The sequence below is a fragment of the Pontibacterium granulatum genome, assembly GCF_029961155.1.
Lineage (GTDB): Bacteria > Pseudomonadota > Gammaproteobacteria > Pseudomonadales > Balneatricaceae > Pontibacterium > Pontibacterium granulatum.
In genome coordinates, this window is the sequence record NZ_JASBRH010000032.1 from 1 (window position 1) to 47,133 (window position 47,133).

At 51.8% G+C, this 47,133-nt stretch carries 37 protein-coding genes; 19 read left to right on the forward strand and 18 right to left on the reverse strand.

The genetic code is table 11. From position 1 onward, the window contains the following. Positions 1–258: 258 nt before the first annotated feature. Positions 259–786 (reverse strand): lactoylglutathione lyase family protein, encoded by a 528-nt coding sequence (locus QKW35_RS19295; protein WP_282355772.1) that lies wholly within the window; start codon positions 784–786, stop codon positions 259–261. Between the two features lie 94 nt (positions 787–880). Here QKW35_RS19295 and QKW35_RS19300 point away from each other — a divergent pair, with 94 nt between their 5' ends. Together QKW35_RS19300 and QKW35_RS19305 are read left to right on the forward strand one after the other, a co-directional pair. Further along, entirely contained in the window at positions 881–1,753 is an 873-nt protein-coding gene (locus QKW35_RS19300; protein ID WP_282355773.1) for a LysR family transcriptional regulator, read from the forward strand. Between the two features lie 146 nt (positions 1,754–1,899). Further along, positions 1,900–3,093, forward strand: coding sequence for an MFS transporter (locus QKW35_RS19305; protein ID WP_282355774.1), 1,194 nt, complete (start codon positions 1,900–1,902; stop codon positions 3,091–3,093). 354 nt (positions 3,094–3,447) lie between these two features. On the opposite strand, the gene QKW35_RS19310 is transcribed toward QKW35_RS19305, so the two are convergent. Both QKW35_RS19310 and QKW35_RS19315 read right to left on the reverse strand, forming a co-directional pair. Next, positions 3,448–4,725, reverse strand: a complete 1,278-nt coding sequence (locus QKW35_RS19310) for an HD domain-containing phosphohydrolase (protein WP_282355776.1) — start codon at positions 4,723–4,725, stop codon at positions 3,448–3,450. A gap of 259 nt (positions 4,726–4,984) precedes the next feature. Further along, a complete protein-coding gene (locus tag QKW35_RS19315) occupies positions 4,985–5,968 on the reverse strand; it encodes a LysR family transcriptional regulator (RefSeq protein ID WP_282355779.1) in 984 nt (327 codons plus the stop codon). Positions 5,969–6,237: 269 nt separating this feature from the next. Here QKW35_RS19315 and QKW35_RS19320 point away from each other — a divergent pair, with 269 nt between their 5' ends. Further along, a complete protein-coding gene (locus QKW35_RS19320; RefSeq protein ID WP_282355780.1) occupies positions 6,238–7,446 on the forward strand; it encodes an aromatic ring-hydroxylating oxygenase subunit alpha in 1,209 nt (402 codons plus the stop codon). 4 nt (positions 7,447–7,450) lie between these two features. On the opposite strand, the gene QKW35_RS19325 is transcribed toward QKW35_RS19320, so the two are convergent. The 5 genes from QKW35_RS19325 to QKW35_RS19345 all read right to left on the reverse strand — a co-directional run bounded on the left by QKW35_RS19325 (position 7,451) and on the right by QKW35_RS19345 (position 13,838). Beyond that, the gene (locus QKW35_RS19325; protein WP_282355782.1) at positions 7,451–7,579 is read right to left on the reverse strand and encodes a transposase; all 129 of its coding nucleotides are present in this window, start codon (positions 7,577–7,579) and stop codon (positions 7,451–7,453) included. 202 nt (positions 7,580–7,781) lie between these two features. Further along, entirely contained in the window at positions 7,782–8,912 is a 1,131-nt protein-coding gene (locus QKW35_RS19330; RefSeq protein WP_282355785.1) for an HD-GYP domain-containing protein, read from the reverse strand. A gap of 144 nt (positions 8,913–9,056) precedes the next feature. Then, positions 9,057–9,998: a GGDEF domain-containing response regulator gene (locus QKW35_RS19335; RefSeq protein WP_282355786.1), complete on the reverse strand. Its 942-nt coding sequence runs from the start codon at positions 9,996–9,998 to the stop codon at positions 9,057–9,059. 151 nt (positions 9,999–10,149) lie between these two features. Further along, positions 10,150–12,249, reverse strand: coding sequence for a sensor domain-containing protein (locus tag QKW35_RS19340; protein WP_282355828.1), 2,100 nt, complete (start codon positions 12,247–12,249; stop codon positions 10,150–10,152). Continuing rightward, positions 12,249–13,838, reverse strand: a complete 1,590-nt coding sequence (locus QKW35_RS19345) for a methyl-accepting chemotaxis protein (RefSeq protein WP_282355788.1) — start codon at positions 13,836–13,838, stop codon at positions 12,249–12,251. Before QKW35_RS19345 ends, QKW35_RS19340 begins: the two co-directional genes overlap by 1 nt. A 1,202-nt stretch (positions 13,839–15,040) precedes the next feature. On the opposite strand from QKW35_RS19345, the gene QKW35_RS19350 reads away from it, so the two are divergent. After that, a complete protein-coding gene (locus tag QKW35_RS19350; RefSeq protein WP_282355790.1) occupies positions 15,041–16,432 on the forward strand; it encodes an ACGS family protein in 1,392 nt (463 codons plus the stop codon). Between the two features lie 205 nt (positions 16,433–16,637). Here the strand turns inward: QKW35_RS19350 and QKW35_RS19355 are convergent, their stop codons facing one another. After that, complete coding sequence (locus tag QKW35_RS19355) at positions 16,638–17,102, reverse strand: cyclic nucleotide-binding domain-containing protein (protein ID WP_282355793.1); 465 nt, start codon at positions 17,100–17,102, stop codon at positions 16,638–16,640. A gap of 150 nt (positions 17,103–17,252) precedes the next feature. Continuing rightward, positions 17,253–17,921, reverse strand: coding sequence for a class I SAM-dependent methyltransferase (locus QKW35_RS19360; RefSeq protein WP_282355794.1), 669 nt, complete (start codon positions 17,919–17,921; stop codon positions 17,253–17,255). 499 nt (positions 17,922–18,420) lie between these two features. Between QKW35_RS19360 and proV the strand changes: the two genes are divergently transcribed. From proV to QKW35_RS19395, 7 genes are all read left to right on the forward strand, one after another. Beyond that, entirely contained in the window at positions 18,421–19,599 is a 1,179-nt protein-coding gene (gene proV, locus QKW35_RS19365) for a glycine betaine/L-proline ABC transporter ATP-binding protein ProV (protein WP_282355795.1), read from the forward strand. 20 nt (positions 19,600–19,619) lie between these two features. Further along, entirely contained in the window at positions 19,620–20,555 is a 936-nt protein-coding gene (gene proW / locus QKW35_RS19370; RefSeq protein ID WP_282355796.1) for a glycine betaine/L-proline ABC transporter permease ProW, read from the forward strand. Positions 20,556–20,636: 81 nt separating this feature from the next. Beyond that, the gene (proX, locus tag QKW35_RS19375) at positions 20,637–21,659 is read left to right on the forward strand and encodes a glycine betaine/L-proline ABC transporter substrate-binding protein ProX (RefSeq protein WP_282355797.1); all 1,023 of its coding nucleotides are present in this window, start codon (positions 20,637–20,639) and stop codon (positions 21,657–21,659) included. 69 nt (positions 21,660–21,728) lie between these two features. Next, complete coding sequence (locus tag QKW35_RS19380; RefSeq protein WP_282355799.1) at positions 21,729–23,063, forward strand: MmgE/PrpD family protein; 1,335 nt, start codon at positions 21,729–21,731, stop codon at positions 23,061–23,063. Between the two features lie 140 nt (positions 23,064–23,203). Further along, positions 23,204–24,250, forward strand: coding sequence for a GlxA family transcriptional regulator (locus QKW35_RS19385; protein ID WP_282355800.1), 1,047 nt, complete (start codon positions 23,204–23,206; stop codon positions 24,248–24,250). An 11-nt stretch (positions 24,251–24,261) separates the two neighbouring features. After that, on the forward strand, positions 24,262–25,227 hold the full coding sequence (locus QKW35_RS19390) for a GlxA family transcriptional regulator (protein ID WP_282355801.1): 966 nt from the start codon (positions 24,262–24,264) through the stop codon (positions 25,225–25,227). A gap of 187 nt (positions 25,228–25,414) precedes the next feature. Further along, positions 25,415–26,416 (forward strand): isopenicillin N synthase family dioxygenase, encoded by a 1,002-nt coding sequence (locus QKW35_RS19395; protein WP_282355802.1) that lies wholly within the window; start codon positions 25,415–25,417, stop codon positions 26,414–26,416. A 152-nt stretch (positions 26,417–26,568) separates the two neighbouring features. Here QKW35_RS19395 and QKW35_RS19400 read toward each other — a convergent pair whose 3' ends face one another. The 7 genes from QKW35_RS19400 to QKW35_RS19430 form a co-directional block, all read right to left on the reverse strand. After that, positions 26,569–27,597 carry a sodium:calcium antiporter gene (locus QKW35_RS19400; protein ID WP_282355803.1) on the reverse strand — a complete coding sequence of 343 codons (1,029 nt, stop codon included), beginning with the start codon at positions 27,595–27,597 and terminating at the stop codon, positions 26,569–26,571. Between the two features lie 327 nt (positions 27,598–27,924). Then, a complete protein-coding gene (gene gbdR / locus QKW35_RS19405) occupies positions 27,925–29,052 on the reverse strand; it encodes a choline metabolism transcriptional regulator GbdR (RefSeq protein ID WP_282355805.1) in 1,128 nt (375 codons plus the stop codon). Between the two features lie 193 nt (positions 29,053–29,245). Then, positions 29,246–30,625 (reverse strand): L-serine ammonia-lyase, encoded by a 1,380-nt coding sequence (locus QKW35_RS19410; RefSeq protein ID WP_282355807.1) that lies wholly within the window; start codon positions 30,623–30,625, stop codon positions 29,246–29,248. Between the two features lie 343 nt (positions 30,626–30,968). Beyond that, the gene (locus tag QKW35_RS19415) at positions 30,969–31,349 is read right to left on the reverse strand and encodes a RidA family protein (protein ID WP_282355809.1); all 381 of its coding nucleotides are present in this window, start codon (positions 31,347–31,349) and stop codon (positions 30,969–30,971) included. A 105-nt stretch (positions 31,350–31,454) separates the two neighbouring features. Then, positions 31,455–33,026, reverse strand: coding sequence for a BCCT family transporter (locus QKW35_RS19420; protein ID WP_282355811.1), 1,572 nt, complete (start codon positions 33,024–33,026; stop codon positions 31,455–31,457). 142 nt (positions 33,027–33,168) lie between these two features. After that, positions 33,169–34,170, reverse strand: a complete 1,002-nt coding sequence (locus QKW35_RS19425; RefSeq protein ID WP_282355812.1) for a dipeptidase — start codon at positions 34,168–34,170, stop codon at positions 33,169–33,171. Between the two features lie 13 nt (positions 34,171–34,183). After that, on the reverse strand, positions 34,184–35,626 hold the full coding sequence (locus tag QKW35_RS19430; RefSeq protein WP_282355814.1) for an aldehyde dehydrogenase family protein: 1,443 nt from the start codon (positions 35,624–35,626) through the stop codon (positions 34,184–34,186). A 143-nt stretch (positions 35,627–35,769) separates the two neighbouring features. On the opposite strand from QKW35_RS19430, the gene QKW35_RS19435 reads away from it, so the two are divergent. The 3 genes from QKW35_RS19435 (at position 35,770) to QKW35_RS19445 (ending at position 39,738) form a co-directional block, all read left to right on the forward strand. After that, complete coding sequence (locus QKW35_RS19435) at positions 35,770–36,669, forward strand: LysR family transcriptional regulator (protein ID WP_282355816.1); 900 nt, start codon at positions 35,770–35,772, stop codon at positions 36,667–36,669. A gap of 597 nt (positions 36,670–37,266) precedes the next feature. After that, the gene (locus QKW35_RS19440; RefSeq protein WP_282355818.1) at positions 37,267–38,976 is read left to right on the forward strand and encodes a hypothetical protein; all 1,710 of its coding nucleotides are present in this window, start codon (positions 37,267–37,269) and stop codon (positions 38,974–38,976) included. Between the two features lie 12 nt (positions 38,977–38,988). Next, a complete protein-coding gene (locus QKW35_RS19445) occupies positions 38,989–39,738 on the forward strand; it encodes a DUF3726 domain-containing protein (RefSeq protein ID WP_282355819.1) in 750 nt (249 codons plus the stop codon). A 309-nt stretch (positions 39,739–40,047) separates the two neighbouring features. Here the strand turns inward: QKW35_RS19445 and QKW35_RS19450 are convergent, their stop codons facing one another. Further along, positions 40,048–41,475, reverse strand: a complete 1,428-nt coding sequence (locus QKW35_RS19450) for a sigma-54 interaction domain-containing protein (RefSeq protein ID WP_282355820.1) — start codon at positions 41,473–41,475, stop codon at positions 40,048–40,050. A 203-nt stretch (positions 41,476–41,678) separates the two neighbouring features. Between QKW35_RS19450 and QKW35_RS19455 the strand changes: the two genes are divergently transcribed. The 5 genes from QKW35_RS19455 (at position 41,679) to QKW35_RS19475 (ending at position 47,065) form a co-directional block, all read left to right on the forward strand. Further along, positions 41,679–43,214 carry an AMP-binding protein gene (locus QKW35_RS19455; RefSeq protein WP_282355821.1) on the forward strand — a complete coding sequence of 512 codons (1,536 nt, stop codon included), beginning with the start codon at positions 41,679–41,681 and terminating at the stop codon, positions 43,212–43,214. A 39-nt stretch (positions 43,215–43,253) separates the two neighbouring features. Then, a complete protein-coding gene (locus QKW35_RS19460) occupies positions 43,254–44,408 on the forward strand; it encodes an acetyl-CoA acetyltransferase (protein ID WP_282355822.1) in 1,155 nt (384 codons plus the stop codon). Between the two features lie 19 nt (positions 44,409–44,427). Beyond that, complete coding sequence (locus QKW35_RS19465) at positions 44,428–45,210, forward strand: 3-hydroxybutyrate dehydrogenase (RefSeq protein WP_282355823.1); 783 nt, start codon at positions 44,428–44,430, stop codon at positions 45,208–45,210. A 115-nt stretch (positions 45,211–45,325) separates the two neighbouring features. Beyond that, positions 45,326–46,396 (forward strand): TRAP transporter substrate-binding protein, encoded by a 1,071-nt coding sequence (locus tag QKW35_RS19470; protein ID WP_282355825.1) that lies wholly within the window; start codon positions 45,326–45,328, stop codon positions 46,394–46,396. Between the two features lie 141 nt (positions 46,397–46,537). Continuing rightward, positions 46,538–47,065, forward strand: coding sequence for a TRAP transporter small permease subunit (locus QKW35_RS19475; protein ID WP_282355827.1), 528 nt, complete (start codon positions 46,538–46,540; stop codon positions 47,063–47,065). Positions 47,066–47,133: the final 68 nt, after the last annotated feature.

Here is a 47,133-nt window from a genome sequence, read left to right on the forward strand (position 1 = left end):
CATTGGGTGACCTCACCCCCTGGGAATATCTGGCCAAACATGACCCGCTGGAAAACTCTAATTATGCGTGTAACTAATTAGGGGAGGTTTACAATTAGATATGCACTCCAGAAGAGTGCATTTCCATCCCGACCCCGAATATACTTGAAGGGTAATCCTCCCATTTTTCGCGTTACCGCATCCGGCATTAACGGAAATCAATCTGAACTAGAAGCACCTATACAATCAGCAACACGTTTGACAGTGTCCAATCACTCTTTAGTTATACGCACCTGAAGCGTAGTGCAGCTCGTAGCTGTGGCTGTAGATCTCCAGGATATTGCCAAACGGATCTTCCATGTAGATCATGCGGTACGGCTTTTCACCCGGATAGTAGTAACGTGGTTTTGGCATACGTTTCTTGCCACCGGCTGCAACAATGCGCTCGGCCAATCCTTCCACATCCGGATCCTGAACACAGAAATGGAAGACACTGGTTTTCCAGTATTCGAAGTTATTTTCCGGGTTTTCCTGGTTCTTAAACTGAAAGAGCTCTACGCCAACACGATCACCGGTGGAAAGGTGCGCAATACGGAAAGACTCCCAGTTCGGACCAAAAACATCGGTGCACATCTCACCGATGGCGCTCTCGTCTTCCACGATTTCGGTTGGTTCCATAATCAGGTACCAACCCAGTACTTCGGTGTAAAACTTCACCGCTGCTTCCAGGTCCGGCACGGAGATGCCGATATGGGAAAATGTGCGTGGATATGGACGAACAGTGGTTTCTTGCGGTGTATGGCTCATGGGTTGGTCTCCTAATCAATCATTGAGACCAGTTTAAAAAACACCGCTCAACACTTAAAATTATCATTAATCATCAAAATGATAATTTCACATTATGATAAATCCCGTCTTCCTCAGAACCTTTATGCACCTGGTGAAAACCAATCATTTCACCCGCACTGCTGAACAGCTATATATGACCCAACCGGGCGTCAGTCAGCACATCAAAAAGCTGGAGGAACACCTCGGCACCCCTCTCTTACACCGGTTTGGTAAATCATTCGAACTCACCGATGCTGGCGAACTTCTGTATCAATTCGGCGTTCAACAAGCGGAAGCGGAGACTGAGCTACAGCATAAGCTTGCCGGTGATGATCCACATACTGGTGAATGTCGATTGGCCTGTTCAGGCTCAATGGCGATGCAGCTTTACCCTAACCTGCTGGAACTCCAGAAACGGTATGGCGGATTAACCTTCAGTGTAGAGGCGGCCCCAAAGACTGCGATCATCGAACGCATCAAAAACAACCATTCCGATTTTGGCATAGTCACCCAGCCGGTAAACGATCCTCTCTTGGATAGCGAACACCTGGGCAAAGACACACTGTGCCTGGTCGTACCCCAAAACACAGAGGCCAGTTGGAATTCACTGCAAACACTGGGTTTTATAAATCACCCAGACGGCCACCACTACGCCTCCCGCGTGTTGGAAACTAATTATCCAGACTCTTTCCGTGGTATGGGACAGATCCCGGAGTCGGGTTATATCAATCAGCTCGGTCAGATTCTGCTGCCTGTGGCAAAAGGACTAGGTTTCACGGTAATTCCGAAATCGTCTCTGGATGCATTTCCGTTTCCGGACCAGCTACAAAGCGCCAGCCTGCCGGTATCCGTGGAAGACGAAGTTTTCCTGATCACCAAGAAACACCGCCCACTGCCAAAGCGTTACCAGTTGATTCGTGAATTGCTCATCGATCAGTGGCTATAGTCAGTCCACTATGTGACCACCTCATCCCTCGCTGGTACCAACACGTGATTCCCAACTGGGCCTATAGCTGCCTTCGTAGCGTCCCTATAGTTTTCTGTCACAGCACATACTGAATTGCTGGTACAACATGCATGCAGGGACACCCGTTGACTGAGATAACCCGCCCGCGGCATATTCTGCCGATCATCATCCTGGCCCAGTTCTTGGGCACCTCCACCTGGTTTGCAGGCAATGCAATCCTGCCCGAGCTGCAAAGCGAATGGCTGCTGAGTGATTACGCTCTGGCACCACTGACCAATTCCGTGCAATGGGGATTTATCTCAGGCGCGCTACTGTTTGGCTTTCTTGCGCTGTCAGACCGAATCTCACCACGGGTGCTGTTTTTCCTCTGCGCGACACTGTGCGGTGCAAGCAGCCTTATCATCTCCAACTCGGCACAAACACTGGATCAGGTCCTGTGGTTACGCTTTTTCAGCGGCATGATGCTCGCCGGGATCTACCCGGTTGGGATGAAGATCGCCACTGGTTGGTATCCACAAGGACTTGGGCGTGCATTGGGTTATCTGATCGGGGCCTTGGTGCTTGGTACCGCAACCCCGCATCTGCTCTCCAGCTTGCCCAATACGTCCTGGCGTGAAGTGATGGCACTGGTTGGCGTGGCAGCCGTTACCGGCGGTGCGCTGATCCTGTGTTTTGTGCCGGATGGCCCTAACCTGACCCAAGGCGCGCCGATTAACTTGCGGGCACTGGCGGAAATCGTACGCTGCAAACCACTGCGCGCGGCGGTTGGCGGATATCTAGGCCACAGCTGGGAGCTGTATGCGATGTGGGCGTTGGCCCCGATCTGGTTGTTGGCCTGGAATCAGTCTCACGAACAATCCCTAAACAGCGCGTTCTGGACCTCTATGATCATCGCAACCGGTGCATTTGGGTGTGTGGTTGCCGGAATCTGGTCACGTACCTACGGCAGCCTAGCGATCGCCAAGAACATGCTGATTGTGTCAGGGATCTGCTGTCTGGTGTCACCATTGATGATGCTGGCACCAATCTGGCTGGTACTGCCGTTCTGGTTTATCTGGGGATTCTCGGTGGTGGCAGATTCGGCGCAGTTCTCAGCACTTTCGGCACAAACAGCACCATCCAGTGTGCTGGGTTCTGCTCTGACGCTGATTAATGCATTGGGGTATGTGACCACGGCGCTCGCAGTTGAGCTGATCGCCGTATTGATCGGTACAGTTCCTGTAGGGTGGTTGGCGTGGTGTTTATTGCCCGGCCCAATCCTTGGGATCTGGAGCTTACGCAGTCTGAAGCAAAGTACTGAGGTTACTGCTTCGGCCTGATACCTTCTTGCGCCAACAAACGGATCAGCTCGTCATCAGCATTTCGACCGGAGCTTAGCGCCATCAGCAGTAAGACGCAGAAAGCGGGAAGCATGAGGAGAAAAAGCATAGCCATGTCAGGTCCTGTCTTTTTATTGGATTAATTAGACCGCTTCAGATAGCCAACTTCGGGAAAGGGTGACAGATCCTTCCCTGGATCAAGGATCTCATTCCATCTAGCAAGGTGTACGTTCAAGTCTATTCAACGCACCCCAACTTTCTATAGGAAAAATTCCTAATTTTTGAGTGCGTAGATAGATATTGGAGAAACAGGTAACGCCAATGTGGTTAATTGCGTAAAACAGGAGTGGAAAATTAGAGATCGAGCGTGGAGGTGCCTTCACGGATCGCCAGCTGATACAGACTCACTTTATGCACCTTGAGGACTTCATAGATGCTGCTGTCGAGCTGGCCACCACTTACCATGTCATCCATGATCGCTAACACCTGATCCACGCCCAAACGCCCACGATATGGGCGTTTCTGACACAGCGCTTGGAAGATATCGGCAATAGACAGTATACGTGTCGGAATATCGATCTGATCGGCATGCCAGCCGTACGGGTAACCGGAACCATCCAACTTTTCGTGATGTTCCGCCGCCCACTTGGCAATCAGGGTATTGGGGAATATCGCCTGCAATACGCGACGGCTGTCCAATGGATGGCTGCGCATCTGCGCCAGCTCTTCCGGTGTTAAAGCACCGGGTTTCTCCAAAATTTCGTCCGGCGTGCGCAGCTTACCCACATCGTGCAGCAAACCGGCGATACGCAGCAGACGTTTTTCGTACTGATCGCAGCCCACTAGCCCCGCCAGTGAGTACGCGATATCGGCTACCCGCAAACTGTGGTAGTGCGTAAAAGGACTTTTGGCATCCACCACTTGGGAGATCAGCTCACCCAGTGACTCAATCTCGTCAAAGCTGAGAGAGACCCGGTAGTCAGCGGAAGACAAGGTTTCAAAGATCGCATCGTCCAGAAACTCATCGCGCAATTCCAGCCAGAAGCTGTCTTTCAGCGCGGCCTGCTCCAGCGCCACAAAGAGTTTTTCTGAGAACAACGTCCCGACGTGCGGACGCAACTCCTCAAGGATTGCCTGACGTTCCAGCAACACCATGTGCAATGGGTTCTTCTGGATAAAAGAGACGTACACAACATCCAGACGATCCGCCAAAAAGATCAGGTTGGCGTATTCGCCAGTCGCTTGATCCAGCGATTCAGGTATATGTTCCCAACGGGTGTGGTGGTAGCGCACGGCTTCAGCATAACGCTGAAACGGAGGAAAACTGCTAAGGAAGTGTTCACCGCGAACACAGTGCTCTTCGGCACCGTTCCATTCGAGTTCACCGACTATTTTCTTGTGAACGGCCGTGGATGATACGCCACTGTCGTGCAGCATACCGGCGAGCAGGATGAAGTGGCGGCGTTTTCGTGTCCAGCCCAGCAGATGGGCCACACGGTGACAGATCAGACCCACACGGCGTCCGTGGCTCTTATCGTTTACGCCCACGTAGTCCAACGCCTTTGTCACGGCGTGTGCAGCGCGGCCAACGTCAACGTCCATGCCCAGCATATTATTTACGGGGGTATCCAAGTTGCCTTCCAACGTCCATTACTCGATTACACAGTCATTCCTTTGAGCTCAGACAACGCTGACCAAGAACTAGCCTCCGGCCACTGAACACAAATTGAAACAGATTCTAACACCACGAAACTCGCACTAACCAGCATTAGCACTAAATTGCGACCAAATAATTAAAACAGTTCAAGAATCCACATACAAAAACATTGCAGCAAAAATGCGGCCTGTGCAGTGCCGCATTTACAGGTATTCGCCGGTATCTACCGCATGCCTATTCGGCATTCACCACCGATGTCGGTTCTTCCGCAATACACTTCAGGAACCAATCCCTAAAGGTACAAAAGGCTTCGTTATCCTTCTTGTTCTCTGAGTAGGTCAGATAATGCAGTTTCTCCCGGAATCTCGCTTCCGCGTCACCCGCGCGTACCAACCAGCCCTGCTCGATCATCGGTGCCACCAGTTGATGCCAGCCCAGGCTCACGCCCTGATGGTTCAGCGCCATCTGGATCAGCATGTTGTAATCGTTGGCGTTAAAAAGGTGGCGCTCCCCTTCGATACCCACGTCGATATCAATGCCGAGGGTGTTGAACCACACCCCCCAATCTACGTGTTCCGCGATCTGCGAACGGCCGTACGGGCTCAGATTAAGCAAGGTCGTATGCCTTAAGCCTTCCAGTGTCGCGATCTCCGGATTTTGTTTGAGATACAACGGCGAACACACCGGGAAGATCAGGTCATAAAAGAGTGGAATCGAGTGGTAGCCCTCACGCGGGTCACTCGCCTTATTGATAAACACATCCGGATGAACGCCCGGTTCCATCTGCAGGAAGTTGTTGGTGGTTACAACATTCACGTCGATATCCGGGTTCGCCGCAAAGAAGCTCGGCAAACGGGAGGACAACCAGAACGCTGAAAAGGCAGGTGAACAGCAAATTGTCAGTTCCTGTTTCTGCTTGCCGCTGTTTTCTATGCGCTGCGCCGCCTGCGCGATGTTCACAAACGAAAGGTAGGCCGCATCGTAGAAGATAGTGCCCGCTTCGGTCAGCTCAACTGCTCTGCCTGCGCGCTTGAACAACTCCACGCCCAAAGAGGCTTCCAACTCACGAATCTGGCGACTGATCGCCGCCTGCGTCACACAAAGTGCCTCCGCTGCACGGGTAAAATTTTGATACTTCGCCGCAGCCACAAAGGACTTCACGGCCCGTAACGACGGCATTTTCACCAATATCTGGTCGGGTTCGACGTGTTTAACCATAACTTCAGGTATTCAATTCTCTAAATAAAAAGTCGCTTTACCGGTTTTCGGCCCGTTAATACACTGATTTCCAAGTTGAAATAAACCTACGGTCTGTAAGTAAACGGATTTCAACCGGCGGCGACTCAACGGGATGCGACGCCAAAATGACTGACAGCGCCAGCAGATCACTGAGCGAAAATACTATAGTTTCAGTGTAACTGCGAAGGCCAACAAAACCACAACAATAAGAATGCCTACCGCAGCGTAGTGTCATGGGAGTAACTGAGATGACAAGCAAAACCAAAACTCTGGAGCTGATTAATCAGCGTAAACCTCGCCACGCTCTGAGCCGCGAACTGTACCGTGATGATGAGGTTTATCAGCAGGATCTGGAGCAGATCTGGCATAAGGAGTGGATTTTTGCCGGTCATACGTTCGAGATCGAAAAGGCCGGTGAGTACATGACCATTCAGGTGGGCGACTATCCGGTGGTGATCGTACGTGATGACAATGGCGATGTTCGCGCTTTCCACAACGCGTGCCGCCACCGCGGTTCACGTGTATGCGCTGAGTCCAAAGGTAAAGTGGCCAAGCTGGTATGCCCTTACCACAAATGGCCGTTCGGCCTGGACGGCAAACTGCTGTTCGCGGCGAACATGGGCGAGAAGTTCAACAACGACGATCACGGTCTGATGCCTGTGCATTGTGAAGTCGTTAACACCTACATCTACATCTGTGTGGCTGATGAAGCGCCGGACTTCGAACAGTTCCGTAAGGACCTGAGCCCGTTCATTACCCCGCACAACCTGGAAAACTGCAAAGTTGCCTTCGAATCCAACCTGGTTGAAAAAGGTAACTGGAAACTGGTGTTCGAGAACAACCGTGAGTGCTACCACTGTGACGGCAACCATCCTGAACTGCTGAACTCCTTCGTAGAGAACCTGTCTGTTGCCGGTGTCGGCGGCGATGACGATCCAGAGCTGGTTGCACACTGGGACAAGTGTGAAGCAGCAGGCCTGCCAAGCCGTCTGGTGATGGACGCAGATGGCCAGTACCGTATGACCCGAATCCCACTGTCTGCAAAAGCAGTGAGCTACACCATGGATGGGACACCTGCCGTGAACGGCCGCCTGGATGACACAGACGTAGAAGACATCGGCGCCCTGCTGTACTTCAACTACCCATCCACCTGGAACCACTTCCTGGGCGACCACGCACTGAGCTTCCGCGTACTGCCACTGAGTTCCGGTGAAACCCTGGTAACCACCAAGTGGATCGTGCCGAAGGATGCGGTAGAAGGTGTGGACTACGACCTGGATACGCTGACCAAAGTTTGGCTGGCGACCAACGACCAGGACCGCCAGCTGGTTGAGGAAACTTTCCGCGGCGTAAGCTCCCCGTCTTACATCCCAGGCCCATTCTCTGACATCGCTGAAAACGGTGTATGCCAGTTCGTGGATTGGTACTGCGATACAATGAAAAACAAGCTGAGCTGATTGGTTAAAGGTTCAGATTGCCAATCCCTAACTCTTTCACCACTGAAGCGACGGTGTAGCCGGGCTGATTCGCCCGCTTCACCGCTTCGCCGCGAAACTCTTCCTTATAGGAATAGTACTTGCGTTTAGCCATGATACACCTCCACAGTAGGGATATAGCTAACTATCGGCGGTGTCTACTAATCCTGGGTAACCCGGAAATAAAGCGCCGCCAGTTTCGCAGATATAAATGGCGTGCCCCTCTATTTCGGCTGTTTTTTTAAGAACAGCCACTTTACAACCTTGAGCTAGACTAAAATTGCAATTGATTATGCTTACATACAACAGTCGGTGAATTAGGCTTTAATATCCTCATCAACTAGATCACGGACGATTTTTTGTGCTTGTTCCTTACGCCCACGAAGAGCAGCGACACAGCTTCTATCAAGCTTGCCCGATTCAACCATTCTTTCTAACTCGTCGAGAGCATTTTCAACATTCCACGGCTCTTTATAAGGGCGACTACTTGTAAGAGCATCAAAGATATCAGCCACAGTTATAATCCGGGCTTCGATTGGTATTTGGTCTCCCTTAAGCCCTCTCGGATAACCCGAACCATCAAGGTATTCATGATGACAAGAAACAATGTTTAACATTATTTTTGAGTCTGCCAGATGGCCAATATCATACTCATTTAGAACCTTATTGAGTATTTCTTCCCCCTTTTCAACATGGGTCTCCATTAGTTCACGCTCTTGTTGCGTAAATCGACCTTGCTTCAGCAATACACTGTCAGGTATGCCTATTTTTCCAATATCATGAAGCGGTGCAAAGAGGTATAAGTGCTCTATAAACTCATCATTAATATGATGTGATTTCGCCAACTCTCGGCCAATCAAGCGTGAAAATTGCGCCATACGGTCAAGATGTTTGCCCGTTTCAAAGTCCCGAAGGTCGGCAAACTTGCGCGCAGCCAATGCCGTCGCCATCAATGAGTTAACTGCAATCAACTCGGATGAGATCGCCATCGTGATCAAGTTAACATATAGTATAAGGTCACGCTGGGCCCTTGGATCAAACGCACCCGATTCAAAACTATCGAAGAAAACAAACCCTATAAAGTGTTCCCCGCTATACATTGGGACTGTAAATGATGAACAGTAATTTTGTTGAAGGAGCCATCGGGAATGCTCAGTATTGGGAACAAATGAGTACTGGACATCATCAACCACCCGACATGAAGCCGTCTCAGAGAGACTTTTCAGCGACTGAGAGTCTGATAGTTTAAACTCATAGTTAGTGATTGCACTCCCCTTGATCGTTGAATTAAAAAACGTCTTTAGCAAGTCTGTCTTAGGGTCATAAATAGCACATGCAATTCGATCTAATGATGCAACTTTATTGATTGCCGATTCATGAATACTCTCCAAACGCGCCGTTAGATTGGGAAGGCTTGAGATAAGCTTATCCAGTACAATTGCGTTCATACTATATTCCAATTATCAGTTAGCTTGCTGGAGATACCGAGGGCATCGGCGCCCTTTGCATCACAACCTAAATGCCATAACAGCATAAAAATTGATAAGTTCGCTCTATCAGTGGCCTTGGGAAAACAGTTTTTTCTATGCTCTCTACGGTAATTCATCAACCACCCCACCCTCTAACGCTTCGCTATGCCTTAGTACACAATTCCTGCCGGAAGACTTAGCGGCGTATAAACTTCGGTCCGCATGCTTGAATAGCTTCTCAGTCACACCATCTGCAGCATTGACAACCGCTACGCCCACTGACACTGTAAGCCACTTTGAGACATTTGAAGACTCATGCGGCAACTGCAACGCTTCAATAGCCTGCACTGTCTTCGCTAATTGGTGATCTAACTCTTTAGCTTCTATATCCGTGCACAGTATAACGAACTCCTCCCCACCATACCGTGCAACAAAATCAGTTGCTCTGCGAAAGTGCTCCCGTAAAACCTCAGACACCTTTTTAAGAGCTTTGTCTCCTTCGGCATGGCCGTAACGGTCATTAAATCTTTTAAAGAAATCTATATCCAGGATAGCGAGTGAAACACGGGAGTTTGTTCTGGCGCTACGTCTCCAGACCCTATCAAACATTGTGGCAAACGAACGACGGTTATTGAGTCCTGTTAAATAGTCAGTATCAGCAAGAGTTATAAGCTGTTTGAGTAACTCCGCTTGCTTTAAGGTGTTTTTGACACGAAGCCTCAAAACAACTGGATCAAAAGGCCTGTGTATATAGTCAGCCACCCCTAACTTTAAAGCCCGTACTTCATCGTCTACATCGACACTATTGGCGATCATCAAAACAGGTGTATCTTTATACCTGCAAGCGTGATGAACACTTTTCAGTACATCAAAATTGCTCACCACGGACATATTCTCGCCCAAGATCACCAAGTCAAACAAAAGTTCTGATTCCAACATATGGAGTGCTTGCTCTCCATTTTCAGCCAATACGACCTGGTAACAGTCAGAAAAGAGACTTTTAAAGGCGACACGACGTTCCAAACCGCTGTCAACAACCAATATCGTATACAAGCTTTCATCCATAAACTCACGCCCCCTTGTGAAGGTAACATATTTAAAATCTAACAAGCGCTCTGCGACGCGAACTAAAACATGTTCTTAGCTGTTAAAGCACGTTCAGAACACACATAAGACTCACATCTTGTTACCATCAAAAGTCTTTAATAAAAAACACTTAATTCAAATCACCACTTAACAAATAAAGATTCTTGATTAAGTGCTTTCCCACTATCCAAACATCCAATTTCGACAATGCAGCTAGGTAAGGCTCAGGCTTTGAAAAATAGTACCCTTGACCAATACGGCAACCATTTTCTAAAAGCAGCTGGTATTGTGTCGATGTCTCAATACCTTCTGCAATGACTTCTAGATTTAATGCCCCAGCAATTGACAAGATCGCCTTAATAATATGCATACCACACGAATCTGAAATCTCGTCTATAAAACTCTTATCTATCTTAAGTGCATCGACACTCAAGTCTTTCAAATACGATAATGATGAATAGCCAGTCCCAAAATCATCAATGCTTATTTTCAAACCTAGGCAACGCAGCTTTTCCAACGTTGTCGCAACATCAGGTGTAATTCCCAAAATGACACTCTCTGTAATTTCAAGCTCAATATCGCTGGCGTCTACGTCATTAAAATCCAACAACTCAGATACATATTCAACTAGGTTAGTTTCACCGAAGTGCTGTGCAGTAATGTTAACTGCAATTGGACAGTACACACGTCCCGTCTTTCGACATTCGGCGATTAGCTCCACCACCTTTCGAAGCACGTAACGATCCAGCTCACAGCCGAGGCCCGTCTGCTCTGCTACAGGAATAAACTCCCCTGGGGGTATAAACCCACCATTAGATATAGGCCAACGCAATAGAGACTCATATCCCACAATACACTTGGTCATCAGATCGACCTTGGGCTGCAAATAAACGTGTAACTCATCATTAGCCAGAGCGAAACGTAATTGTTGTTCCATCCGTACACGACTTTTAAAGGATTCGTGTTGAGACGTCTCAAACAGAACCACTTTGGCATGGTTGTGATGCCCATGGATAATGGCCGACTCTGCCTGGCTAATGAGCACACTAATATCTTTACTGTCGTTAGGATAAAACGATATGCCCGCCGAGACGTCCGAGCGAAGTACCTCGCCCTCCAACTCATAAGGCATCTCAAGCTGCTCAACGATGTGAAGCGCTTCATTACGCGCATGATCCAGCGAATGAGCGGGCATAACGACGATGAAAGCCGATGCATCAGTGCGCCCAACCAAGGCATCAGACGGTAGATATCGAATAAGCCTGCGCGCGGCCTCAATAATCAACTTATCCGCTGTGTCGTGATCAAACATATGACTTACAATCTGGAGATGATTAAAGTCTAGGTAAATCAATGCACACAAGGTGTTTGCTGGGTATCGGGTATAGAACTCCTTTATCAGAGATTTTCGATTTAGCATTTTGGTTAGTGGATCATGATGCTTCAGAAACTGTGCCGTTAAGAGAGCCTGCTCTCGCTCAGTTACATCGATACCAACCGCTTGAATTTCATCTGCCGCTGGGGACAAGCTAAAGCCCCACTCTATGTAATGAGACTCACCTTTACAGGTAAGATGACTGGTATATTTTTGTTGTAGGGACGAAATGTTCCTCCCACGGGCGAAAGAGCCCAGCAACACAGAAATATCCTCGTCATTAAAGAGTGTGTTGCATTTGTATCCGATCACTTCATCAATCGAGCATTCAAGCATTTGTAATAGTGCGGTACTGACAAAGGTAAGGGACAAGTTCTTATCAATACGACAAACCAGCTCTCGCTCATCCTCCACTATATTCTGGTAACGGAATTCAGCCACTTCAGTTCGTTGTTGTAACTGTTGGAAGTCACTAAGATCATGACAAATACCTACAAACATAGGGCTGCCATCCGCATCAGAGCGCCCCAATGAGAGGCGCATCGGAAACGCTGTGCCATCCTTACGCATACCTTCAACTTCACGCCCTTTACCCAATACCTTTTTTTCGCCGGTCAGGAGATGATGCTTTATATACGAATTATGTTGGGCCCTATGGGGCATCGGCATGAGAAGACAAACGTTCTCACCCTCCATTTCCTCCCGGGCATACCCAAACAACGTCAGGGCTGAATCAGACACTGACTGGATAATGCCGTTGCTGTCGATTATAACGATCGCATCAACAGCAGCTTCGAGCAGCGCTGTGAGAACACTCTCTGGTTGGCTTTGGCTTATGCTGGCATTAAGTACCATCAATTCGACCTCCGAAAACCACCCACCAACTCGCTCATGCTGTTGGCTACAACATGTAACTGTTCGAGCTTATTCGAGGACTCATTTACTTCCGTCAAACTATCGCTCGTAAGGCCTGCAATGTTCACCACTTGTCGATTAATCTCCTCCGACACATGTGCTTGTTCTTCAACGGCAGCAGCCATTTGGGTCGTCATGTTGGCGATTTCACTCATCATGCCGGAGATATCAACTAACCTCGCCTCTACATCTAGAACTTTCTCCAACCCCGCTTCAGCCGCACGCTCACCATCCTGCGCCACTAACACCGATTGATTAGCACGCTTGGTTAGCTTCTCAATAATTTCATAGATCTCTTTGGTTGAATCTTGAGTTCTTTGGGCCAGCTGCCGCACCTCATCCGCAACAACAGCAAAGCCACGGCCATACTGACCTGCGCGCGCAGCTTCAATAGCAGCGTTAAGCGCCAGTAAATTAGTCTGATCGGCGATCTCTTCGATCACTTGTGCAGCACGTTCGATAAGTGCAGTCTGATTTGCTAAATCAATCACCGATTCACTTACCACCCCCACGGTGTCACGTAATCCTTCTATCGACTGCCGCGTCGTTCGGGAAATTTCACACCCATGGGACGCCGATTGACTTGATTGTGCCGCCATTACCGCCGTCTCTTGTATATGGCCTGATACCTCAGTGATAGTGCAGGTCATTTCATGCATAGCGGTAGCGACTTGCTCTGTTTCCATTTGTTGTGACTGCATCGCCGTACATACCGCCTGGGACTTTACCAAACCGTCTTTAGTGTTATTGGCGACAATCTCTGACGCATCCTGAATACGAGTTAATACCGTTTCTAAATGTGACTGCTCGCTTAAGATTGCCACGCGTAAATATCCCTCTAAGCCACTGCTGTCCGTATAGGTTTTCACAGCGAGAGGGTGTTGAAAGGCCTGAGGGACTATCGACAGAGATGCATTGATGTTGCGTCTCCGTCGATTTTGCAAATATGCCAATAACAGAACTGCCACACAGCCCAACAACGAAGCTGCACCTACGGCATAACCACTGATTAGTAGGCTTGTGGCCATCAGCACCGTCAATGCCATAATGCTCCATTCTCCCACCTCCGCAGGCAGATGGTGGCGTAACTTTCCTTTATTAACGGACGCATAAACCTTTTCAGCACGTTCTACATCATCGCGCTTTGGACAAACCCGAACCGATTCGTATCCAACCGTACGACCGTTTTCAGTGATGGGGGTAACATATGCGTTGACCCAATAATAATCCCCGTTCTTACAGCGATTTTTCACCAATCCCATCCAGGGCTTACCAACCACTAGATGCTCCCACATCGTTCTGAACGCAAGGGACGGCATATCAGGATGACGCACTATATTGTGAGGCTGCCCTATCAGTTCATCACGAGAATATCCGCTTACATCGATGAAAGCTTGATTGCAATGCATGATGTTTCCGTTGAGGTCTGTGCTGGATATTAAGCGCTGCGTTTCAGAAAACCGCTGCTCACGATCAGTGATGGGAAGGTTATTTCGCATTATTGATACCCTATTGTCTTTAAAAGACATACTTCAACAAGCTTCCGCGTAATCCCTTCCGCTTCGCTTACTACTATTTCCCTGCAAATCTTAGTTGCAAGCGCAGGAAATCTATCTAATGACGCAAGCAGTAATTCAGTAATCGACTAACTCCAAATTTGGAAATCAGAAATTCCCCCTGGCTTTAGTGAATCTAGCTCGCTGCTATTGTGTGCAGCCTTTTCCACCTTCAACGCAAAAAGGGCTTCAATCCCACCGTATGGATGATTCATAAAGGCGACCCTCTAATTCGCCACGTACTTTTCGTCAACACAATGAGATATAGCTTCATCAATTTCATGAGGATGAGCCTAGCGAAAAAACAACAGCCCTATACGACATTTGCGACAATTAAAGCATATCAGACACAGCTAATGCAACCCAGATGATTAGCAACCAACCCTGCTGATGAAAACCCTGCCTTACACCCGGCATGCACACTTTGAAGCTTTCTTCTTAAGGCTTTCTTAACACTTCAAAACAGGACTCATTGCTGAGTAACTGCTAGATGAGATTCCGAAGAAGCAATCATTAGTAATCAGACACTTGGTGGTTACAAAAGAAGGCACGCTGATCAATAGCGTCTGTCACCGACAAGCACAAAATAACAGCGCGTAAGCCAGAGGCGCACCAAACCTAGAATGACAATCGATGGAACTTTGCTTGAAGGTCAAAATTGGCTTGGATGTTAAAGCTGGTCAAACGTACAGCTTCACGACGACCTAGAATGAGCACTCAACTGGGCTGAACGCCGACTCAATGACAATAGGTATGTATTGAACGAGAGTGGCAATCGTGGTGCAGTGATACGCGAAGAGCTTTAAACCTTAAAAGCTGATTGGCATTTTGCCGAAGTGCCTGGCAGGCGCAGTGAGATGAGGAGGTATTCATGTGTAGTAATTCAGTCCAGATGTATGCCGCTGCACGACACAGGAATCCAATCGGTTAAACAGCCCTTATGAATTTTGTTTGATGCCCTCCAACACCTTCCCACGCTAGCCGATTTGGAGTGGCCAGTACGTACGCTCTGGATGCGGGAGCCTGGCCCAATCCTCTCAAAGGTCGTGGTCCTATCTTCAAGCAAACCTGCACTTTATGGTTTTGCGCTCATGTTTTGTAATAATTGGTTCACAAACCAAAACCCTGACATGGATAATGCGTTCACAATAAATACAATACACGTAGGTTCTAATATGAAAGAAAGTTTGAGCTATATAGCCGACTTTACATCGTCCATATCAAACTTCGTTTGGCCACTGTTTCTCCCCCTTCTTATCGTAAGCAGTCTCTTTATCGCGTATACCACCTTTACCCTTCTTGTAAAAACCGATCGGAATTCCAAGACGATCTCGTTTAAAAAAATGATCGGTCCAGCATCGATTTCGTTGGGTGCCAAAATTGGCACGGGGGCCATCATCGGGGTGCTGGGCTCACTGAACAAACTATCAGATGCCGGACAGGGTTTTATTGAGGGAATCGTCCTGTGGGGGATTCTGGGCGCCTGTATGCTGATACCGCTAACCTACTCCGAAACGTTTATCAGCCGCCGACTCCAACAGTCCCCTGTTGAGTACATCAGGCACAACATCAGCAGACATGCCGCGTTTTTTTATTCCGTCTCATTGGTGGTGCTGTATATCTTCGGTTTTGGCGGGTTCCAGTTTAACGGTATTGATACAGTCACCAGCATTGTGGTGAGTAAAACCGGAGGTGAAACACTCACAGAAATGCAGCGTTATCTGTTTGTTATCATCCCGATCATTCTGATTGCCAGCGGTATCATCCTGACTAAGAAACACTCCCTGTTTATCAATTCGTTGTCAGGTATGATCGGCTTGGCGGTGGTGTCCTACTTTATCTTTTTCTTCATCTTCCTTGGCCTGACAGCTGAACATATTCCAGTATTTCTGAGCCGAGCCTGGGAGGGTTTTACCAATCCGTTGACCATGGCGGTCGGCGCACCTATCGGGCTGATTTTCGGCTTGCAGCGAATTATTCAAACATCGGAAGCCGGCTTGGGCACCTCGCCTCTCGCAGCAGCGGAAGACAAAGATATGAGCCCACACAATGCTGCAATGACCCAGGTAATCCCAACAGCGATCACCGTTGCAGTGTCACTGCTCATTACCTCCTACATCGCCTCCTATGGCATAGCTCATCACCTCATCATGTTTCCAGCTGACGGAATTTCGCGCCTGTCAGGGTTCTTTAACACGGCTATCAGCGTCACTGGCAGCTTTGGCTTGGTAGTGATGTCAGTCTTTGCCATTCTATCAGGCATAACCACCCTACTTGGCTCTTACTTTTTCCTCACGCAGCTATTCATCAACAATCGTGAAAACACCAATATCGCTATCTACATGGCATTGATTGTAATTGCCGGAACATTGGCGGTATTTGGCTTCAATATTATCTTCGATGTGGTGGATATCCTGCTGTTTGCGGTGAGTGGACTTAATGTGATGGCATTGACCCTTTACCTGATCGCATTCGTTAGAGGGAAAGAGCATGCCGTTTCCGCTGAGGGGCAGGCAGAACAGGAAAGTAATATTGGTTATACGTCAGCCAGAGCGAGTATTGACTGACAATTCACCTAGGCTCATGCAGCAAAGGCAACCGGCTCATATTGAGAGCGCGGGATAACGGTTGCTGATGTCCGCTCCGAACGAAAGCACAGAATGACGCTAGTGCTACCTTGCTTTCTCAGGCTCGGGAACGAAATTTACAAACTAGCCATTCGCAGCGGACATTAGCACCGTTTCGCACATCCTTAGGGCATGCTGGCTGTGACTATTCCTGAATCGTATGTTTTATATAGGCCCGGCACACATTACGAGTCAGGTTCATTAACAGGATAAATGATTGTTCACCATCGATTTCCGGCAGGGAGGCAAACAGGGCGTTGTCGATATACAGAATCACAGACCCCGCCGTCGGTGTAACATCACCAATGACCGGATGCATCGAGATCATGCTGATAAAACCAACACATTCGCCGGGCCTGAGAACATTAACCATCTGGTTTTTTAGCTGCCGGCCACAATAGAGCGTGCTATCGCCTTCGATGAGTATATAAAACCCTTTCGGATACTGGCCTTCCTGAAACAGCAGATCGCCGGGCTCAGTACGGTATATTTCACACTTATCTAGCAGATGTCCGACAAAATCCTGGTCCAGAGCACCGAACACCGACAACTCCCGAAGGTGCTCGGCGGCGTAATCCTGATCAAACTGCGCTCTGGTCAACTGCTCCATGGTAAGTGCCTCATATACTCTGACTGCAGTTTAGTTAAGTCACCACCGGGTTGTATAGCAACAGCGGCTTATCTCCAATGCTATACACAAGGGCAGTGCAGCTGTTCTAGTTGCGTGCCCGTAAACCCTTACAATCCAAGTGCCTGCAGATTAAGAATTGCGCCACGATACGATCAGAAACGCCCCCGTATCCAACTTTGCATCTTTACCCTGTTCTTCAATCTTCCTCGCGACCTCTGGATCGTCATCCTTCGCAAAATGCACGGCAGTAAATGCTTCTCCTCTCATCGGCGCCATATCCAACAACTCTTGCGGGCGGCGAAAGAAGGCATGATTAAAGACGGATTCACTGTCTTGCTTAGCCCGATCCTTACGACGGGTTGCCCACGGGCTTAATCGGTTTAGCGTTGCTACAACCACCAGCCCACCCGGTTTCGTCACCCGAAATAGCTCCGCAATCGCTTGTTCTCCATCCTCGATAAACTCCAGGGCAGTGATCGATACCGTCTTATCAAATGACTCATCCACAAAAGGAAGATCACAGATATCCGCAGCGAGAAATTCGTGCCGGGGCAGCCTTTTTTGTGCACGTTCCAACATCGGTTGTGAGATATCGATCCCGGTAATCTGGGCGCCGTTCTCGGCAATCGGCTGTGTGAAAATACCACTGCCACAGCCGGCATCCAGGATTAGCTCCCCGGCTTGAGGCTGAAGCAGATTCATCACCCATTCCAGCTCAACTGATTTAACCAACGCACCGATGGGCGTCTGAAACCATTGTTCATAAGGATCGGGCCAGTTATCAAAAAGCTGGGACATGATCACTACCTCTCATCAATTCAGATCGAGTATTACAGAGTCCAAAGGGAGAACAAGATCCAGATGAGTAGCCTGAAATAGGCCTGTTGAGTATCACGTTGCGCCATAAAATTCCTCGGGAGCCCTTTCAACGCCACAACAACCTTCGAGCCTCCCCTGATAGCCTTTCGCAGTTACGCAGCTGAATGTCGCATTCCACAACATAGGGTTATATATACCCTGATTACCCCCAAAAACACCCGCAACCAATAACTCAAGGTTATGGTTTTTACGGTAAATATGTCGTTGGACGGTATTTCGTAAAGTCCTTAACTTAATACAGGTACAGGCACTGCAGCGGCCTTGATTGGCGCGGTCTGGACCGGTTTGAACTCGCATTCTCTCCACCAGATTCATACCTTCAAAACCGCTTTTGGCAGCCCCCGCTTCCCAACAGAAAGTCAGGGACACTGCCGCAGAGGGTGCACAAATAATAAACATAAGAAAAACAGAGGGCAGTATGACAGACACCACAGATATTCTGTCTATCAGAAACGTCTACAAAGTGTTTGGCGAGCAGCCGGACACTGCAATGCAGATGCTTCGCAACGGCGCGACTAAAGACGAGATCTTTGAGAAAACCGGTCAGACCGTCGGTGTTTTCGATGCCTCCTTCTCCGTAAAAAAGGGTGAAATTTTCGTCATCATGGGCCTTTCCGGTTCTGGCAAGTCCACCATGGTACGTCTGCTTAACCGTCTGATTGAGCCGACTGCCGGCACGATCGAACTCAACGGCAAAGACATTACCGGCCTGGGTGATGCGGACCTGTTGGACGTTCGCCGGAAAGAAATGAGCATGGTCTTCCAGTCTTTCGCGCTGATGCCGCATATGAGCGTACTGGAAAACGCCGCGTTTGGTCTGGAGATCTCCGGCGTTGATAAGAAAGAGCGTAACCGCCGCGCGCAGGAAGCGCTGGAGCAGGTAGGCCTGGGTGAACATGGCGCAAGTTACCCGCACCAGCTTTCCGGCGGTATGCAGCAGCGTGTGGGCCTGGCCCGTGCACTGACCAATGATCCAACCATCCTGCTTATGGACGAAGCATTCTCCGCACTGGATCCACTGATCCGATACGAGATGCAGGGCGAACTGATCCGCCTGCAGAAAGAGCAGGAACGTACCATCATCTTTATCTCCCACGACCTGGACGAAGCGATCCGTATCGGTGACCGCATCGCGATCATGGAAGGCGGCCGCGTGGTACAGATCGGTACCCCTGAAGAGATCATGCGTAATCCGGCCGATGATTACGTGGAAACCTTCTTCAAAGGCGTGGATGTGAGCAAGATCCTGAAAGCAGGCGATGTGGCCTGCCCCACCAGCGGCTGCACCATCCGTATCAATGGCAGTGTTCAGCCTTTCGACTCCGCCAACAACGACTTTGGTTACCTGCTGGATAACAGCGACAAACTGCAGGGCATCGTACCGCTCACCGGTCTCGACGCTGCACAAACCAATGTCGACCACCTCATGCAGCAACGTGTTGATCAGCACGCCGCCGTTTACAGCGATGACATGGTGAAAGATATCGTGAAGAAAGTTGCCAATGCCGAGTACCCGGTACCGGTGATCGAGCGCAACGGCACCTTCTGCGGCGTGATCTCCAAGGATCGCCTGTTACAGACGCTGAGCCACACATAAGAACAAGAAGGTGAATAAAAATGATCGAAGTTAGCCTGTTAGACCCATTTGACTACCTGAGCATCCCACTGGGTGAGTGGGTCGAAGCAATCCTGCAGTACCTGGTACAGAACTTCCGCGGTTTCTTCCGTGCGATCCGCTGGCCGATTGATCAGGTGCTGGACGTATCCGAAACAATCCTGAAATCGATCCCACCACTGATCGGCATCATCCTGTCCTCCTTGCTGGGTTGGCAGTTGGCCGGGAAGAAGATGGGTGTCTTCTGTGCGATCACCCTGTTCTTCTTAGGGATGATCGGTGTGTGGTCCGAGTCCATGACAACCCTGTCTCTGGTACTGACCTCCCTGTTCTTCTGTGTGGTGATTGGTGTGCCGCTGGGCATCCTGTCCGCACGCAGCGACCGCATCGAAAAGATTGTCCGTCCGATTCTGGATGCGATGCAGACCCTGCCAGCATTCGTATACCTGGTACCGGTCGTAATGCTGTTCGGCATCGGTAACGTGCCGGGTGTCCTGGTAACCATCGTCTTCGCCCTGCCGCCGCTGGTGCGCCTGACCAACTTAGGGATTCGTCAGGTACCTGAAGACAAAATCGAAGCGGCCCGTGCCTTCGGCTGCACCCCACGCCAGATGCTGTTCAAAGTGCAGCTGCCCCTGGCTACCCCAACCATCATGGCGGGTGTGAACCAGACGCTGATGCTGTCTCTGTCCATGGTCGTAATCGCATCCATGATCTCTGTAGGTGGTCTGGGTCAGATGGTACTGCGCGGTATTGGCCGTCTGGATATGGGTCTGGCGACCGTTGGCGGTGTAGGTCTGGTACTGCTCGCTATCTTCCTGGACCGCCTGACTCAGGCAATGGGTGAGCGCACCGATGCGTCTAACACACTGCACTGGTACGAGACCGGCCCTGTCGGCTTCGTGGTTCGCGCCTACCGCGGCATACAGGCTAAGTAAACGAATTCAAGCATTCAAATACTCGAAATCTTAAGTTCCGACAAACAACTCAAAAATAAGCACAAGAATGAGGATGTAGCGATGATGCTTTCACGCGTTAAAGAACTGACCAAATCAATCGCAAAACTGACGGTAGCGGGCTCTTTCGCCGCTATGGCACTGACCGCAAACGCTGAATCCATGCCGGGTAAAGGTGTAGAAGTCACTCCAATCTTTCCAAGCATTGCGGAAGAGCGTTTCCGCGGCGAAATCGCGATTGCGGGTCTGGAAGCCCTGGGCTACGAAGTTGAAGAGCCGAAAGAGACAGAATACGCCACCATGATGCTGGCCCTGTCTTACGGCGATGCAGATTTCAGCGTACACATGTGGGATATCCTGCACGATACGTTCTACGAGAACGCTGGCGGCGACCGTACCATGGTTAAAGCAGGTGATGTAATCCCGGGTGTACTGCAGGGTTACTTGATCGACAAGAAAACCGCTGAAGCGCACAACATCACCAAGTTGACCGACCTGAAAAAACCAGAAATCGCCAAGCTGTTTGACGCAAACGGCGATGGCAAAGCAGACCTGACCGGCTGTAACCCGGGCTGGGGCTGTGAACTGGTCATCAACCACCACATGTTGGCGTACGACCTGAAAGACACCGTAACCCACAACCAGGGTTCCTACTTCGCACTGATGGCGGACACCATCACCCGTTACAAAGAAGGTCAGCCAATCCTGTACTTCACTTGGGTACCACAGTGGATCGCGGGTGTACTGGTTGAGAATGAAGACGTTGTTTGGCTGGAAGTACCTTACACCTCCCTGCCTGATGGCAACAACGACGTAAACACCAGCTTCCAGGGAAAAAACCTTGGCTTCGCGGTAGACCAGGTTCAGGCAGTATTGAACAAAGAGTTTGCCGAAGAGAACCCTGCCGCGACCAAATTCTTGTCTCTGGTACAGATCACTGCAGGCGATGAAAGTGCGCAGAACCTGAAGATGCAGAATGGCGAAAAGTCTATGAAAGACATCAAGCGTCATGCAAAAGAGTGGATCTCTGCACACCAGGACACATTCGATAGCTGGCTGGCAGAAGCGCGCGCGGCTGCTAAGTAAACATAACGTCACGGCTCACAAAGGCACCGCAAGGTGCCTTTTTGCCCTCTGTCTCAGGAAACAACAACGATGTCTCTGTTCAGCTTTATTCAAGATCTCAAATACAGCGATATCCCGGAACACACCCGTTATCTGGTCAGCACCTCGCTGATGGATATTCTGGGTGTAGTGGCCGGTGCAAAAGAGAACGAAACCACTACCAACATCCGTAGCTATGCGGCAACCCACTACCCAGCCACCGATTTGAGCTGCCGTCTGTTGTTTGATGGACGTGCGGTGCATCCGATGGGCGCTGCCTGGGCGGGCGGTTTCAGTGCCGACAGCCTGGATGCCCACGAAGGTCACTTCACCTCCAAAGGTCATGCGGGTGCGACCGTGGTCCCTGCCCTGCTGGCACTGGCCGATGCGTGTCGGGCACAAGGCCGTGAGATCAGCGGTGAAGAGTTCCTGACCGTGCTTGCTATCGCCTACGAAACAGGTTTGCGTGCAGGTGTCGCTTTGATGGACACGGCTGCCGAATACCATGCATCCGGTGCCTTCTCAGGTCTGGGTGTGGTGTGTGGTGCGGCGCGTTTGCTCGGAATGGATGAGGAGCAGTTCCTGCATGCCCTAGGTATTGCCGAATACTTCGGCCCACGCTGCCCAATGATGCGACTGGTGGATTTCCCTTCCATGCTGCGTGATGCGCACGGTGCGGGCGCCTATGCCGGTGTAAATGCCGTGTTTATGGCGCAGGCGGGTATCACTGGTGCACCGGCTGAAACAGTAGCCGAAAACAAAATTGCCCATTGCTGGAACGATCTGGGTGAACGCTGGGAGATCGATGCCCAGTACTTTAAGCCGTGGCCGGTATGCCGCTGGGCACAGCCATCGCTGACAGCTGTCACCGCAATGCTGGAACAGCATCCTGAAATCACGGGCGGTAACGTTGAACAGATCCGCGTAGAAACCTTCCACGAATCAATGCGCCTTCAGGGCCACTTCCCGGCCAACGCCGATGAAGCACAGTATGGTCTGGCATTCCCATTGGCGGCTCTGATCGCCCGCGGTCAGGTAGGGCCTGCCGAAGTCACCGGCGATGCCATCACCGCAGAGGATATTCTTTCCGTGAGCCGCAAGGTTGAGATCGTTGAAGCAGATGACCTGTCGGCTCGCTTCCCGGAAGAGATCCTGTCTCGTGTAACCATTCAGCTGAAAGATGGTCAGGAAATTGTCAGCCCGATCACCCAGGCTAAAGGTGACCCGGCAACCGCAATGACGCGTGAGGAGTTTCTTGCCAAATTCCACCTGCTGGGCAGCGTGAGTTTCCCTGCAGCACGGCTGAATCAGATCGTGCATGCGATCGATTCCCTACCAAAAGCGACAGACTGCTCTATGCTGTTTGAGCTGATCATGCAGCCGTGAGAGGATCACTGCCCGACCACGACACGTGGATGGGCAGTTTATATACCAGCATGTCGCTTTAAGTCAGGTATCACAGCTGGATCTGCTTTAATTTATTGTTGTACAGATCGGATCTGTGATCTGGAATTGAGGCCCTATCTATGACCAATTGCTCCACCAAACGCGATTTCAGCAAAGCGAACAGTGATTCCAACAAAGCCTATGTGAATTCGGACGCTTCGGCAGAGCAACCCATCCGCGTAGGCTTCATCCTGCAGGAACACTTTTCGATGGTGGCATTCACCGGTGCCTTGGACGTACTGGTAACAGCAAACCTGGTCCACACCAGCCCGATCTTTGAATACCGCACGCTGGGTATCGACTCCCGGATGGTAGTCAGCGATCTGGGTATCAACATCTCCACCGACGGTACCGTAGAAAGCCTGCAGATCCAGCATCGGGGCGATCTGGATATTCTGATCGTCTGTGGCGGCTTCCGTTCTTCGCTGGAGATCAATTCAAAACTGAACACCTGCCTGAAGGCGGCCGATAAACAGGGTCTGATCCTGGGCGGATTGTGGAACGGCGCCGTGGCCCTCGCCCACGCCGAACTGCTAAACGGCCAGGAATGTGCTGCCCATCCAGACAACCACGCCTTTATGCGTGAAACCTTCAACCGGGTAAACGTCTCCAAAAACACGTTGGTTGTGAGTAACAAACGTGCCACCTGCTCGGGACCGGTGAGTGCGCTGGAGATGATGCTGAAGCTGATCAGTCAGCTGAAAGGCACCGACCTGGTGCGTGCGATCCGTGAAATCCTGAGCTGCGATCAGGTCGCTGAGGCCCAGGATTCCGTTCCGCTGCAGCTGGGTGATGACCCAACCCTGCCGGAATCTCTACGCAGCGTTATGGAGCTGATGCGCAACAACATCGAAGAACCACTGGGTCTCGAAGAGCTGGCGAGTTGTATCAACATCTCCCGCCGTCAGATGGAACGTCTGTTCCAGACCCATCTGGATAGTAGCCCCTCCCGCTACTATCTTGAGCTGCGTATTACCCACGCACGCCGCTTGCTGCTACAAACCAATGAGAGTATCACCAACGTCGCGATCGCCAGTGGTTTCGTCAGCACCAGCCACTTCAGTAACTGTTTCAAAGACTACTTTGGCGTATCGCCGAGCGCTGCTCGGGCCAAGCAGCAGAGCTAGCGATTACATCAATGAACGCAGCCCTGACACCTACCCAGGTCAGTTTTATCCTGCTGCCGGGATTTGCGCTCACCTCGTTTTCCCTGGCGGTCGAAGCGTTGAGCGTTGCTAATTGGCTGGATGATCAGACACTGTACCAGTACACCATCTGTTCTCCGGAAGCTGTAAACGTGGGCGATGTCATCACCAGCTCAAACCAGGTACCGGTGAACGTCACCACCACCCTGGATCAGTGTCTGAACAGCGACATCGTATTCGTTTGCGCTTACCGTGATGCCGCACGTTACGATAACGCGGAACTCAACCGCGCACTGAAAATGATTCAGCGTAACAAGGGTAAAATCGCCGCACTCAGCAGCGGTGCGTTTATTCTCGCCCGAGCCGGATTCCTGGAAGGTAAAAGCTGTACAACCGTGCCGGAATACCGCACCACGTTCTCGGAGCTGTTTCCATCCATTCCTCTGCAGGAAAACTTATTTACTGTTACTGGTGACCTGCTCACCAGTGCTGGCGGGACGGCCACTCTGGACATGATGCTATACCTGATCGGCCTTGATCACGGTAAAGAGTTCATCCACCGTGTGGCGCAGCAGTTTATGCAGGATCGCGTACGCAGCAGTGAAGAGATGCAAAGCACCCATCGCCAACTGAGCCTACGTATCAAATCCCCGTGTTTGGGTGCTGCAGTAGAGTTGATGGAAAAGCACATCGCTGAACCCTATTCCATCTCCACGCTTGCCAGCCGGATTGGCACCACCCCACGCAATTTGGAGATCGTGTTCCGCAAATACGAAGATACCACCCCCGGTCGTTACTACCTGCGTCTGCGTTTGCAGCAAGCCAAAAAGATGCTGGAGGAAACCCACCTCAGTATCGCCAACATAGCGCAAGCGACGGGTTTCAATTCGCAGAGTCACTTCGGTAAATGCTTCCGTGAACAGTTCGGCAAACGTCCATCAGAACTGCGCCAGAGCTAACCCCATTTTCCTTCCTCTAGTACGCACAAATTCCGTCAAATTCTCGTTTCAAGAACAGGGTTCTTCGCTTTTGTGATATAGGCCACCACCCCACTTCAGAGAAACTGGTCACCACACAATAAGAACAGGGTCGCTTTCGCGTGAGGCCACGTGTTACGGGCGCCCCAGACAATCAAGGTGAATTACAGTGACTTATGCTACTTCTGCCGCAGAGACCTCTTACCAGGACGTTCGTCTTCACAGCAAAACCGTTTCCTTCAGCGAAATCCCGATTGTGGATGTAGGTCCGTTGATCGACGGCAGCGACCCACAGAAAGTGGCTGACGAGATCGGCCATATCTGCGAAAACATCGGCTTTCTCTACATCAAAAACCACGGTGTGGCGAAAGAGCTGATCGAAGCGGTGTACGCCCAGACCGAAGCGTTTTTCGACCTGCCACTGGCAGAGAAAGATAAGCTGAATATCATCAACTCCGGTCAGACTCTGCGAGGTTATATACCGATGTACGGCGAGAACGTAGACCCGGAAAACACCCGTGACTTCAAAGAGTGTTTTGATTTCGGCAAGCATGAGCAGGAAGTCGCCCCGTTCTTCGGCCCGAACCTGATGCCGGAACAGCCGGAAGGTTTCCGCGAAACCATGGATCAGTACCACGGAGAAATGATGAACCTGGCCCGTAAGCTGATCAGCGCCATCGCCCTTAGCCTGGGATTACCAGCCGACTACTTTGAAAAACTGCAGCAGAAACCGATCACCATCCAGCGCCTGCTGCACTACCCACCGCAGGAAGGTGAGATTAGCCAGGAAGAGATCGGTATCGGCGCACACACCGACTACGGCTTCCTAACCATCCTTTCCCAGGATGCCGTAGGTGGCTTGCAGGTACAAAACCGCGAAGGTGACTGGGTGAACGCTCCACCGGTAGAAGACACCTTTATCGTAAACATCGGTGACCTGGTGCAGACCTTCACCAACGACCGCTATATCTCCACCATGCACCGCGTTATCAACGCCAGCGGCAAAGAGCGCTATTCCGTACCGTTCTTCATCGACCTGGATTTTGATGCGGAAGTGAGTGTGGTGCCAACCTGCCAGAGCGAAGAGAATCCGGCTAAATACGAGACCTACACCTGTGGCCAACACAAGTACAAACGTTTCGTAGACAGCTACGTACACCTGACGAACTGAGTCAAATAAATCGTTTCTTTAACGTACTGCTAGAACCCTCTTTAGGCCCGACTTAGCTCGGGCCTTTTTTATATAAGGGTCCCGTCCTGAATAACCTTGACACTTTTCGAGCATCAAATCGGAAGGTGTTATGAAATCATTTTATGATCGCGTCACTGGTAAGCAAGGAGAGCCAACCCACCGATATAACAAACCATCACTATAAAACTTTCTAAACCTATATTAGCGATTCCATGACGTTCACGATGAATTAACCCCATGAGCAACACCCCGGTCATCAGGATTGTCATTGCCAGCCAAAACAATTCGTTACGCGTTATATCGCTGTAAATTGAACCCTGTCGGTAGCTAATATCAGAAACACTGATGAACAAGGTATCAAAGGTATTTCCACCAATAATATCGCCCACAGCAAGCGTTAAAGACCGCATCCTAACCGCAGTAACAGCAATCACCAGCTCAGGTAAAGATGTGGATACCGCAACCAGCACGCCCCCGACAATACTTTCTGACAATCCAGTCGTTCCGGCAATTGCTATGCCAGCGTGTCCGAGTGCCCACCCTGATACTGCTACGATTGCAGAATAAAGTAGGAACTTGATCCAAAGTACGCCCAGAAAACTATGTTTTCGCTTATTGGGGCGCTGATAACTTTCTACGCGCGTATCTCTGGTTCGCTTCGGGAACCACATCGGCATTTTGTGGGTTCGGGATAAAACATAAATGCCAAATATATAGGTTCCAACAATGGCGAACGAAGCGGGGTGTATCGCATATACAGCAAAATCAGGCATGGCGAATGCCGCGAGAGGTATTGAAAGCAACACGATAAGAAACGCTGCCATCATGAGGTTTTCAGCAGAGGCAGCTGCATGTTCGAGATTGGCCTTCCGATAGACCATATCTGCAACAACAAGAAAGAATGTCTGAGCCGCTATCCCCCCAAGAGCATTACTTACAGCAAGTTCAGCATGACCTTGAGACGCGGCCGTCACCGAGGCGGTAATGCCCGATAGGGATGTCGATGCGCCGATAAAGACCGCCCCCATTAACGCCTCCCCCATACCTGTATCGGAGGCAAGTTGCCGAGCTACTTTGGTCATCTGAACACCGAAATATCCAATCACGCCCGCAGCAACGATGAAAATAGCGATCCCTAAAGTTAGCGATAAGTCATCCATTTCACTTTATACCAATGGCCATTGATCAAAATGGAGGGATATAAATCTTATACAGAGTAAAGGTTAGCATCGGCAATCAGATATAGGCACGGCACGCCACAAAATACGTTGTCACATCAAAACCATGCGGCAGGAAAGAATAGCTGTATCACAGTATGAATTATGAACACGTGTACCGAGCTGGTATTCACCTGACAGTGATTAGGAAAGGATAGATAGGCCCAGGAATCCTGGGCCTTCAGAATAGATGAAGAACCCTACCAATATGGTTACCAATTACCCGCGTAACAATACGGGTTATTGAGTAAACTGGTGCGCGATTTCAGTTCAGGACTTATCCTTTAAATTCACCGAACCAAAGGTCGATTCTTTCTTAGCTTCGCTAAATACCTCTGAAGAACGTGTGTCTTGCAAAGGCTGCACTTGCTTGCGTTTTGGCAGCGGAGGCTGTGTATCCAGCTCAGGCAGTGGTGCGCCTTTCTTCACAGCCGCGCGTTCTTCGCTTGGTGGAACCCCCATGTGCTCGCGGTAACACTTGCTGAAATGCGGTGTCGAGACGAAACCACAGGCGGCTGCGACTTCAACGATTGGCATCGTGTTCTGCATCAGCAACTGGCGTGCGCGTAACAGACGAAGTTTGAGGTAATACTTGGAAGGCGAGCAATCCAGGTATTTCTGGAAAAGACGCTCCAATTGGCGACGAGAAAGGCCCACATATTCGGCCAGCTCGTCCATCTCGATCGGCTCTTCGATGTTCGCTTCCATCAAGGCCACCACCTCTACCAGCTTCGGCTGCGAAGTGCCCAGTACGTGACGCAGCGGTACCTTCTGCTGGTCACTTTCGTCACGGATGCGATCACAGATAAACATCTCGGAAATCGCGGCAGACAGGCGGTAACCGTGTTCCTGCTTGATCAGCTTCAACATCATATCCAGCGGCACCGTGCCACCACTGGCGGTAAAGCGGTTACGGTCCAGACTGAACAGGCTGCTGGTAAAGCGTACATGCGGAAAGGCTTCCTGCATGGCGGCCAGGTATTCCCAGTGCACGCTGCAGTCGTAGCCGTCTAACAGACCTGCGGTCGCCAGCGCATGGGCACCGGTGCAGATACCACCCAGGTTACACCCTTTGCGGTCCATCTCCTTTAACCAGTTCAGATGGGTCTTGTCGTAGGATTTAGCAACGTTCACGCCGCCGCACACGATCACTGTATCCAGGCCAAGGTTATCCAAAGCACCGGCATCGGGTGTGATCTTGATGCCATCACTTGCGCTGACCGGCTCACCGTCCAGCGTTAAGGTATGCCATTCATATAGCTGTTCACCACTTAACTGATTGGCCATTCGCAACGCCTCAACGGCTGAAGCAAGCGAGATCATGGTGAAGTTGTTGAGTAGGAGGAAACCGACTGAACGTACAGTGCGCACGTCAGAACCGGATGAAGGGTTTGCCATATTTAAGCCCACGTCGGCGCTGCCACCACCCAGGCAGACCGCTCTATTTTTTGTAATTATCCTTATAGATCAGGATCCTTCCTGATCTAATGCGCCCTGTCGCATAATGCGACGGCTAAATAAATAATATGCGCAAATCAAAAAAGCCACTACTTTTCACAGCAGTGGCTTTTGTTTTTGTTAAATCGCTCGTTTAACACTCAATGGCGTTTACTGCGAGACCTCCGCGAGAGGTCTCTTTGTATTTGTCCTGCATGTCCATACCGGTGTCGCGCATGGTTTTGATCACCTTATCCAACGAGATGAAGTGGTCACCGTCTCCACGCAGGGCCATCTGCGTCGCGTTGATCGCTTTCATCGCTGCGATGGCGTTACGCTCGATGCATGGCACCTGTACCAGACCGCCCACCGGGTCACAGGTCAAACCCAGGTTATGCTCCAAGCCAATCTCTGCTGCGTTTTCTACCTGCTGCGGCGTACCGCCCAGCACTTCACTCAGCCCTGCAGCCGCCATTGCACACGCAGAACCGACTTCGCCCTGGCACCCTACTTCAGCACCCGAGATGGACGCGTTCTTCTTACACAGGGAACCGATTGCTGCGGCAGCCAACAGGAAATCCACTACACACGCTTCGGTTGGGTTTGGCGTGAACTCCATGTAGTACATCAGTACCGCAGGGATGATGCCCGCCGCACCGTTCGTTGGCGCCGTTACCATACGACCACCACCCGCATTCTCTTCGTTTACGGCCAGCGCGTAAAGGTTAACCCAGTCCATCGCACCCAGCGTAGAGCTGATCACATTAGGCTTGGTGGAACGGATCAGGGATTTGTGCAGGCTCATCGCACGTCGCTTAACGTGCAGGCCACCTGGCAGCGTACCCTCTTTGTGCAGACCGTTGGCGATACACTCTTTCATCGCCGCCCAGATATCCATCAGGCCGTCGCGTACGTCCTGCTCGCTGCGCCAAACCTTCTCGTTTTCCATCATCAGTTCGCTGATGCGCAGGTTGTTCTCCTGACACATTTTCAGCAGCTCGACTGCGTTGTTGAAGTCGTAAGGAACCTCTACCTGCGGCACAACGTGAGCGTCTGCCGTTGCTTCGCTCTCGTCGATAACAAAACCACCCCCGATGGAGTAATAGGTATTTTCGTACAGCACCTCATCGTTCGCGCCAAATGCGATCAGACGCATGGCGTTCGGGTGATACGGCAGATTCTCCTCAAGCAGGTTCATATCCCGCTCCCAGATGAACTCGATGTCGTACGTGTTGAGGAACTTCAGGGTATTGGTTTCCTGCAACGTAGCGACTGCTGGCAGGATGATATCCGGATCGACGCTGTGCGGGCGTTCACCCATCAGACCAATCACCACAGAGTTATCGGTACCGTGACCAACACCGGTGGCGCTTAGAGAACCGAATAGATCGGACTGAATACGTTTCACCTCGGCGGCTTTGCCGAGGGTTTCAAGATGGGTGGCGAACTCTGCTGCCGCCAGCATTGGACCTACAGTATGAGAACTGGATGGGCCTACGCCTATTTTAAAAAGATCAAACACACTGATAGACATACTGCCTCCGCGACTATATGTAGCGCTGATTATTATTGTGATTAAGGGAGGATTATGCGCTCACCAGAAAACGGAGGATGTCAGAATACGACCTGTTGTTTTCTTTAAGCGTTTTGTTGGATGAAAGGTTTTTGCGTGGCGCAAAACAGTATTTTCATACGGGTACTTGAAGGGAATCCAGTCTCGCTCGCTGGCGGTGCCGAACACGTTAGGCATCGTTACGCCATAGCTAAGCGACGATTCTCGTGCTCTCAAAACAGAAAAAGCCGGCGCTGACGCCGGCTCAAGGTTTCACTGGGAGGGACAGTTCCCGAAACCATTCCAGGATGGGGAGATCCCGAAATCAGGCTTGTGGTACCGCTGCGTAAGCTACGATCTCACACAACATCTCTTCACGTGCCAGACCAGCAACGATCATCGCTGCGCGGTTCGGGTACGGTGCTTCGAAGTATTCGGCGTATACCTTGTTGAATACTGGCAACTGAGAGCGATCGGTTACATAGATCAGTACCTGAGTCACATCGTCCATGGTCAACTCTGCCGCTTCGATGGTGTGCTTAAAGTTTTCCATGGTCTGACGCGCCTGGGCTTCGATCCCCCCTTCAACGACATTGCCCTCTGCATCGATAGGGATCTGTGCGGTAGACAGCGTACCGTTGGCGATGATCGCCCACTCAAGAGGCGCTTTAGACGCGAACAGGTCAGTTTTAACGGGTGTTTTCATAAGTATTTTCAACGTTTTACTAAAAGAACAAAAAGGAAGATCGCTGCCACACAGTCCCGTCGGAGCACAATGTGTGGCAGCTTTTCAGAGAGTTTAGCGTGCGTCTTACAGACCCTGCTCGTCAGCCATCTTGTTCGCGATCTGCGGTGCGGTCCAAAGAGATGGCAACAGAACCAGGGATACCGGTACAGCAGTCACCACGATGAAGGACTGCAGTGCAGAGATACCACCGGAACCGATAGAGATCAGGATTGCCGCCATCAGACCCATCATCACACCCCAGAAAACACGTACGCTGGTCTGTGGGTGGTCGGTACCGGTCATTACCATGGATACCGCGTAGGTCATGGAGTCACCGGTCGTTGCGACGAAGATTGTAGTCAGGATCAGGAACAGTACAGAGATCAGGAAGCCCATCGGCAACTGTTCTGTGATCGCCAGCAGCGCCGCCGGCAGGTTGAAGCCTGTGAACGGCTCGGAGATCACACCCGGGTTGCTCAGCTCGAAAGACAAACCTGCACCACCAACAATGGTGAACCAGAAGCAGGTGATGATCGGCGCAACAACGGAGATCAGCAGTACCATTTCACGGATCGTGCGACCACGGGAGATACGTGCCACGAACATCGCCATCAGCGGACCGTAACCCAGGAACCAACCCCAGAAGAACACCGTCCACCAGTCCAGCCAACCTGGGTTAGCACGGAAGGTCGCCATCGGAATAAACTTATCCAGGTAAATACCGAAAGAGTGCAGGTAACCATCAATAATGAAGCTGGTTGGACCGAACACCAGGATGAACAGCATCAGCGCAACAGCCAGGAATACGTTTGCACGGCTCAGAATCTGGATACCCCGGTTCACTCCACTGACTGCGGACACAGTGTACAGACCGATCAGACCAACCAGGATAAATACCTGTGTAGTGTAGGTATTTGGGATACCGAACAGCTTTTCCAGACCGAAGCTCACCTGCAGCCCCAGGAAGCCGATTGGACCTACGGTACCGGCAACCACAGCCAGTACGCAGCTGGAGTCAACGATCGCACCCAGCGGGCCCTTCATTACACGGTCGCCCAGTACCGGGTACAGCAACGTGCGCGGTTTCAGCGGCAGACCTTTTTCGTAGTGCAGGTACATGAATACGATACCTGTCAGGCTACCCAGGATCGCCCACGCCAGGAAGCCCCAGTGCATAAAGCTCTGAGCGAGTGCGTTGTATGCGGCCTGTACGGTGCCGGTTTCTGCACCTTCACCGGCAAACAACGGTGGAGGAGAGGTAAAGTGTGCCATCGGCTCTGCCGCCGCCCAGAACACACCGCCACCCGCCAGCAGCGTACACATGATGATGGAGATCCATTGGAACGTGGAGATATCAGGCGTTTTCGTACCGCCCATAACCACGGCGCCGGTACGGCCAATCGTCAGGAACAGACCAATAACGAAGGTCAGCAGCAGCAACACCTGCCAGTAGGCGCCGAACATCTTCGTAGACATCCCGAATGCCGCGTTCACCCAGCCTGACACCAAATCGATGTCATACAATGCAAACGCTGCGAACAGAGCGAGTACACCTCCGCTGATCAGGAACACGGGCATATCCACGCCTGACAGCATTGATTTATTTGGCATTTCCATCTCCGTTGTAGAAGTGGCTGCCTGAGTAGTTGTATTCATAATAGTCTCCTGACGGGGCTCTTATATTTATGATTTCTCAGTCAGAGTGCTTTGGAACCTGTGCAGCAACCCGGTGCACCAGAGGCGCTGCATAGTTTCCAGTTTCGGTAAAACCGGTATTAAATGAGTACTTCAGGGTGAATCAACGCTGTGGCCGCAACGCATCATCCAGGAAGCTCAGCCAGTTCAGGCCCATAATTTTTGCCACTTCCTCATCACTGAAGCCGCGAGCTTGCAAGCCTGCTGTGATGTTCGGAAAATCCCGGCTGTCACGGAACCATGACAGCGGGCGTGGCCAGTCCGCATTGGACTTGGAGCCTTCACCGTAATCTTTCTCTTTCGACCAGCGACCGTTGCGCATCCATTCAAGGACAGACAGCGGCTGATCCTGGCACAAGTCGGTACCGATACCGATGCGGTCTACGCCCATCAGGTCAGCCGTGCTGGCCACCATGTCGCAGAACTCTTCCAGGGTGCAGTCTGGCCCGTTCTTCAGGTGGAACGGATAGAGACTGAAGCCCAGCAAACCGCCAGATTCACCCAGTGCTTTCAGCACGGTATCGGACTTGTTACGCAGTGCCGGATGAAAGCTGGTTGGGTTGGCGTGGGAGATCACAATCGGACGTTCCGACAGCTCAATCGCATCCAGCGTGCTGCGTTCGCCGCTGTGACTCATATCCACCACCATGCCAACGCGGTTCATCTCTTTGATGACCTGTTTACCGAAGCGGGTTACACCGCTGTCTTCGGCTTCGTAGCAACCACACGCCAGCAGGCTCTGGTTGTTGTAGGTTAGTTGCATGATCATCAGGTTCAGCTCGCGCATAACCTCAACCATGCCGATGTCATCTTCAATTGGAGAACAGTTCTGCGCACCAAACATGATGCCAACCTTGCCCAGTTCTTTCGCACGGCGGATGTCGTCCGTGCTTTTTACCGGCATGATCAGATCAGGATTGTTCTCGAAGTGGCGGTTCCACTCGGAGATACGCAGCAGTGTCTCGCGAATCTGTTCGTGGTAAACGATGGTGACATGCACCATCGTTACGCCACCTTCGCGCAGCTGTTCGAAGATCTGACGGTTCCAGTTGGAGTACTGGAGTCCGTCGACCACGATCAGCTCTTTATGCAGATTAGGTGTCATAGGCCTGCTCCGATTAAGCACGCATGTAGGTAGTTTTAACTACGGTGTAGAACTCTTTCGCGTACGTACCCTGTTCGCGTGGACCGAAGCTGGAATCTTTACGACCGCCAAACGGTACGTGGTAGTCAGTACCCGCCGTTGGCAGGTTCACCATCACACAACCGGTCTTGGCGTTACGTTTGAAGTCAGTTGCGTACTTCAGGGACTCAGTGCAGATACCGCCGGTCAGACCGAAGTTGGTGTCGTTCAGAGTGGCCAGCGCTTCTGCGTAGTCCTTCACCTTGATGACACATGCGATTGGCGCGAATGCCTCTTCACGGTTGATGCGCATGTCGTTGGTGGTTTCGGTGAACAGTGCAGGCTGCATGTAGTAACCTTCCGTCTCTTCTTTCAGGACGTCACCGCCGTATACCAGCTTGCCACCTTCAGATTTAGCCAGCTCCAGGTATTCCAGGTTCTGTTCCATCTGACGCGCATCAGCAACCGCACCGATGTGAACACCCTCTTTCAGTGGGTGACCCACAACCAGTTTCTTCATGCGCTCAACAACCGCTTCTACAAAACGATCGTGGATGCCTTCAGTGACGATCAGACGGGAAGACGCAGTACATTTCTGGCCGGTACCACCGAATGCACCGTTAACTGCACACTCAACCGCGTTATCCAGATCCGCATCGTCCAGCACAACCAGTGCGTTTTTAGAGCCCATTTCCAGCTGGCATTTAACCAGGTTCACAGCAGTAGCCGCAGCTACTTTGCGACCGGTTTCCAGAGAGCCGGTAAATGTCAGCGCGTTGATGTCGCGGGAGTTTATCAGCACATCACCCACTTGGGAGCCCGGGCCCATGACCAGGTTGAAAGTGCCCGCTGGCAGACCCTGACGGGAGATAATCTCAGTCAGTGCCCATGCGGATGCTGGAACCTGGTTTGCAGGTTTCCAAACAATTGCGTTACCGAAAGCCAGTGCCGGAGCGATTTTCCAAGCGCCCGTCGCAGTAGGGAAGTTCCATGGAGTGATGATGCCAACAACACCGACAGGCTCACGGCGCGTTTCAATCTCGACGCCTGGACGCACGGAATCAGCAGTTTCACCCATCTGACGCAGGACTTCTGCTGCGTAGTAGTGGAAGAACTGACCGGAACGGTAAGTCTCACCAACGCCTTCCGCCAGGGTTTTACCTTCTTCGCGGGCCAGAATCGCACCCAGCTCATCTTTGCGTGCGATCAGCTCATCACCGATTGCCATCAGTACGGAGTAGCGCTGCTCCAGACCGCTCTTCTGCCACTCTTCCTGACCTTTCTGTGCGGCAGCGATAGCAGCTTCGGTCTGCGCCTTATCAGCCTGCGCGTAGTGACCAATTACATCACTGGTGTCGGCCGGGCTGATGTTTGCCACGGTACCAGTACCTTCTACCCACTCACCGGCGATGTAGTTACGAAAAACTGAATCAGACATGTTTACCTCCACAAAGTTGATGGATTCATCTTATTGCCCATGATTTAATAATAAAAATTAATAAATAATATCCAGTGATAAGGTTCTTTTATCACTATGATTAAAGTGCCTGATATAGCGTTTGATAAGAGAGAGATCACCCCATGTTGCCCGAACTGAAGATCACCCAGTTGAGACACTTTGTCTGGGTTGCAGAGCTAAAGGGATTTCACGCTGCAGCCGAAAAAGCGCACCGCACCCAGCCTGCCATCTCCCTGTCGATCAAGGATCTGGAGAACAAACTGGGCGAGCCTTTATTTGAAAAACGCAACGCCAAAGCAACCAATGCGGAGCTAACGCCCTTTGGTAAACACTTCCTGCCGCAGGCCAAAGAGCTGATTGCACACCACGACCGGATCGCCAAGGACATGACGCTGATGGCGGAACACAAAACCGGCCACCTGCGACTGGCGTCGGTACCGTCGATTGCCAGCCGTATGCTGCCGGAGATCCTCTCCAACTTTGTCGAGAATGCCCCCAACCTGCATATCAGTTTCTATGACGATAATGCGGGGGCTGTGCTGAACATGGTGGAGAACCAACAGGTGGATTTTGGTATCGCCAGCCTGTTGCATGCAGAAGAACACAGCGACAAAACCTTCATCCCGATCTGGGAAGATAACGTGGGTGTGGTGTGCCGCACCGATCATCCCCTGGCAAAATTCGATGAGCTGCACTGGGACCAGCTGCGCGAACATCGCCTGATCAGTAACGGTACATCGCGCTTATTGGAAGATTCAGAAGCAGAACCGCTGCTGGGACACTCACAGTTCTATATCTCCAACATGATTTCGTTGGTGGCGATGCTGGAGGCTGGCATGGGTGTCACCACCCTGCCCTGGTTTGCCTTCCCGCAGGAAAGCACCAAGCTGAAGTTTATTCCGCTGACGACGCCGAATGTGGTGCGCCATATTGGCATTATCCGGATGAGTAACAAATCGCTCACGCCCGCAGCGGAATCGTTAGTGCAGTTTATTTTGGAGAATAGCGGAGACGCTGAGTAGGGCCTTGCTTTTGTAGCAGCCCGCTCCGAGGGCGACATTGAACAACCGTCTATAATGTCGCCCTCGGAGCGGGCTGCTACAGATACCTCTCTCCTCAAGAACCGCATCGTTGGGCATCGCGTTGCGATGGCCAACCTACAAACCTATTCTCAAGCCCTCCTGTAGGTTGGCCATTGCGCAGCAATGCCCAACACAAAAAAATCCTCAAACACTCCTCCCAACCCAACACCCATAACCTTAGAAAAAATAATACCTTTAACAACTTTGATAAGCATCACTTATCAGCCGATATAACCTTTTGATTTGTGTGAGCTTAAATCTTTGGCGCAAGATAAAACGGTCCCCAGCGACTGGCCAAGGTAGTTTCTGGTGATGCTCAAGGGCTCTGGATGAACACCTTGATTTGTTAGTACCTGATTCAGGGTTAATGATTAACCATACAGGTGCGGCTCTCTCTGCGAACAATAACGAGTAAACGCGAAACCAGCAGAGGTAAAGAGAACGTCGGTTTCCAACACATCTATGCTGCTGCCGGATCAACAACGCCGGCCCATTAACAACACAATACAGATGTGTAGCAATTAGAGGATCATAATAATGACAACGCCTGCAGCTATCCAAACCTCTCTGCGAGGTGACAACGCATTGCCGCTGCGTCCTGCCAGTCAGGTCATGGATCTGGAGCGCCTGGGGTCGATGCATCAGAGCCGCCTGAGCTTCATGCGCACCCTTATCCGTCGCATCATGCGCGAACGCTGGCAGATCGAACCTGCCCGCTTCGAACTCGACAACGAAGGTTACGGCACCGTGGTATACGAGGTGCGCGCACCACACGGTCTGTTCAGCTTCGTACTGTTCTCTGATTACCTCTCGCCGGAAGAGCGGAACGACCGTGTAATCGCTACCAAATGGGACCTGACCATGGCCCTGGTAGAGGGTGCGGTCGACGATATCTATCTGGAAAAGCTGCGCCAGAACGTACCTAAACAGGAAGCCGGTCGTGTTGATGCCCGCGTTTTCGTTCTGTCCCGTGCGAACCGCAGTGCCCGTAACTTCGACTACGTGGTTGATCAGCTGTCCAAAGGGGACCAGCCGGACGTAGAGAAAATCGCCAAGGTCGGTTACCTGTACCGCACCACCGCCGTATACGGCAGCGGTAAGCTGGGCATGGCGGATTGGGAAAAAGTCCGCACCAAACACAAAGATTTTGCACGCCCATTTGCCGGTGAAATGTTTGTCTGCCTGATGCTGCGTAACTTCAGCCTGCTGCAGGCGGAGCACATTGCTCGCCACCGTTCTCCAGATTCCTACCAGCCGATGGATGCAGATATCAAACGTTACTTCGGTATCGGTAACTCCACTGGTCTGGGTATGGCGCCTTACTTGGTTAACCACCCACTGCTGATCAATCAGTGGATCGAGATGCGAGAACTGGCGCTGGCTCGCATCCGCGTGCTGGGTAACATCAATGACCGTGTCCGTCACCACCTGGATGAACTGATCGAGCGCTGTGCACTGCACACCGCTGAAACGTTCACCGAAGACGCGTGGCAGACCGAAAACAACAAGCTGGTCCTGGCTGACCTGGAAGCACTGAAAGGTTACATCGCCAACGACTTCAGCGACTGGAACAACCTGCTGGCCTGGAGCGAAGAAAACTGCTCCGTACAGGGTCAGGAGATGCTGGTATCTATCCTGCTGGAACTCTACCCAGAGCTGGTGGAAGACCTGGAGGAATACCACAACGCAGAAGAGTTCCTGGACCTAGATCCTCTGATGCCGCTGCAGGAACTCAAGTCAGTCATCGAAACACGTTACGACTGGGCTCTGAAGATCGACTTCAGTGCGGACGGCGCACGCGAAACCTGCTGGTACCGCTCTGAGGAGAAGATGGAGCCACGTCTGGGCAGCATTGCAGATGTTGAAGCCAAAGATAAGCAGATGGCACTGGGTGTTGGTTACGCGGTACGTAAGTGCTACGACCAGCTATGCGAATACGTACAGGAGCATCCGGAACACACCACCGCTCGCTTTATGGTGGCGCGTCCGAAAATGCGCGGCATCGTGCGCCGTATCCAGAGCATGAACCGTTGTGTTTACGGTGATATCCAGGCCAACCTGCTGGATCGCGAGATCCTACCGATGCACCTGCTGCGCTGCAAACTGGCGTTCTTCGGGGTAAGTAAGTTCGATCCACGTTCCCGTCTGTGGGTACGTAACACCATGTTCCAGGGCGCACCGCTGCTGGAAGATATCGGACAGACTTTTAACGATGACTGGTTCATGCCTCTGGCGCCAAAGCAGTAAGGAGTAGTAACAATGCATATCTCTATGAACGAACTGAAAGCTGCACTGCGCCGCTGCTTTGAAGCAACCGGATATTTCGTGGGTAACTACGAAGACGCTGCGAACATGATCCTGTGGTTGGAAAAGCACGGCCTCAACGGTCTGCAGGAGCTGGAACGTGCACTGCCTTACATCGGCGAAGACAGCGACAAACCGCTGAGCAGTGTTGTTTACGAAGACAGTACCTCCGCAATCATCGACAGCCACGGCCGCAGCGCGCTGAACTGCATCGCGGCATCCGTTGATCTGGCCCACGCGAAGGCGCTGGAGAGTGGTATTGCGACAGTAACCGTGCACAACTGCCACAACCGTATGTTCATCCTGAAAGCCCTGACCGACTGCGGTCGTCGTGGCATCAGCGTAGCGGCGTACTGGCAGAACGGCAGCGACACCGTGACCGAACACACCGCTGCGATCAAGGCGGGTCAGCGATACCCAAGCTACAGCGAAGCGACCACCTCACTGGAAACCAGCGAAGTGGATGCACAGGCACTGACTATCATCTGCAGCTCCCGTGTGGATCTGACCTCCTCCCTGCAGGAGTCCCGCGGCAACCGTGCAGCGCGTTATATCAGCGCTGATCAGGTTGCTGCAAACAAGGACCTCACCGTAGAAAACGGCGTCGACATCGACGATGCACTGTGGGCAGAGATCAACCGCCTGGGTGCGAAAGTGCTGGTCACCAACAGCGAACAATCCCGCCAGGGTGCGGGTGGTCGCTAACAGCGTTCTCTCCTATCAGCTCGGAAACAAGCTGAGTTCTGTCAGTGGCCGGTTTCAAGCACGCCGGTCACGCCTATCATTTTGTCCGAATATTGGACTTCGCCATACGCCCTCAACGTGAGGGCGTTTTTTTTGGTTCTGATAAACGTTGGGCATTGCTGCGCAATGGCCAACCTACATGTGATTGAAAATATTGATCCGTAGGTTGGTCATTGCAACGCGATGCCCAACATTACCGTTCCTAAGCACGAAAGGACGAAAGATCGAAAGGACTTTAGAGTTCCATTTACAGCTCAGCTGATGCCAAAACTACAAACCAACCTTTTTAAGTTTGTCGTAAAGATTTGCCCGCGAAATGCCCAACAATTTTGCCGCTTCTGTTTTGCGTCCGCGGGTATATGCAAGCGCCTCCATGATAGCTGCGCGTTCAGCATCAAGAATTGCGTCAGCCAAAGGGCGTGGTCTATGTTGCGGACGAAAACTCGGCTCTTCCATCAAAGGCTCCATAGACTTTACCGATGGTACGGAATTGCTCAACAATGGTCGCAAACACTCAGCATCAATCTCAGGGGCGTCGCTCAAGACACAGGCCCGTTCGATTACGTTGTGCAGTTCCCTGACATTACCGGGCCAACTCTGCCTACAGAGCAGCTGGAGTGCATCCGGTGTCAGCTCCTTGGCCGGCAGCTCCAGTTGCGCCGAAACCTCATCCACAAAGCGTTCACCCAAGGCCTCAATATCAGTCAATCGATCACGCAGCGGCGGCAGGTGGATCGGCAACGAACTTAAGCGGTAATAGAGGTCGGCGCGGAAGTGGCCACTCTCAACCCTCTCCATCAGGTTCCGGCTGGTGGCCGCGATGATCCGCACATCCACTTTCTTCAACGTGTTTGAGCCAACCGCTTCGAACTCTTTCTCCTGCAGCGCGCGCAGCAACTTGGCCTGCAGATCCACCGGCATATCGCCGATCTCGTCTAGAAATAACGTGCCACCGTCCGCGAGCTCGAACTTACCGACCCGCCCCTCCTTGGCCGCACCGGTATAGGCTCCTGGGGCCACGCCAAAGAACTCGGCTTCAATCAGGTTCTCCGGTATAGCGGCAACGTTGATACTGACAAAGGGTCCGGCGCTGCGGCTGGACAGGTCATGCAGAGCATGGGCAAACAGCTCCTTGCCGGTACCGGTTTCTCCAGTGAGTAGCACGGAGATATCGAAGCGGGCGGCTTGGCGCACCTGTTTTTTAACTGCCTGCAGGGCATCGCTACGACCAACAATCTGCGACAATCGGTAGCGGGAGCTACGCTCCAGCGCCAGCTTGTTGCGGGCATCCCTCAGTTGGTTCTGCAGCTGGTTGTACTTGGTGAGCAAAGGTTTGATATGGCCGACACTTTCACTGGCAACAAAACCAAAACCACCCACCACCTTACCGCGTTCATCCTGCAGCGGAATCGCACTGATCACGATCCACTGCTCTTTGATAAACAGCAAATTCAGGAAGATCGGCTCACCACTGGCGATTACACCCGGCAGGTAACTGTTCGGCACAATGTCCGTAATGTGATTGCCGATCGGTGACTCATCCAGCTCCAGAAAGTTGTAATACGCTTCGCTGATCCACGTCACCGTCCCCTTAATGTCCACTGCAATCGCATGTTCATAGAACTGCTCAAAGGATTCAGTGAAAAATGCGAGTGCCTGCTGCTTGATATCTTGCTGGCCGATTTCATCCCAACGCATATTGATTAACCTCAGCGAAAAACCATGTCTACAAAGTAAGACATTTACGTCTTCATATAAAGACATTAAATGTCTTTAAAAAAAGACACCTCAGACAATCCAACCGACAATAAAATACAAATACTCATAAATATCAATTAGATATAAACAGTGGCACACCCCCTGCAATTTCATTGGCAAAATAACAACAAGACTGATGTGTCATGAATATTGCTGAAATTCTCCGTCGCGCCGACGCGGCCTATACCGATCAACCGGCTATTGTCCTCGGTACCCAGCCCTATCTCACCTACCGTCAGCTTTACCGCCGCGTTGCTGTACTCGCACACCACCTGCGTGAGCAGTTCTCTTTACAGCCAGGTGATCGCGTCGCGCTGGTGATGGAAAACCGCCCGGAATATGTCGAGGCAATGTTTGCAGCCTGGCATGCGGGCCTGGTGGTGGTACCGATGAACGCCAAACTCCACCCAAGCGAGTTCCACTACATCCTGCAAAACAGTGACGCAGCGCTGTGCTTCACCAGCAATAAGCTGCACCAACAGCTGTTAGACAGTGCGGGCACGGCCAAGCGCACCCAGCTGATCAACGTGGACAGCAAGCAGTATCTGAGTCTGAGCGAAGGTGAACCGCTAGCACTGGAGCCAAAAGATAGCGATGACCTGGCCTGGCTGTTCTACACCAGTGGCACCACCGGTCGCCCAAAAGGCGCGATGCAAAGCCACCGCAACCTCCACGCCATGCTCAACGGTTTCCTCAGCCAGATTAAATCGGTTGCTTGCGGCGACGCGGTGTATCACGGCGCCCCGATGTCTCATGGCGGCGGCTACTACATCCTGCCGTTTATCGCCAAAGGTGGCATTCAGTTGATTCCACCGAGCGGTGGTTTCGACGTACCCGAGCTGCTATCCATGCTGCGCGAACAACGCAGTGTCTCCTTTTTTGCCGCTCCAACCATGGTCAAACGACTGGTTGAATACCCGGACGCCCAACCGGCAGATTTCGAGAATCTGGACACCATTATCTATGGCGGCGCCCCCATGTATCAGACCGATCTGCAGCGCGCTCACCAAGTGTTGGGCAATAAGCTGGTGCAGATCTACGGTCAGGGCGAATGCCCGATGAATATCACTGTACTGGACCGCTATCAGCACGCGGAATCACTCAATGGTCTGCAGCTGCAGCGCCTGGCATCGGTTGGCCTCCCCCACTTCGGCATCGAACTGAAGATAGTTACAGCGGACAACGCAGTTGCAGACACGGGTATTGCGGGCGAGATCTGCGTACACGGCGACGCGGTGATGCTTGGCTACTGGCACAACGATCAGGCCACTTCAGAAACCCTGCGCGACGGCTGGCTCTATACCGGCGACATCGGCTATCTGGACGAGCAGGGCTTTCTCTATCTCACCGACCGCTCCAAGGACGTGATTATCAGTGGCGGATCCAACATCTACCCACGCGAGGTTGAAGAGGTACTGCTGCAGCACCCTGACGTCCGTGAAGTCTCGGTAATCGGTATCCCGGATGCGGAGTGGGGTGAGCTTGTCGTGGCCTATGTATCACCGACGCCGGGCACAGAACTCAACAACGACAGGCTCGAACAGTACTGCCTGGAAAAGATGGCGCGCTTCAAGCGGCCCAAGCTGTACCGCTTCCTGGACAAATTACCGAAGAACAGCACCGGCAAGATCCTGAAAACCGCCCTGCGCCAACACTTCGACTGCACAAATAAAAGCTAAGGGACTGAATTACAGGTTCCCCAACGAATTGAGGTAACAATGAAAAACGCGCATATCCTGGGTGTGGGCCATACCCCGTTCGGCAAACACGACGCCAATCTAGAAGAACTGATCCGACTAGCAGTGACCGAAGCATTGGACGATGCAGAAGTCGATGCGGCGGATGTCGATGAAATCTTTGTGGGACACTTTAACGCGGGGCTCAGCAAACAGGAGTTTGTCAGCTCGCTGGTACTGCAGGTGGACCCTGCCCTGCGCTTTAAGCCTGCTCACCGCCTGGAAAATGCCTGTGCCAGCGGTTCAGCCGCAGTCCATGCTGCGGTACGTGCTATCCAGTCCGGACAGGCACAGCGCGTGCTTGTCGTGGGCGCAGAGAAAATGACCGATTGCCCCGACATCGGCGGCGCTCTGGCGCGTGCCAGCTATCTGGCAGAGGAATCACGCTTTGACAGCTTCGCCGCGGTATTTGGCCATATTGCGGACCACTACTTCGAACGCTACGGCGAACAGCTGGATGCCCTGGCACAAATCGCTGTGAAGAATCATGCCAACGGCTTGAATAACCCCTACGCCCAGCTGCGGAAAGCATTCGACTATGAATTCTGCCGCTACCCATCGGACAAGAATCCACAGGTTGCCGGGCAGCTGAAACGTACCGACTGCTCTCTGGTATCCGACGGCGCCGCAGCGCTGGTGCTCACCGCTGAAAACCTGGTTCCAGCTCACAAACCAACGGCTCGCTTCAGCAGCATCGCCCAGGTCAACGACTTCCTGCCGATGTCACGCCGCGACCTGTCAAAACTCGAAGGCTGTGAAGCGGCCTGGAAAAAAGCCTTCCAACAGGCGGATCTCTCACTGGATCAACTGGACTTTGTTGAAACCCACGACTGTTTCACGGTCGCCGAACTGATGCAGTACGAAGCGATGGGGCTGACGGCTTACGGCGAGGGTTATGTTGCTCTGGCTGAAGGCTGGACCGCTCCCGATGGTTATCTGCCGGTCAACCTGTCCGGCGGCCTCAAATCCAAAGGTCACCCGATCGGCGCTACCGGCGTTTCGATGCATGCACTCTCGGCGTTGCAGCTGACCGGCCGGGCCGGCGCCATGCAGCAATCCGATTGCCGTTACGGTGGCGTCTTCAACATGGGCGGTACCGGTGTAGCCAACTACGTCAGCATCCTGGCCGCGGCCTAAGCACAGAGGAGATTTCAAAATGACAGACAAGAAAACAGCACTGGTCACCGGTTCCAGCAGCGGCATAGGCCTGGCAACGGCCAAAGTTCTGGCCTCTCAAGGTTTCCAGGTAATGTTGCACGGTTTGGAAGACGCGTCCGCAGGTGAACCGATTGCCAACGCAATCACCCAGGAATACGGCGTAAAGACCGGCTATTGCAGCGCCGACATCTCCAACCCTGCAGAAATCGAAAAGCTGTTCGAAGCAACGGTCGCCCGGTTCGGTGGGATCGACATTCTGGTGAATAACGCCGGCATTCAGTACACCGCCACTACTGCCGAGTTTCCCCCTGAAAAGTGGGATCAGGTTCTGGCCATCAACCTGACGGCCCCATTCCAACTAACACGGTTGGCACTGCCTTTGATGAAGCAGGCAGGCTGGGGACGCGTCATCAATATCGCCTCGGTACACGGTCTTGTGGCTTCGGCCAATAAATCCGCTTATTGCGCGGCAAAACACGGCCTGGTCGGTTTTACCAAGGTCGTGGCGCTGGAGCACGCCGCTGATGGCATCACCGCCAACTGCATCTGCCCGGGCTGGACCGATACCCCGATCCTGAACCACCAGTTCAAAGTGTATGCCGAACAGAACCAGGTTTCCGAAGAAGAGGCCAAACGCGGCCTGATCCTGACTAAATCGCCTTACCCTGAGCTGATCAACCCGGCCGAGATCGGCGCCATGACGGCGTTCCTCTGCAGCGATGTCGCCAAAGCGATAAACGGTGCCGCCATGCCGGTAGATGGTGGCTGGACCGCACAGTGATCGGACAGTAACAGGTTCACCCATTTCCCAATTTGGGATAACCAGCAGCCGTCCGGTCAACAGATCACCCGGCGGACTGCTTCAAATTGATAGAAAAACCATCAGGAGCGCAATCATGAAAACAATAAAATCCATGCTCTTCACCGCCGTTGTCGCCGGTAACCTTGCAATGACAGCAACTCCGGCGAATGCCGGTGACAAGCTATTGCTAAAAACACCGATCGCGTTTGGTTCACACCTGCCCGCACTGGGTTCCAGCATTACCTGGGTATCGGACCAACTGAAACTGGTGAGTGACGGCCGTATTCGGATGAAGCTGTATGAACCAGGCAAACTGGTCAGCCCTCCCGAAATCCTGGATGCAGTCTCTTCCGGTAAAGTGAACTCCGGTTACGCCACAGCCGGTTACTGGCAGGGCAAGATGCCAGCCGCAGCGCTTTTCTCCGCCGTTCCGTTTGGCCCTGAAGCGGGCGAATACATGGCATGGCTCTATTACGGCAACGGTCTGAGCCTGTATCAGGAGATGTACGACGACGCCGGCTATAACGTTCAGGTAATCCCCTGTGCGGTGCTGTCTCCGGAAACCTCCGGCTGGTTCAAGAAAGAGATCAACTCTATCGACGACCTGAAAGGCCTGAATATGCGCTTCTTCGGTCTTGGCGGATCGGTACTGGAAAAACTGGGTGTGGGCACCGTCCAGCTACCAGGCGGTGAGATCTTCGGCGCACTGGAGAAAGGCGCGATCGACGCCACCGAGTTCTCCCAGCCGGCGATCGATAAGATGCTGGGTCTGCATAAAGTTGCCAAATACAACTACTTCCCGGGCTGGCACCAGCAGGCGACGCTGTTCGAGCTGTTAATCAACAAGGATACCTGGAAAGAGATGACACCGGGCCAGAAGGCAACCGTGGAAACCACCTGTAAAGCGTCGATGACCCAATCCATTGCCGAGGGTGAATACTCGCAGTTTGATGTGATGGCCAAAGCCCAGGACAACGGCGTACAGATCCGTTACTGGAGCCAGGAGATGCTGGCAACCTTCGAATCCACCTGGCAGGACGTAGCCGAAGAGAAAAGCGCTGCTGATCCATTCTTCAAGAAAGTATGGAATGACATGAGCGCCTTCCGTAAGGGCTACGACTTGTGGGAAGCGAACGCCTTCCTCCCACGCGCCCAACACAACTAAAGAGAAAACCGCTCTACAAAAGCCCCGAAAGGCAGCCGGGGCTTTTTGCCCGTTTCATGCTCTGCTGTCTTGAGTGTGTTTTGGCAGGCTCGGAGCCTGCCTTTTTTCCCGTAAAAATATAACTATAAAAGGTGTTTCCCAGTGACTGAATTTGAGCTGCAACCCAAAGTGCGGTTGGCCGACAGCATAGATCGTTTCATACAACGGATAGGCTTTACCGTTGCGTGGGTTTATATCGTGTTGGTGCTGGTGATTATTCTTCAGGTTGTTTTGCGCAAGGGTTTTTCCAGTGGCCTGATCGCGTTGGAGGAGCTGCAGTGGCATCTGTATGCCGTGGGTGTGATGTTTGGTCTGTCATATGCACAGACAACCAATTCCCACATCCGTGTTGACCTGTTTTATTCCCGCTTCCGTGCCAAGACAAAAAGGATCGTGGAAGTGGTTGGCATACTGACTCTGGTACTGCCGTTTATTGCCGTCGTCTTTTTCCACAGTCTGGATTTTGTCGCCGACTCCTGGCGTATTAACGAACATTCCGATGCTCCATCCGGTCTTCCGTGGCGCTGGCTGATTAAAAGTACCATTCCTATTACTTTTGCCCTGCTTGGTCTGGCGGTGATTTCCCGCCTGATCCGTGACCTGACGCTGCTGCTGCGAGGAGATGCTTAATGGACATCAATGAGATTCTTGTCATTGCGATGTTCCTGTCGTTCATCGCACTGTTGTTTACCGGTATC

Bases quoted from the DNA above. Each gene is read 5' to 3' on its own strand.
- QKW35_RS19360 (WP_282355794.1), bottom strand. From the start codon at position 17,921: ATGTCCCAGCTTTTTGATAACTGGCCCGATCCTTATGAACAATGGTTT.
- QKW35_RS19355 (WP_282355793.1), bottom strand. From the start codon at position 17,102: ATGGAGCAGTTGACCAGAGCGCAGTTTGATCAGGATTACGCCGCCGAG.
- QKW35_RS19400 (WP_282355803.1), bottom strand. From the start codon at position 27,597: ATGGATGACTTATCGCTAACTTTAGGGATCGCTATTTTCATCGTTGCT.
- QKW35_RS19435 (WP_282355816.1), top strand. From the start codon at position 35,770: ATGTTGCCCGAACTGAAGATCACCCAGTTGAGACACTTTGTCTGGGTT.
- proW (WP_282355796.1), top strand. From the start codon at position 19,620: ATGATCGAAGTTAGCCTGTTAGACCCATTTGACTACCTGAGCATCCCA.
- QKW35_RS19470 (WP_282355825.1), top strand. From the start codon at position 45,326: ATGAAAACAATAAAATCCATGCTCTTCACCGCCGTTGTCGCCGGTAAC.
- proX (WP_282355797.1), top strand. From the start codon at position 20,637: ATGATGCTTTCACGCGTTAAAGAACTGACCAAATCAATCGCAAAACTG.
- QKW35_RS19345 (WP_282355788.1), bottom strand. From the start codon at position 13,838: ATGTCTTTTAAAGACAATAGGGTATCAATAATGCGAAATAACCTTCCC.
- QKW35_RS19460 (WP_282355822.1), top strand. From the start codon at position 43,254: ATGAAAAACGCGCATATCCTGGGTGTGGGCCATACCCCGTTCGGCAAA.
- QKW35_RS19445 (WP_282355819.1), top strand. From the start codon at position 38,989: ATGCATATCTCTATGAACGAACTGAAAGCTGCACTGCGCCGCTGCTTT.
- QKW35_RS19350 (WP_282355790.1), top strand. From the start codon at position 15,041: ATGAAAGAAAGTTTGAGCTATATAGCCGACTTTACATCGTCCATATCA.
- QKW35_RS19415 (WP_282355809.1), bottom strand. From the start codon at position 31,349: ATGAAAACACCCGTTAAAACTGACCTGTTCGCGTCTAAAGCGCCTCTT.
- QKW35_RS19380 (WP_282355799.1), top strand. From the start codon at position 21,729: ATGTCTCTGTTCAGCTTTATTCAAGATCTCAAATACAGCGATATCCCG.
- QKW35_RS19455 (WP_282355821.1), top strand. From the start codon at position 41,679: ATGAATATTGCTGAAATTCTCCGTCGCGCCGACGCGGCCTATACCGAT.
- QKW35_RS19340 (WP_282355828.1), bottom strand. From the start codon at position 12,249: ATGGTACTTAATGCCAGCATAAGCCAAAGCCAACCAGAGAGTGTTCTC.
- QKW35_RS19325 (WP_282355782.1), bottom strand. From the start codon at position 7,579: ATGGCTAAACGCAAGTACTATTCCTATAAGGAAGAGTTTCGCGGCGAA.
- QKW35_RS19425 (WP_282355812.1), bottom strand. From the start codon at position 34,170: ATGACACCTAATCTGCATAAAGAGCTGATCGTGGTCGACGGACTCCAG.
- QKW35_RS19440 (WP_282355818.1), top strand. From the start codon at position 37,267: ATGACAACGCCTGCAGCTATCCAAACCTCTCTGCGAGGTGACAACGCA.
- QKW35_RS19420 (WP_282355811.1), bottom strand. From the start codon at position 33,026: ATGAATACAACTACTCAGGCAGCCACTTCTACAACGGAGATGGAAATG.
- QKW35_RS19430 (WP_282355814.1), bottom strand. From the start codon at position 35,626: ATGTCTGATTCAGTTTTTCGTAACTACATCGCCGGTGAGTGGGTAGAA.
- QKW35_RS19465 (WP_282355823.1), top strand. From the start codon at position 44,428: ATGACAGACAAGAAAACAGCACTGGTCACCGGTTCCAGCAGCGGCATA.
- QKW35_RS19315 (WP_282355779.1), bottom strand. From the start codon at position 5,968: ATGGTTAAACACGTCGAACCCGACCAGATATTGGTGAAAATGCCGTCG.
- QKW35_RS19390 (WP_282355801.1), top strand. From the start codon at position 24,262: ATGAACGCAGCCCTGACACCTACCCAGGTCAGTTTTATCCTGCTGCCG.
- QKW35_RS19300 (WP_282355773.1), top strand. From the start codon at position 881: ATGATAAATCCCGTCTTCCTCAGAACCTTTATGCACCTGGTGAAAACC.
- QKW35_RS19335 (WP_282355786.1), bottom strand. From the start codon at position 9,998: ATGGATGAAAGCTTGTATACGATATTGGTTGTTGACAGCGGTTTGGAA.
- QKW35_RS19295 (WP_282355772.1), bottom strand. From the start codon at position 786: ATGAGCCATACACCGCAAGAAACCACTGTTCGTCCATATCCACGCACA.
- QKW35_RS19410 (WP_282355807.1), bottom strand. From the start codon at position 30,625: ATGTCTATCAGTGTGTTTGATCTTTTTAAAATAGGCGTAGGCCCATCC.
- proV (WP_282355795.1), top strand. From the start codon at position 18,421: ATGACAGACACCACAGATATTCTGTCTATCAGAAACGTCTACAAAGTG.
- QKW35_RS19330 (WP_282355785.1), bottom strand. From the start codon at position 8,912: ATGAACGCAATTGTACTGGATAAGCTTATCTCAAGCCTTCCCAATCTA.
- QKW35_RS19450 (WP_282355820.1), bottom strand. From the start codon at position 41,475: ATGCGTTGGGATGAAATCGGCCAGCAAGATATCAAGCAGCAGGCACTC.
- QKW35_RS19385 (WP_282355800.1), top strand. From the start codon at position 23,204: ATGACCAATTGCTCCACCAAACGCGATTTCAGCAAAGCGAACAGTGAT.
- QKW35_RS19320 (WP_282355780.1), top strand. From the start codon at position 6,238: ATGACAAGCAAAACCAAAACTCTGGAGCTGATTAATCAGCGTAAACCT.
- gbdR (WP_282355805.1), bottom strand. From the start codon at position 29,052: ATGGCAAACCCTTCATCCGGTTCTGACGTGCGCACTGTACGTTCAGTC.